Source organism: Mesorhizobium sp. M0991 (assembly GCF_040318915.1).
Lineage (GTDB): Bacteria > Pseudomonadota > Alphaproteobacteria > Rhizobiales > Rhizobiaceae > Mesorhizobium.
The window spans coordinates 225867-281356 of record NZ_JAMYNE010000001.1; the positions used below are offsets into that span (position 1 = coordinate 225867).

The window sequence follows — 55490 nt, forward strand, 5'->3', positions numbered from 1 at the left end:
CGATGTGAAGATGACCGCCTATGTCGGAGAATTGCTGACGCTGCCGCGCGAGGAAGCACGCAAGCTGCAAAAGGAGCTCTACCGCGAATACGGCACGACACTGAACGGATTGATGACGCGCCATGGCATCGACCCCGATGATTTTCTCGAGAAGGTCCACGACATCGATTATTCCTGGCTGGTTCCAGATCCCGTCCTCGGCACCGCCATACGCCAGCTTCCCGGCCGTAAATTCATCTTCACCAACGGGGATCGCCGGCATGCCGAACGCACCGCGCGGCAGTTGGGCATTCTTGAGCATTTCGACGATATTTTCGATATCGTCGCTGCCGGACTGAACCCCAAGCCGGCGCGGCAATCTTATGAGAAATTTGCCGAACTCCACGCCGTTACCGGGCAAAATGCGGTGATGTTCGAAGACCTCGCCCGCAACCTGTCGGTGCCGAAATCGCTGGGCATGACCACGGTGCTGGTGGTGCCGCGCAATTTCGAGCCGACCTTCTCGGAAATCTGGGAACGCGACCCGGCCAACGAGGACGATGTGGACTTCGTCACCGACGATCTCGCCGGCTTTCTCACGGCGATCGTCGAAGTCACTGCTTGAGGCAGCCGGCGCGCTTCAAGTCCTTGCTTGCATGTCAAAGTTTATAGAAGCGGCTAATGATCCCCCAGGCCTCGTCGGCGGTGTCGACGAAATCGATGATATCCTGGTCGCCGGGCGTGATCGTGCCTTGCTCGGCGAGGAAATCGAGGTCGATTGCCCTTGCCCAGAAAGCCTTGCCGAACAGAATGACCGGCACGCGTTCCATGCGGCCGGTCTGGATCAGGGTCAGCGTTTCGAAGAACTCGTCCATCGTGCCGAAGCCGCCTGGAAATACCGCAACGGCCTTGGCCCGCATAACGAAATGCATCTTGCGGACCGCGAAATAGTGGAAGTTGAAGCAGAGTTCCGGCGTCACGTAGGCGTTTGGCGCCTGCTCGTGGGGCAGCACGATGTTGAGACCGATCGACGGCGCGCCAACATCGTCGGCGCCGCGATTGCCGGCCTCCATGACACCCGGCCCGCCGCCGGTCACCACGACGAATTCGCGATAGTACGAGGTGGCCGACTGCTGTGAGCAGAGGCGGGCGAATTTGCGCGCCTCCTCGTAATATTTGCTGTTTTGCTCGAGGTTCTTCTTCTGCGTCTCGTTCTTGGCCGCCCAGGCTTCGCCGCCGGGCTCGGGAATGCGGGCGCCGCCGAACAGGATGACGGTCGATTGGATGCCGCGCTCGGCCAGGATCATCTCCGGTTTCAGCAGTTCGAGCTGCAGCCTGACCGCGCGCAACTCGCGCCGCGTCATGAAATCGGGATCGTTCCAGGCCAGCCGATATGTCTCCGCGCGCGTTTGCGGCGTGTCCGGCACGCTTCTCGACCGCTCCAGATCCTCGTCCGAATGCGGCAGCGGCGTCCATCCCGCCTTTTCCATGGGAGTCATATTTGCTTTACCCGTCCAATCATTCACTTGCGCCGTCCCGTGACGCTGCCGCGATTGACCCTCCCCAAGCCTTCACATAGGGTCCGCGCGACTTTCAAACAGGTTAAGGCGCCGGCCCTTAACAGCTTGGTAATGGAGCGAATTCATGTCGAAGCCCGATCTCGCGAGCCTCGAGGAGATTATCGAGAACGCCTTCGAGGAACGCGACACGATTTCGACCGCAACCCGCGGCGAGACGCGCGAGGCCATCCAATCGGCGCTCGACCTGCTCGACCGGGGCGTCGCCCGCGTTGCCGAGCGGCAGGCCGACGGCAAATGGCATGTCAACCAGTGGCTGAAGAAAGCGGTGCTGCTGTCCTTCCGGCTTACCCCGATGGAGATCATAAAGGGCGGTCCCGGTCAGGCAGTATGGTGGGACAAGGTGCCCTCGAAATTCGACGGCTGGAGCGCCGTCGATTTCGAGAAGGCGGGCTTCCGCGCCGTGCCGTCGTCGATCGTGCGCCGCTCCGCCTATGTCGCGCCCGGCGCCGTGCTGATGCCGTCCTTCGTCAACGTCGGTGCCTATGTCGACAGCGGCACCATGGTCGACACCTGGGCTTCGGTCGGCTCCTGTGCCCAGATCGGCAAGAATGTGCATCTGTCGGGCGGCGTCGGCATCGGCGGCGTGCTGGAGCCGATGCAGGCGGGTCCCACCATTATCGAGGACAATTGCTTCATCGGCGCCCGTTCCGAAGTGGTCGAAGGCTGCATCGTGCGCGAGGGCTCGGTGCTCGGCATGGGCGTCTTCATCGGCCAGTCGACCAAGATCGTCGACCGCGCCACCGGCGAGATCTTCTACGGCGAGGTGCCGGCCAATTCCGTCGTCGTCGCCGGCTCACTGCCGGGCAAGCCTTTTCCAAACAACGAGCCCGGCCCCAGCCTCTACTGCGCCGTCATCGTCAAGCGGGTCGACGCCAGGACCCGTTCCAAGACCTCGATCAACGAATTGCTTCGCGATTGATCTTTCCCAACGAATACGGATGGAATTCGCTTGCCTGACGGATCTGACCTTATCTGGCTTTTCTTCAAAGCTTCGGGCCGCGTCAGCCGCGCGGCCTATTTTCTTGGAGGACTGCTGGTGGCCATCATACAGGCCTTCCCGCTCTACCGTTTCACGCTGGTGCCGGAAGGCACCACCGAGAGCAACATGTGGTCGTTCATTTTCTTCATCGCCTTCATTGCCTCGCTTTGGTCGAACGTCGTGTTGGCGGTGAAGCGGTTGCATGACCTCGACAAGCCGGGTGTTGCGGCGCTGGTGCTGTTCGTACCGGTTGTATCGATCATCGCTTTCCTCGTGCTTTGCCTGTTTCCGGGGCAACCCGGCCCCAACCGCTATGGCAAGCGCACCAATGCACCGGCCGAACCCTGAGCGCCGATTGGACATTTCGTCATGCGCTACCGCTCGCTTGATCCGAAACTGATCCTCGAAACCGCCGAACGGCTGGAAGGGCGTGTCGCCGAGCGCTTTCCCAATGCAGGCTTGCGCGGCGTCGCCGCCGAGCTCGTGTCGCTGTCGCGCGATCTGGCAAAGGCAGCCAAGGCGCTGGAGGCGCCGATCTGGTGGCTGCGCGGCCTCATCATCGCCGCCTTCGTCGTCGGAGCGCTGATGTTCCTTTTCGTCGGCACAATCCTGCCGCTTGGCCGCATTTCTGGAAACCACGATGCCTTCCAGTCGGTGCAAGGCATCGAAGCCTCGCTCAACATGATCATCCTCGCCGTGCTGGGCTTCCTGGCCCTGATCCGCTCCGAGGAGCGGATCAAGCGCAAGCGGGTGTTTCGCCAGCTCCACGGGCTGCGGTCGCTGATCCACGTCATTGACATGCACCAGCTGACCAAGGATCCGGCAGCACTTTCAGCCAGTTTCAAGCCGACTGCGCATTCGCCAGCCCGCATCACCAACGCCGCTGACCTTGCCCGCTATCTCGACTATTGCTCCGAAATGCTGTCGATCACCGGCAAGATCGCCGCGCTGTTCGCGCAATCGGTGAACGACGCCGTGGTCATCGACGGCGTCAATGACATCGAGAACCTGGCTTCGAACCTCTCTCGAAAGATCTGGCAGAAGATCACGCTGATCGAAACCCCTCATGGGCAGCCGGCACGTGCGGCGAAGACCGATCCCGAGCCGGGTCCGCCGCGTCGGCCTGCGGTCCGCAAACAACCGGGGCCGGCAAGCTAAAACCCGCGAGCCGGCGGCAGATCCGCTAGAGCGGCAGAGCGGGGAGTTCCGAAACCCCGGTTTTGCGCCGGATGCTCTAAGCGAATGTTAATCACCCTCGCCCAGCATGCCGGCGAAGACTGTGTCGACCGGCACGGAGCGCTCGACTGACAAGCGACCTATCTCTGACCACCAAGGAGCCGCGCAAAACGTGGACCGCCGGCGCTCGCCTGTTTGCCTGGTTCTCTTCGCCGATGAGATTGGAACCGGAAGCCGTCCGCGCCCGGCTGCTCGACACCACTTTCGACCGCAAATTCGCAGTCCTGTTCGGCACCATCAGCGTTCTGGTGGTTGCGGTCAGCGCCGCACTTGCCACCAAGGATTGGTGGCCCTACGCCTGGATCGCAGCCGACCTGATGCTTTTCGTCGTCCGCGTTCTGCTGATGCGGGAATGCGAGCGGGCCCGCAGGCGCGGCTCGAAAGGGCCGCTGGCAGGCCTGATGGCAGCCAGCGGCGTCTGGTCGGTCGTTTTCGGCCTCGGCTGCTATGGCTGTGTTGCCAGCGGGAATATGGCGCTGTCCGTACTGGCTGCCTTGAATGTCGCAGGTGTCGTTGGCGTGGTGTCGTCACGCAATGCGGCGACCCCGCGCTTCGCCATATTCGTCATGTTGGCCGTAAGCCTGCCTTACGTGGTCGGTGCATTGTTTTCTGCGGCGCCCGGAATGCCGATCGTCGGAATTCAGACGCTGTTCTATGTTGCCGGCGTCATCATCGTGCTGCTTCAGAACCACGCGATCAACGCCCGCATGATCCGCGCCGAGCTGGACAATCGCGACCTGGCCATCAAGGACGCGCTGACCGGCCTGCCAAACCGCATCTTCCTGCAGGAGAAATTGCGCGACATGTGCCGCGACCTTGCGGCGCCGGCCGCCAATGGCGGCAAGCCGTTTGCAGTGCTCAGCATGGATCTCGACGGCTTCAAACAGGTCAACGACCGTTTTGGCCACGCCGTCGGCGACGTGCTGCTGCGCAAGGTGGCCGAACGATTGAAGCGCGGCTTCCGGCCGGGGGACGTGGTCTTCCGCATCGGCGGCGATGAATTTGTCATCCTTTTGCCCGCAACCTCGGAGATCGAGGCCACCTACCTGGCAAAGCGGGCCATCGAAAAGGTCTCGGTGCCTTTCGACCTCGGGGTCGGCTCCGCCATCCATGTCGGCTTGAGTGTCGGCAGCGCATTCGCACCCGCAGACGGCGGCGATCCGGAAATCCTGCTCACCTGTTCCGACCATGCGCTCTACGAAGCCAAGCGCACCGGCAAGGGCCGTTATTGGGCGCCTGTGCGGGCTACGATCTGACGGTCGCGATGACGGCTTCCGGCGTCAGGCAGGGCGATCCGCGCCTCTCCTGGTCGGCCGCGCGCACCAGTGCCGTCACACGCTTCAGCAAAGGTGCCGGCGTGCCGGCCTTTTCGGCCAAGCGCAGGGCCGCGCCTTGCAGTTCGCCGATCTCCGTCGGCCGGCGGCGCTGAAGGTCATCCCACATCGACGAACGCGCGGCCGGATCGATGGCAAGCATCCGCCGCGCCAAGAACTTGAACAGCCAGTCGGGCAGGCGAAGCACTTTCGGCAGCAGTGCGGGACGCGGGCCGGCGATGCGAGCGGGTTCGATGCCTGTCGCCGTCATTGCCGCCAACGCTTCGTCGATCTGGCCGGCCAGGATCAGCCGCCAGCGGCGATCGGCAAGCTCTGCCGTCAGCGGCAGGCCGGAAAGCGCCACCAGTGCGTTGTTGAGGTTGAGTAGCAGCTTGCCCCATAGCGCCGCTTCGATGTCACCATGCGTGGCGACGGCAAAGCCCTCGACGTCAAGCACTTCGTCAAGGCCTGTCGGACCCTGTTCGATCATCACCTTGCCGCCGCTGGCGCGGTGCAGGCGAAGCGGCAATTCGCCCTCCGGCGATTGGACCACGTTGAACGGCACCATACCCGCGAGCACCGGCCGGGCGGTGAGATGGGCTCGCAATTTATCGGCATTGTCGACGCCGTTCTGCAGACTGAGTATCATCGTGTCCGGTCGGGCATGGGCCGCAATAAGCCCGGCCATGTCTTGCGTCGCGCCGCTCTTGACCGTTACCAGGATGACATCGGCACGGGGGAACGCCGCGGCCGGATCAGCCGTGACCGACAATGCCTCCGACTTGACGGAACGGTCGCGGCCATCACGGTCGGTGATGCGCAATCCACCTTTTTGCAGCGCGTGCTCGATGCGCGGTCGCGCCAGCAGAACCACCTTTCGCCCGGCAAGTATCAGGCAGCCGCCGGCGTAGCATCCGATACTGCCGGCACCGGCGATTACGATCGTCTTGCCACGCGCGACCATGCGATGGCCCTGTCCTGGTCGAGAGGCCTTGTCACAGTTATACGACATGAAAACCATAATGTCGGCGGCATGGCTGGCCCTTATGTCTGGCCGTGACAGGCCTTGCGCTTTCGACTATCGCTTTTGCCCATGACGCTGCCTACCGATCCCACTAGAAATCTGGCTGCTCTCATTCGCTGCGTTTCCGTGACGCCCGCCGAAGGCGGTGCGCTGAGCGCGCTGGAAGAAATGTTGAAGCCGCTCGGCTTTGCTGTCGAGCGCCCGGTGTTTTCCGAATCCGGCACACCGGACATAGAGAACCTTTTCGCGCGGCGTTCCGGCAACGGCCCGCATCTGATGTTTGCCGGCCATACCGATGTGGTGCCGGTGGGCGATGAAACAGCCTGGACGCACCCGCCCTTTGCCGCCGAGATCGCCAATGGCGAGATGTTCGGCCGCGGCGCCGTCGACATGAAGGGCGGCATTGCTTGTTTCGTCGCGGCGGTAGCGCGACATATCGCGCAGAAGGGCGGCCCGAAGGGGTCGGTCTCGCTGCTGATAACCGGCGATGAGGAAGGGCCGGCGATCAACGGCACGACGAAACTGCTCGAATGGGCGGCTGCCAAAGGCGAGAAATGGCATGCTGCGATCGTCGGCGAGCCGACCAATCCCGACGCGCTCGGCGATATGATCAAGATCGGCCGGCGCGGCTCGCTGTCGGGCACGGTCACCGTCAACGGCCGCCAGGGCCACGCCGCCTACCCGCAGCTAGCCGACAACCCGGTGCGAGGCCTGGTAACGCTGGTCGACGCCTTGCTTCACCCGGTCTTCGATAACGGAACAAGGGATTTCCAGCCGACCAATCTTGAGGTCACTTCTATCGATGTCGGCAACCCTGCCACCAACGTGATCCCGGCGAAGGCGGCGGCTACCTTCAATATTCGCTTCAACGACACATGGACCGCCGAGACAATCCAGGCCGAGATCCACAATCGCCTCGACCGGGCGGCGAAACGCAAGAAATACCGCGCCGGCAAGAAGACGCCGGTCGACTACGAGATCGCTTGGCGCGACGGGCCGAGCCATGTTTTCCTGACACGCGACGACAGGTTGATCGAGACGCTTGGCGGTTCGGTCAAGGCGGTGACCGGCAGGAAGCCGGTGCTCTCCACCTCCGGCGGCACCTCCGATGCCCGCTTCATCAAGGATTATTGTCCGGTGGTCGAATTCGGACTTGTCGGCAAGACCATGCACATGGTCGACGAACGCGTGGCGATTGCCGACCTCGAGACGCTGACGCAGATTTATCTGCGCTTCGTTGAAGACTGGTTTGCGCAGGACATATCCTAGTGATGCTTTCCGCGGATGAAACCTACGCTTCGCTTGCCGGCGCCTGGCGGCTGATGCTCGGCAAGGCCGACGGATTTCGCCTGCTCGACCTTTCGGCGGACGGTTTCTGGAACTCCTTTTTTGCCATCGTCGTCGCGGCGCCGGCACTGATCGTCGGCTGGGTCGGTATTGCCAACGAGATCGGCGATCCCAACGCATTCGTCGGCCGTTTCAGCATGTTGATCCGCCTGGCCACTGTCGATATCGGCGCCTGGGTGCTGCCGCTCATAGGCCTCGCCCTGGTGGCGCCGCGGGTCGGCGTCGGCGGCCGTTTCGTCCATTATGTCGTGGCCAGCAACTGGGCCTCGGCGATCATCGCCTGGATGATGCTGCCATCAGCGTTGATCCGGCTTTTCCTGACGTCGGCCAACGAAGTCTCCGGACTGGTGTCGCTGCTGCTGTTCGCGCTGTCGATGGTATTGACCTGGCGGATGACCAACGTCGCGATCGGCAGGGGTGCGGCTGTCGGCAGCGCTGTTTTTGCCGGTATGTTCGTGGCGTCGCTGATCGTCCTGTTCGGCCTGCAGGCGCTGCTCGGTATCAGCGTGCCGGATCAGCCAGGCGTAGGATAATCGACGCCGACGAGAAACAGCCCGTCGGGCGGCGCCACCTGACCGCAGGCCCCACGGTCGCGCGCCTCGAGCGCCGCCTTGAGGTCGGCAATGGTCCAGCCGCCTTCGCCGACACGTTTGAGCGAGCCGACCATCGAGCGCACCTGGTTGTGCAGGAATGACCGCGCCGAAGCGCGGACTTCGATGAAATCGCCCGCCCGGCTGACATCCAGCCGGTCGAGCGTGCGGACCGGGCTGGTGGCCTGGCACTGGGTCGAGCGAAAGGTGGTGAAATCATGCCGGCCAAGCAGCACCTTTGCCGCTTCGTGCATGGCACCGGCATCGAGCTGCTTCGGTACCCACCAGATCCTGCCCTTGTCGAGCGCCGCCGGCGCGCGGCGGTTGACGATGCGGTAGAGGTAATGGCGGCCGATCGCCGAGAAACGCGCATCGAAGCTATCCGGCACGACGGCGGCCTTCAGGATGGCGATGCGCACCTTGGCCGCTTGCAGATGCGCGTTGACGGCGTCGCGCACCTTGTCGCCGGGCCATGCCTTGATCAGATCGAAATGCGCCACCTGAGCGGTCGCATGGACGCCGGCATCGGTGCGGCCGGCGGCGCGCAGCGAAACCTGCTCACCACAGAACTTCTCGATCGCCTGCTCGATCGCCTGCTGCACCGAAGGCTGGTTGGCCTGGCGCTGCCAGCCGGCGAAGAGACTGCCGTCATATTCGATGTCGAGGCGAAAACGCGGCATTCCCGGATCGAGGCGAAATCAGGCGGCGAGGGCTGAGCCGAAGGCCGAGGCGTAGACCAGCCTGCCGGTCTCCGGCGCCTCGCCCCAGGCAAGCGCCTGCAAAGCCTCGCCTTGGTACTCGCTCTCGAATTTTACTGCACGGGCGCGGTTGTAGCCGAAGCGGCCATAATAGGCCGGATCGCCGAGCACCACGGCGAGCGTCTCGCCGGCAGCTTTCAGGCGGATATGAGCCTCGCGGACCAACGCACCGCCGATGCCGGTGCCGTGGAACGACGGCTCGACCGCCAGAGGCGCCAAAGCCACCGCCGGGAAGCTCTTGCCGCCATTCTGCACGAAGAGCCGTGAAAACAGGATATGGCCGACCACTTGCCCGTCTTCGTCCGCCACCAGTTCGACGACGGCATCACCGCCGGTGACCAGCGCGTCGACCAGTCCGGCCTCCGCCTGCTGGCCGAATGCGTGTTCTTCGACAAGGCGGATCGCCTCGCGGTCCCGCGGCGTCGCCGCGCGTATGGACATCATGCTCATGACAATTTCATTCCTTTTTCGAGCTTGGCCCCGCGCAGAAACTCCTGCGCGGCAATGGGCCTTCCGCCCGCACGTTGAACTTCGACCAGCCTGATCGCGCCTGACCCGCAGGCGACCGTCAGCCGATCGTCGAGAATTCCTCCCGGTTCGCCGGCGCCTTGCAAGAGCGTCGAGCGAAGCAGTTTCAGCCGCTCCATGCGGCCGCCGATTTCGGCCTCGCACCATGCACCGGGAAAGGGCGACAGGCCGCGAATCTGGTTGTGCACGTCGCCGGCAGGTCGCAGCCAGTCTATGCGAGTCTCCGATTTATCGATTTTCTTGGCGTAGGTCACCCCCACCTCGGCCTGTGTGGTAAATGTCAGTGTATTCCGTTCCAGCCGTTCGAGCGCCTGCACCATCAGAGCCGCACCCAACACCATCAGCCGGTCGTGCAGATCGCCGGCCGTCATGTCGGGTCCAACGGCGCATTTTTCAACCATTGCCACCGGCCCGGTGTCGAGGCCTTCCTCCATCCGCATCACCATCATGCCCGTCTCGGTATCGCCGGCCATGATGGCGCGCTGGATAGGGGCGGCGCCGCGCCAGCGCGGCAACAGCGATGCGTGGCCATTGAGGCAACCGAGCCGCGGCGCCTCGAGAATGGGTTTCGGCAGAAGCAGCCCGTAGGCGACTACCGCGGCGACGTCGGCACCCAACGCGCGGAACGCCTCCTGCTCCGCCTCGCCCTTCAGCGACACCGGCGTGCGAACCTCGACGCCCAACCGATCCGCCTCGCGCTGCACCGGCGACGGCGTCAGTTCGAGCCCGCGCCGGCCGCCGGCGCGCGGCGGCTGCGTGTAGACGGCTGCCAATTCATGCCCGGCCTCGGCAATCGCCCGCAGCGTCGACACGGAGAATTCAGGCGTACCCATGAAGATGACACGCAGGGGCATTCGTCGACCCCTATCCCACCATCTTGCCTGGCGCCTTGTCCCTGGCGAGCTTCTTGAACTTTTTGACCACCATGTCGCGCTTCAGCTTGGAGATGTAATCGATGAACAGCACGCCGTTGAGATGGTCGATTTCATGCTGCAGGCAGGTCGCCATCAGCCCCTCGGCTTCGATCTCCTGCAGCTTGCCGTCGCGATCGAGATATTTCACCCGCACCGCTGCCGGACGCTCGACCTCGGCGTAGTAGTCCGGGATCGACAGACAGCCTTCCTCATAGACCGAACGCTGGTCGGAGCTTTCGAGGATTTCGGGATTGATGAAGACGTGCGGTGCCGGCGTCTCGTCCTCCTTGGCGAGGTCGATGACCAGCATGCGCAAGGGTTCGCCGACCTGGATCGCAGCGAGGCCAATGCCGGGCGCGTCATACATGGTGTCCAGCATGTCGCCGGCCAGTTTGCGCAAGTCGCCGTCGACACGCTCGACCGGTTTTGAAACCTGGCGCAGGACGGGATCGGGGAGGATGATAAGCGGCTTGATCGACATGGCGTCTCACCTAAGACCTCGCAGGAAAAGCGTCAACCGGGGCGCCTTCGGGTCGTTCACGTTTTGATCTGTGCCGGTAGACCGAATCATCTATGCTGTCGGCATGAACGATCTGGCCACCATCCTGTCCGAACCTGTCGCCCGGCTCGGCGCCACCACGATCACGCTCGGCCATGCCCTGGGTTTCGGCGCAATGCTGTTCCTCGGACTGTTCGTGGCGCTCGTCGTTGCGCTCTGGCGATCGGCCAAGGCGCGTGCGGTGGCGGCCGCCGAAGCCGCCGACCACGCCCGCGACGCCGAGGTGCGGATGGCCGGCATCTTGGCAAGCCAGGCGGAAATGCAGGGCCGCATGGGCGCCATCGCAGAAGTGTTCGGGGCGCGCCAAGCGGAACTGACACAGTCGATCGGCCAGCGCCTCGATGCCATGACCGGCCGCCTAGGCCAGACCATGACCGAGCAGACGAGATCGACGCATGAGAGCCTCGCCAAGCTGCAGGAACGGCTGGCGATTATCGATGTCGCGCAAGGCAACATCCAGTCGCTGGCCGGCCAGGTCGTGCAATTGCAGGCGATCCTTTCCAACAAGCAGACGCGCGGCGCCTTCGGCCAGTCGCGCATGGAAGCCATCGTCGCCGACGGATTGCCGCACGGCGCCTATGAATTCCAGGCGACCTTGTCGAATGGCAGCCGGCCCGACTGCCTGGTGAAGATGCCGAACGGCGCACCGTCGCTTGCCATCGATGCAAAGTTTCCGCTCGAGGCCTGGAATGCCATTCGGGCCGCCGAAGGCGCCGACCTGCAGAAGTCCGCCGCACAGGCTTTCCGCCGCGACATCGAGGTGCATGTCCGGGATATTTCCGAAAAATACCTGATCCAGGGCGAGACGCAGGACACCGCCTTCATGTTCGTGCCCTCGGAATCGGTGTTCGCCGAAATCCATGAGAATTTCGAAGCCGTTGTCCAAAAGGCGCATCGATCGCGGATCGTCATCGTCTCGCCATCGCTTTTGATGCTGTCGATCCAGGTCATCCAGGCAATCCTCAAGGATGCACGCATGCGCGAGCAGGCGCACCTGATCCAGGGCGAGGTTATCCGGCTGATGGAAGACGTGTCTCGGCTCGACGAGCGGGTGCGCAAATTGCAGACGCATTTCGGCCAATCGGCCAAGGATATCGACGACATTCTGGTCTCGACATCGAAGGTGACCAGGCGCGGACAAAAGATCGAGGCGCTGGAGTTTGGCGTGCAGCCGGCGGAGAACACCACTGGTTCGAATGGCAGCGGAGCAAAAGCGGAAAGCAGCCCGCGCGTCGCCGATTCGAAAACCGGGCAGTTGAGGCTAAGGGTCGTCGAAGGCGACGATTGAGAGCTCCGCCGGAACCGGAGGCGAGCGCTTCGCCCGGGTCTGGCGCTACTGCTCCTCGATGATGGTCATGCCTTCGAATTCCGGCAGCCAATGCAGCGCCGAGCGATGCCAGATCTGCTTTCTCGGCACCAGTTGATCGCGCTGCCGTGCCGTCCCGACCCTGATGCCGTAAACCTTCGGTCCCTCGCCCGCCGACGTGGCGTAGAGATGCGAGCCGCACTCACCGCAAAATGCCTGAGCGCGCTTGGCGCCGCTCGAACCGGTCTTGATGTAGATCTTCGGCGTGCCCTTGGTGATCCTGTAATTGTCCTCGGACGCCGGCACCGTGACGCGAAAGGCCGTTCCGGTTAGCTTCTGACAATCGATGCAGTGACAAATGGTGGTCTTTTCCGGATCGACTTCGGCCTCGTAAGTGATGGCGCCGCAATGACACCCGCCGTCGATTTTCATCTTCGTTCCTCCCTAGCTTTTGCCTGCGATCATAGCCGGGACTGCCCGATGACGCATCGGTTTCCTCAAGCCATTTTCCTTAGGCCGGTTCTTGTCCGGATGCCCCCGCCAAGGCCTTGCTCCGGCGTTCCCAGGTGCCGGTGGTCTGCGGCTTGACGAAGAGCCGCGTCACCTCCGGCATCTCCGCCTTCAGCCGTGTCTCGAGGCGCTCGACGCAGGTCTCTATCTCCGGCGCAGACAGATGATCCTCGAACTCGATGCTCAAAGCGGCTACGATCTCCTGCGGACCCATATGCAGCGTCAGTGCGCCATTCGCGCGTTGCACCGCCGGGTCCTGCTGGACGATGGCCAGCACCTTTGTTTGCACCTCGGGCGAGGCCGGCTCACCGAGCAGCAGGCTTTTGCTTTCGCGCGCCAGGAAGATCGCGGTCGCGCCCAGGATGAGCGCGATGCCGATCGACGCGGCGCCGTCGAGCTTAGGCATGTCCAGCCGTTCCGCTGCCAATATGCCGGCGAAGGCGACAACGAGGCCGAGAAGTGCCGCGCTGTCCTCGAAGAGTACGGTGTAGACACTCGGATCCTTGCTGAGCTGCACCGCCTCAAGCCAGCCGTGGCTGCCTTTTTGGTGGCGGAATTCCTTCAGCGCCACCAGCCAAGAGGTGCCTTCGAAGAGGAAGGAAAGGCCAAGGACAGCGTAGTTCACCTTGGCGTTGGCGATCGGCTCCGGCGCCATGATGTGCGTCACGCCTTCGTAGAACGATATGCCGGCGCCCAGTGCAAAGACGAGGAGCGCGACGATGAAGCTCCAGAAGTACAGCTCGCGGCCATGGCCGAGCGGATGCGTGCGGTCGGCCGGCCGGGCGGCACGGTGCATGCCGTAAAGCAGCAGGCTGCCATTGCCGGTATCGACGAGCGAGTGGACGCCTTCCGAGAGCATTGCCGAGCTGCCCGTGAACAAGGCAGCGGCAAATTTGGTCAGTGCGATCGCAAGATTTCCGGCGAGCGCCGCATAGATCACTTTTTTCGACCCGCCATGCGCCGCCATGGTGTGCTGCCTTGGTTGATGCACCGAGATTGGCGGAGCGCCCGCCCACGCTCCACAGTTCCCACAACGCCCGAAGTGTCGAGTTGTTCAAAAGGTCAGTTGTTCAAAAGGGCGGCGCGGGGCTATTCGACGACCTCGTCCGTCCAGACCTTGAAGCCAGCCAGCGCGCCCGGCCCAAAAATGTGGGTCAGCGGCACATCGGCCGCATCGCGTCCGGAGGCAATCAGGATACGGCCGATGCGCGGCGCGTTGTTGCGCGGGTCGAACGCGTGCCAGCGGCCGCCGACATAGACCTCCATCCAGGCGGCGAAATCCATGTCCGACCACGGCTTTGGCAGGCCGATATCACTGATATAGCCGGTGCAGTAGCGGGTCGGAATGTTCAGGGCGCGGCAGAAGGCAACAGCGAGGTGGGCAAAGTCGCGGCACACACCACTCTGCTCGCGATAGGCCTCGGCGGCGGTGCGCGTCGGGCGCGCATTGAAATAGTTGAAGACGATGTGGTTGTGGACGAAGTCGCAGACCGCCTGGACGCGCGGAATGCCGAGCGGGGTGCTGCCGAACAGCCGCCACGCTTCATTCGCCAGCACGTCGCTCTCGCAATAACGGCTGGGCAGCAGGAACAGCAGCGTCTCCGACGGCAGATCGCGCACCTCGTGCTGCCACGCCGTCAGCTCGCGCGTCTCGAAGGAGCCGGGGTCGCGGATGACCGCGTCCGTGCCGAACGCAAAGCGCCCGGCCGGCGCAACGAGACGGTTGCACCAATTGCCGAAACTGTCGCGGTAGCTTTCGATCGGCACCGGCGGGTTCGACGTCAGGAAGTCCGGCCGCTCAAGATCGGATGCGCGCGAATAATGGACATTTAGCATCGCGATCAGCGGTGTTTCCTGCGGGAAATCGAAGCTCATCTGGCAACCGATGTGGATCCGCATTGTCGTCCTGACCGGCCTGCCTGATCATCAGCCGGCGAATCGCAAGGGCTGATGCTGCAGGGCGAAGAAGACCATGGCACGGACCGCTGCGGTTTACGAGGGAATTAGAAACCGGTTGACAGCCATCGGCCAGGGCGACTGCACGGCAGCGGCCTCTTGCAGTCGAGCGTTTTCTCTTGTTTCACTTCGCCAGACATCAACTGGAGGAACGAATCATGGCTAAGGGTGCGATGAAGGCAGGCAAGGAAGCCCGCAAGCCGAAGAAGGACGCGAAGAAACCCGCTCCGGCGCCGGCCCTGAAGGCACCGCCGGTGAAGGCGATGAAGCTGAAGGACAAGTAGGGCCGCAGCTACCGTTTCGGCTGATTTCGACCGGCCGCAAACGCGGCCGGTATGATTGTTCATTAAGCGCACGCGCATCCCCTATGGATGGGGCGAAGACAGTTTTGCGCGTTCAAGAAATCGGCCGGAAGCCATCGAAACGGAGCGTTCCGATGTCGTGGATTTTCCTGTTCCTCGCCGGCCTGTTCGAGATCGGCTGGGCGATCGGCCTCAAGTACACCGACGGATTCTCGAAGCCGCTGCCGACCGTCCTGACGGTAGCCTCGATGATCGTCAGCCTGACCTTGCTCGGCCTGGCGCTGAAGGCGTTGCCGGTCGGCACCGCTTATGCGATGTGGACCGGCATCGGCACCGTCGGCACGGCGCTGTTGGGGATATGGCTGCTCGGGGAGCCGGCGACGGCGATCAGGCTGGCCTGCATCGCGCTAATCGTCTGCGGCATCATGGGACTGAAGCTCGCGGCTTAGCCGATTCTGACAGACGAACGCGCTCGGGGCCGCTGCAAGGCGGCCCTGATTCTTGAATTCGGCTGATCAGCGCCGGAAGGCGCTATCGGGCGGAGAAGCCGGGCGGCGTCCTGCCAGTGCGCTGCTTGCGCGCGGCATAGCGCGCATCACGCTTGGCCTTGCGTTCGGCCTCGTCGGCAAGAAAACGGGCGATGCGCTCGTTCTCTTCAGCTTCCCGGATCTTCGCTTCGGCCTGTGCAGCTTCTTCCGCGGCGATGCGTGCCGCTTCGGCAGCTGCCTCGCGCTCGGCCTTTTCTGCTGCTTCGCGCGCCAGCTTTTCCTGCTTCAGCCTGGCCTTTTCGGCCTCGCGTATCGCGCGGGCCTCGAGGATCGCCTTGCGCTCCGCCTGTCGTGCCAGCACCGCTGGATCATCTGCCGCCGGCTTTGCCTTAAAGCGCTCCAGAAGCGCCTTCTTTGCCTCGTTTGCGGCATTGCGCCGCTCGAAAACGTCTTTTTCCCTGTAGATAGCCAAGTCCACTTCCCTGGAGTCAATTTGCGAGGCTTACATACGCGTGAAAACCGAGAGTTCAAGCGCCAAAACGGTATGCCAGCCATGAAATTCTGATCTGTTGCAACCGGGAGACGCCATTTCGATTGAATTCGACTGAAAGCCACCCGCACTGTTCACCATCCAGGCCTCTGGCGGGGCGACGGACTGATCGCTACCTGTAGCGCCAAGACAAACGCTGGGATGACACACTATGGAACTCGGTCTCTACACCTTCGCCGACGTCAGCCCGGAACCGGGTCCCGGTGCGATCGGTGCGCATGAGCGGCTGCGCAACCTGATCGAGGAGATCGAGCTGGCCGACCAGGTCGGGCTGGACGTGTTTGGTCTCGGCGAGCACCACCGTCCCGACTATGCTGCCTCGGCTCCGGTGGTGGCGCTGGCGGCGGCTGCCGAACGGACCAAGCGCATAAGGCTGACCAGCGCCGTCACCGTGCTGTCCTCCGATGATCCGGTGCGCGTTTTCCAGCAGTTTGCCACCCTCGATCTTCTGTCCGGCGGCCGGGCCGAGATCATGGCCGGGCGCGGCTCGTTCATCGAATCCTTTCCGCTGTTCGGCTACAATCTCGAAGATTATGACGAGCTCTTCGCCGAGAAGCTCGACCTGCTGCTCGCCATCCGCGATCATGTCAAGGTGACCTGGTCGGGCAGTCTGCGCGCGCCGATCAACGATCGCGGCGTCTATCCCCGGCCCTTGCAGGACAAATTGCCGATCTGGATCGCGATCGGTGGAACACCGCAATCTGTCGCCCGCGCGGGCGTGCTCGGGCTGCCGCTGGCGCTGGCGATCATCGGTGGTGAGCCGGCGCGGTTCGCACCGCTGTTCGACATCTACAGGGATGCAGCCAGGCGGGCCGGCAACGATCCGGCGAGCCTTGCCACCAGCCTCAACGTGCACGGTTTCATCGCCGAGACCCCGGACCAGGCAGCCGACGATTTTTACGGGCCGCAGGCCGAGGCGATGAACCGCATCGGCCGCGAGCGTGGCTGGGGGCCGACGTCGCGGGCGCATTTCGACCAATCGCGCGGCCCGAACGGCGCGCTGTTCGTCGGCAATCCAGAACAGGTGGCCGAGAAGATCATTGCCCAGCACAGGATATTCGGCAACGACCGCTTCCTGCTGCAAATGGCGATCGGCGCCATGCCGCACGCCAAGGTGATGAAGGCCATCGAACTCTACGGCACCAAGGTGGCGCCGATCGTGCGCCGGGAAACGGCGAAGGCCGTTCCCGCCGTGGCGACGCCGGTTGCCTGATTCACCGGCAAGGCCGCGAGGCAGCCCTTCCGGTGACGCCGGCTAACGGAACCTTGAAGCCACAGAGGCGTTTTCGCCAACGGTCTGCACCAATCGCGGTGTACCGCCGAGGGTCAGAATGAAAGCCGAACCCGCCGCTTCGGGCGCAAGCGCTGCCGAAAGCCCGGATCCGCGCGCCGAGGCGCGGGCGGATGCGCATCTGATGCGTTCGCTGCTCGTCGGCATCTTCATCCTCATGGCGATCTACGCGCTTTACTTCGCCCGCGCCTTCTTCATGCCGGTCATTTTGGCTTTCCTGCTGGCGCTGACGCTGACGCCGATCGTTCGCTTCCTGCGCAAGCATGGCATGCCCGATGTCATTTCGGCGACACTGCTGGTGCTGCTTTCGTTTTGCCTCGTCGCCGTCGCGGGATATCTGCTCAGCGGCCCGGTCATCGACCTCATCAACAACACCTCGACGATCGGCCAGCAGCTTACCGAACGTCTGGCACAACTGCGCCGTCCGCTCGAAAGGATCGTGGAGATTTCACGCCAGATCGAGGGCCTGACACAGACATCCCAGGAGCCGGGCGTCCAGAGGGTGGCGATGGCGCCATCCGGTATTCTCTCGCAGGCCGCCGGCAATGTGCTGTCGGCCGGCGCCAGCGTTACCATCGTCTTCGTCCTGTCGCTGTTCCTGCTCGCCTCGGGCACGATGTTCTATGAAAAGATTGTCCAGTCCTTCCCCAGTCTCAGCGAAAAGAAGCGGGCGCTGCGCGTCGTCTACGACGTAGAACGTGAAATCTCGCATTATCTGCTTACTGTCACGGTCATCAACACATGTCTCGGCGTGGTCATCGGGCTCGGCCTGTGGGCGCTCGGCGTGCCCAACGCGCAGGTCTGGGGCGCGGCAGCGGCTCTGCTCAATTTCCTACCCTATATCGGGGCGCTGACCACCATCACGCTGGTCACGATCATCGCGCTGATAAGCTTCGACACGATTTCCTATGCGCTGCTGGCGCCGGCCTTCGTCCTTATGTGCGATGTCGTCGAAGGCCAGTTCGTGACGCCGACGGTGGTCGGCCGCCGTCTCGAGATCAACGCAGTGGCGATCCTCATCGTCATCGCCTTCTGGTCCTGGCTGTGGGGTTTCGTCGGCGCGTTGCTGGCGGTGCCGCTGCTGGTCGTCATCAAGGTGTTCTGCGATCATTTCGACGGTCTCAGCCATGTCGGCAATTTCCTGGCGGCGCAACACACGACGGTGCTCGAGGACGAAGAGATTCCCGAGGTGAAAAAGTAGCGACTTAAAGGGTCAAAAGCGTCCCCCGATTGGGGCAGATCACGACCTTGCATCGGCCGCACGTCCGTTGTGTGCCCCCAGTGCTCCATCAACATTTTGAATTTGCCGCCTCGGCAACGGCTTCCTACATCCCTTCGGCCCACAGGAAACCCGCGCCGATGACCGTTCTTTCCGTTCTCGACCTGTCGCCGATCGTCGAAGGCAGCAACGCTTCGCAGTCACTCGCCAATTCGCTCGATCTCGCCCGTCATGCCGAGCGGCTGGGTTACCGGCGCTATTGGCTGGCAGAGCACCACAACATGCCGGGCATCGCCAGCGCCGCCACCTCGGTGGTCATCGCCCATGTCGCCGGCGGCACCAAGACGATACGCGTCGGCGCCGGCGGCATCATGCTGCCCAACCATTCGCCGCTAGTCATCGCCGAGCAGTTCGGCACGCTCAACGCTCTGTATCCCGGCCGCATCGATCTCGGCCTCGGGCGGGCGCCCGGCACCGACATGGCCACGGCACGGGCGCTGCGCCGCAACCTCGAGGCTGGCGCCGACAATTTCCCGCAGGACGTCGTCGAGCTGATCGGTTACTTGCAGCCGGCCGAAGACGGCCAACGCATCCGCGCGGTGCCCGGCGAAGGCGAAAAAGTGCCGATCTGGATCCTGGGCTCCAGCCTCTACGGCGCGCAGCTTGCCGCCATGCTCGGCCTGCCCTACGCCTTCGCTTCGCATTTTGCGCCGGCCGAGCTCGACCATGCGCTGGAGATCTACCGCTCGCGTTTCCAGCCTTCGGAGCAGCTCGACAAGCCCTATGTGATGCTCGGCCTCAACGTCTTCGCCGCTCCTTCCGATGCCGAGGCGCGGCTGTTGTTCACCTCGCTGCAGCAGGCCTTCGTCAATCTGCGCACCGGCCGGCCCGGCCGATTGCCGCCGCCCGTCGAAGGATATGAGCGCGACCTCGATCCGATGGCCAAGACCATGCTCGGCCAAGCGCTTTCCTGCGCCGTCGTCGGCTCTCCCGAAACGGTCAGGCAAGGCATCGAGGCATTCGTGGGCCGCACCGGCGCCGACGAACTGATGGTCACGGCGCAGATTTTCGACCATGCGGCGCGGGTGCGCTCGTTCGAGATCCTGGCCGACGCTCACAAATCGCTGTCGGAAGCTGCCTAAGAGTTGGTTCGCCACTTGGCACTGTTGCGGTCAAGGCCGGCCTCAGGCAGGGGAACATCGCGAACAGTTCGCGCGTTCTACGCGGAGAGTGTTCGATCCGTCATGCTCGTCTGTTAGACGGAAACGCGGCGTCTACTAAATGACGACCACCTTGGTGCCGATTGTAGAGCGGTTATAGAGATCGATGATGTCCTGGTTCATGAGGCGAATGCAGCCCGCCGACACCGCTTTGCCGATGGACCACCATTCAGGGCTACCGTGCAGGCGATATCCAGTGTCACCTTTCTCGTTGAAAAGATAGAGCGCGCGCGCCCCGAGCGGGTTCATGAGTCCGCCCTCCATATGAGCCGGTATGATGCGGCCTCGCTTCTGCTCGCGCACGATCATCGCAGACGGCGCGCTCCAATCCGGCCATTCGCGCTTCCTCGCAACGTGAGCAGTGCCATGCCACTCGAAGCCCGCCTTGCCAACGCCGATTCCGTAGCGCAGCGCCTGACCGTCTCCCAACACGTAGTAGAGGAACTTCGCTCCTGTATCGACAATGATGGTGCCAGGCGCCTCTTCAGTCGCATAAGGCACTGTCTGCCGATGGAACTTTTGGTCAACCTTGTAGATCGGAACCGGCGGAACGCGAAAACCGGAATCGGTGAGGCCGCCATAGGCCGAGGGGAAAGTCCTTAATGCGCCGCCGGTGGTGCAGCCGAAGAATGCGACCATCCCAGCAAGTACCAGCCCGATTAGGATCGATTTCACGCACATGACTCAAGCCGGCGCCCGTGTAGGCGATCAGCCGCATCTCGTCATATTCCTAATCCGACATGCTTCGATTGCCAAGATTTTCCTGCTTATCGGCGGGCTGATTGTTGGCTCGATCGGCGCCGCGCCCTTCAATTGCTCGGTTTTTCGAACGACGAACGCCCGTAGCGGCTGCGAAGGGCCGGGGTCGGCAGGACAGAGGGAGCGCTGTCCGTCCGGCATTACAAAGATTCTGAACAGAGCCCAAGCGCTACGCGCTGACGCTCTGCGCAGTCGCACCTAGCGGGCGGCATGAATTGCGGATCATCAAGCGTCCCTTGAGCGTCAGCTTGCGCGGCGGCGCGTCCCTGTTTCCGGCGAGCCGGTCGAGCAGCAGATTGGCCGCCTGTTCGCCAATCGCCTGCACTGGCTGTGCGACCGTGGTCAATTGCGGCCGGAACACATCCGACCACGGAAAATCGTCGAAGCAGGCGACCGAAATATCCTCCGGACAGGACAGGCCGATATCGCGAATGGCCTTCATCGTGCCGATCACCATCGGGTTGTTGGCCGAAAAGATGGCGCTCGGCCGGTCGTGCAGCGAAAGAAGCTGCATGGTCGCGTTGTAGCCGTCGACTTCATGGAAGTTGCCGAAGCGGACGAGCTCGGCCTCGGCCGGCAGGCCGGCGGCCTGGAGAGCCTCGCGGTATCCCGCCATGCGGTCATGCATCGGCGAGATGTCGAAAGAGCCGGAGATGTAGCCGATGCGCCGATGGCCGAGATCGATCAGGTAGGTGATGGCGTCGAACACCGCACGCTGATTGTCGAGAACGACGGCATCGGTGTCGACACCCTGGCAAACACGGTCGAGCAGCACGACCGGCACATTGGCGTCGTCGACAATCCGTTTGAGGATCGCGCCGTCGCCGACACGCGCGACGATCAGTCCGTCGACCATGCGGTCGAGCAGCAGCCTGATCTGGTCGTCCTGGGTGTTCAGGTGCTCGTCGGTGCAGCACAGCATGACGGCGTAGCCGGCCCGGTCGAAAGCCTGCTGGATGACCGAGACCACGTCGGTAAAGAACGGGTTGGTGATGTGTGGGACGGTGAGCCCGATGGTGCGTGTGGTGCCCATCTTGAGGCTGCGGGCGATGGCGTTGCGCTTATAGCCGATGTCGCGGATCGCCTGTTCGATGCGCTGGCTGAGCTCGGGGCTGACGGTCGCGGTGCCGTTGATCAGCGCCGATACGGTGGCCACGGAAACACGCGCGGCCTCGGCCACATGAAGCATGGTCGGTGCAGTGGATTTACGCTGCCTTTTTCGCCCTGACGCTGTCATTTTCGAAACGTTTCACCACTCCGCGGCAGCAATACCTACGGAATCTTATGGTTTTGCGCAAGAATTGAAATGGAACAATCTCAGACTCCAGATATTGGCTTGACATGATCGAAACGTTTAGATTAGCGTTTGAGGTGTTCGGTGACGACGGAGGGAGGCCGTCCTTGTCATGCAGCACGGCAATTCCATCCCTGCACAAGGCATTATGGCGGACGGCTCGGCTGTCGTGCTGAGCGCCGAGCACATCTCCAAGTCCTTCGGCGGGATCGCCGCACTTGTCGATGTCGGCTTCGAGCTGCGGCGCGGCGAGGTTCATGCGCTGATGGGCGAGAACGGCGCCGGCAAGTCGACGCTGATGAAGATCCTGTCCGGCGTCTATACGGACTATAACGGAACGGTCAGTATCGATGGCCATGCGGTGCGCTTTGCCGGCGTCCGCGAAGCCGAGCGTGCCGGCATCGCCATCATCCACCAGGAGCTGAACCTCGTCCCCGAACTCAGCGTCGCCGACAATATCTTTCTCGGCCGCGAGAAGCTGATCGCCGGATTGATCGTCGACCGCAAGGCGAGCAGCCGCGCCGCCGGCGCGCTCTTGCAAAGGCTCGGCATCGAGCTCGACCCGGATGCGCGCGTCGGTGCCTTGCGCGTCGGCGAACAGCAGCTGGTCGAGATCGCCAAGGCGCTGTCGATGTCGGCGCGCATTCTGATCATGGACGAGCCGACCTCGGCGCTTTCGCCGGCCGAATGCCAGCGGCTGTTCCGCATCATCCGCCAGCTCGCCGACAGCGGCGTGGCGATCGTCTACATTTCGCACCGCATCGACGAGGTCATGCATCTGGCCAGCCGGGTCACGGTGCTTCGCGATGGACGCCACGTCTTGACGCAGGCGATGGACAAGCTCGACGAAGACGCCATAATTTCAGCGATGGTCGGGCGAAACCTGCTTGCTTCCCCCCAGGAGCACCGCATCCCCAGTGGCAACACGGTCCTTTCCGTAAGCGAGCTGTCGCTGTCGAAGCCCAATCGCCATGGCTGGCGCACCGTGCTCGATGGCGTCAGCTTCGATCTTGCCGCAGGAGAAATCCTCGGTATCGGCGGGTTGCTGGGCTCGGGCCGCACCGAAATCCTGGAAACCATCTTCGGGTCCAGCGGCGGACGTGCCGGCGGTGAGATCAGGCTCGATGGCGAGGCAGTAGAAATCCGTTCGCCGCGCGATGCACGCCGGCTCGGCATCGCCCTGGTCACAGAAGACCGCAAGACGCAAGGCCTGCATCTCGAGGCCTCGATCACCGACAATGTCGCGCTGCCGCTGGTCGGCGCGCTGGCGCGGTTCGGCATGCGCTCGCTGGCCGGTGAGCAAGGGCTGGCACGGGACGCCGTCAAGGCGCTCGGCATTCGCTGCGAGACCGTCGAGCAGCCGGCCGGCACGCTGTCCGGCGGCAACCAGCAGAAGGTCGTCATCGGAAAATGGCTGGCGACGAGGCCGCGGGTGCTGCTGCTAGACGAGCCGACGCGCGGCATCGATGTCGGCGCCAAGCGGGAAATCTACGATCTCATCTTCAAGCTGGCGCGAGACGGGCTGGCGATCGCCGTCATCAGCTCGGAATTGCCGGAGCTGCTGCATCTTTCCGACCGTATCCTGGTCATGGCCGACGGCCGCCAGACGGGAATGCTGTCCCGCGCGCAAGCCAGCGAGGAGGCCATCATGCGGCTTGCGGCGCCGCGACGGACCATGACGAGGCCTGCCGCATGAGCATTTTGCATATCCTGTCCCGCACGAAGCTCTATTGGGGCCTGATCGCCATTTTCCTGATCGGCGTGCTCGGCTCGCCGATCAGCTCCAAGGGCAACAACATCTTCCTGTCCTACGGCAACCTGCTCGATGTGCTGCGCCAGGTGTCGACCACCGGCCTGATTGCCACCGGCATGACTGCGGTGATCATCACCGGCGGTATCGACCTTTCCGTCGGCTCGCTGATGGCGATCTGCACGGTTGTCTGTGCCATGCTGCTGACGGTCCCAGGCGTGACGCCGGCGGTGGTGCTGGGGGTGCCGACAGTTGCCGTGGCAGCCCTTTGCCTCGGCATTCTCGTCACTCGTTTCATCCTGCTGAACATCGAAAAATCCCGCGCCGGCGCGCAGGCCACGCACGACATCAGGTTGGACAGCGTTCGCGGGCTGGTGACGCCCGGCATTGTCGGGGTGATCCTGTGCAGTCTGGTGCTGTGGTTCCTGCTGCCGCAGGTAGGCTCAAAATTCGGCGTGCTCGGCGTGCTGCTGGTGGCGCCTTGCGTCGGCCTGCTGTTCGGCGCGCTCAACGGCTTTATCATCGTCGCCGGGCGGCTGCAGCCCTTCATCGTGACGCTGGCGATGATGGTCACTGCGCTCGGCATCGCCCGGCTGACCGCCGGCCAGAACAATGCGGTGCTGCCGGTTTATACCGGCTCGAACGCCACAGCCGATTTCGAAATGCTGCGCTCGTTGGTGTTCGGCGTGATCCCGATGCCGGGCCTGTTCTTCCTCGGCGCCATCCTGATCTACGGCGCCGTGCTGCGCTTCACCCCGTTCGGCCGCTATGTCTACGCAATCGGCGGCAATGAGGAGGCGGCGCGGCTGTCGGGCATCGCCGCAGGCCGCGTGAAGATCGCCACCTATGCCGTGTCAGGGCTGCTGGCCGGTATCGCGGCGGTGCTCTATGTCGCGCAGTACCGGCAAGGCAAGCCGGACGCCGGCGCCGGGCTGGAGCTCGACGCGATTGCCGCCGTGGTCATCGGCGGCACCAGCCTGATGGGCGGACGCGGCAGCCTCACCGGGACGTTCTGCGGCGTGCTGATCTTCGGGCTGCTCTCCAACATCCTGCAGCTGCACAACATCAATTCGAACCTTCAGCTGGTGCTGAAGGGGATGATCATCATCGGTACCGTGCTCGTACAGGAGCGCAATGCCGGTGATCTTCTCTTCTATCTGCGACTGCCCGGTGGGCAAGCGCACAAGGAAACGGCCGCGGCAAAGCGGCCGTCGCAAGAGACCGCGTCTCTGAATATTGGAGGAAACAAGAAATGAAACGACGTGAATTGTTGAAGCTCGCCGGGCTGACAGCGGCACTCCTGACCACGACCGCCATGCTTGCCGGCGGCGCCCATGCGCAGGACAAGAAGTGGAAGATCGGCTTCTCGCAGGTGACGACCATCGAACCCTGGCGCGCCCAGTTCAACAAGGACATCCTGGCCGAAGCGGCCAAGCATCCGGAAGTCGAGCTGATCATCACCGACGGCGAGGACAAGACCGAGAAGCAGGTCGCCGATGTCGAAAACCTGATCCGTCAGGAGGTCGATGCGCTCTTGGTGTCACCGAAAGAATCCGCCGGCCTGACCGGTGTCGTGCAGCAGGCGATCGATGCCAAGATTCCGGTCTTCGTGCTCGACCGCAACGTCGAAACCAATGACTACACGCAGTTCGTCGGCGGCGATAACAAGCTGATCGGCCGGGCTGCCGGTGAATATGCCGTCGAGCTGCTTGGCGGCAAGGGCAAGGCTGCCGGCAACGTCGTCGAGATCTGGGGCGGCATGGGCACCCAGCCGGCACACGATCGCCATGACGGCTTCCATGAATTCACCGACAAGGAGCCCGGCATAAAATACCTGCTCGACCAGCAGTCGGGCGACTGGAAGCAGGACCAGGCCTACAACATCATGGCGACCGCGTTGCGCAACAACGAGAAGATCGATCTTGTCTACGGCCACAATGATCCGATGGCCTATGGCGCCTATCTTGCCGCCAAGGACGTCGGACGTGAGAAGGACATCAAGTTCATCGGCATCGACGGCCTGCCCAATGAAGGCGTGCAGCTGGTCGCCAATGGCGAGCTGACGGCGACGTTCACTTATGTGACGCCGGGCGCCGAAGGGCTGCGGCAGGCGATCAAGTTCCTGAACGGGGAGAAGGTGGAAAAGACCATCACCCTGCCGACGCAGAAGATCACCAAGGAAAATGCCGCCCAGATCCTGAAGGACAACGGCCTCTGAGACGAGGCTTTCCTGCCGGGCGTTCAGCGCCCGGCAGGAACAACAACCAAACGCCGGCAGGCAGCAGATTAAGCCAGCTTGGCCAGCAGCTTCATGAAAATGGCCGCTTCCCTGGCGGAAAGCGGCGCCAGCGTTTCCTGCGTAATCTCGCGGGCAAGCGGGATCAGCCGCTCGATCGCGTCGCGCCCCTCGGCCGTCAGACTGACCAGCAGGCGCCGTTTGTCGACTTCGTGCTTGCTAAGTTCGACAAAGCCACGCGCTTTCAGCCGGTCGATGACGCCCTTCACCGTCGCCGCATCCATGGCGATCAGGCTGCCAAGCTGGTTCTGCGAGGTCTCGCCGACGTCGCGCAATTTGGCCAGAGCGGCAAATTGCGGCGGCGTCAGATCGGCGATATGTGCGGCGAAGATCGAGACGTGGCGCTGATGCGCCTTGCGCAGAATGAAGCCGACCTGCTCCTGCAAGCGATAGTCGTTTTCGTCAGGCTCCTCGGCCTCGACCAGCTTGAGCAGATTGTCCTCGGCGCTCACCGCAGCCCATCCCATGCCTTGATGTCCTTGGCCGCCAGCCCGCCCATGCGGTCGTGCACGCGCGGGCCGCAGGTCATGGCGAGGCCAAACAGGATCTCGTCAGGACGCGGACCATCGCTGATGCCGATTTCCATGGCGTCGAAATGGCTGCGCACATAGGCGGCGTTGATGTGGCCGAGCGGCACATCGAGCCGCGCGCCGAAGGCGCCGACCTTCTTTGCCGACGGCACGATCGCCTTGGCGTCGCCGAGCCGCTCGCGCATGGCATAGCCGCCCGGCACATGCCACAGCGCGCCATGCTCCAGCTCGCCCGCCATGCCGACGATGGCGCCCTTGCCGTAACCGTCGATCTGTTTGACGTCGCCGCCCAATGCGGCAATGAGCCTGTCGGAGAGTAGCAGCCCGAGCGGCTTCAGATCCTCCATGGCGCTCTGCAGTTCCTCGACGTAACGGCCGGCGAACGGGTTCTTCACCACAGCCATGGCCGCGGCGCGGCGCCGCGGCACCTTCGCCATCGGCCCGCCTTCGTGAAAAATCTCTTCGGTCAGCACGGCGATCTTGCGGATCGGAAACTCAGGCATGAGCAATTTCCCTCTCTAAAACTTTGTTGGCGAGCGCCATCGGACCTGCGATGCGCACCTGACCGCCGAGGAAAAGCGCCGCGGCGGCAATCAGGCCGCGCCGCCGAAACTCCTCGGCAACGGCAAATCCGCCTTCCAGCGCAATAGCGATTTCAGCGGCGGAAAGCGGCCCGACGCCCTGTGTCACCAAACGGTCGCCGAGGTCGCTGTCAGGTGCGAGATCGCGCGCCCGTACGCGCCTAACGGCCGGATGACCGGGCAGATCGACGGCGTTGGCGATCAAGGTCGCGGCGCCATCGGCTTCAGCACCCGTTCGCGCCAGCACCGTGACCGCGTCGGCGATGCCCAGCGAAAAGGAGCGGCCGCGCCAGCCGCTTGTCGCGACACCGCGGATCCCGTCTTCGGCGCGGATCGTGAGACGATCTGCCAACCCATGACCTGTCCCGGCAATGGCAAGCGTCATCGACTGCCCGTGGCCGAGATAGATCGCGCTGTCGCCGCCATTGTTGACATAGGCGCGCTCGAGCCGGTGGCCGGCAAGCAGCGCGCCAAGCACTTCGTCGGCTACCGAACCGGCGACGGCAGCCATCGGCGTAATGAATTGTTTCGCTAGCGGAACGACCGCCGCTTCCATGCGACGTGCCGTCGGGCCTGCGAAAGCACGGGGCTGCGAGGAGGCCGGGCAGCGCAGCCCGGGCAACTCTTCGACCAGTTCAACCAGGATTGTCTGGAAGCGCGCCATTGCCTGGCGATATGCGGCGCTGCATTCATTCGCCTCGCCGAATGCCTCGACGATCAGGTCAATCGGCCCATGATTGAGGTGAAGTCGCCGGCCGTCCTTGAGCCAATGCGCCTGTGGGCCGTTCATCGCCCGGCCCCGTTTGCGGCCGCGCGACGCAACTGCGCCAGCGGCGGCCAGGGATTGTCACGGGGTGCGGCCGTGCCGCGGCGCGGGTTGAGATACTCGCCGCCCTTAGCCAGGATATCATCGACGCTGCGGATTTCGGCTTCGTAGCCGCCGAGCCTGACATAATCGTCGCGGCGCATGGTGAACTCGATCGGCGCCACCAGCGCCGGCGTCGGGACATAGCCGAAGGCACCTTCCGGCACGCGGGTGACGTCGACCATCAGCGTGATGCCGCCGCCCGGCCAGACATAGACCGGCGCGCCGCCGACCGTCACATAGGTCTTGAGGCCCTGCACCGAGCGGGTCAGATTGACCGGGTTCTCGGTGACGCCGGCGCGCAGCGAGCCGCCGGCGCCGCCGACGAAAAGCACGGTGCAGAGCGCCGGCTCGCAATTGTCCTCAATCAGTTCAACCGACTTCCGCAGCCGCTCCGGGAACGGTTTCTGCACCGGCTTCAATTCGTCGTCGAGCTCGTAATAGGCGAATTGCTCACCGGTGGTCGAGACCATCAGCAGCGACATGCCGGGGCGCGCACCCTTTTTGGCGTTCCATTCACCAAGGATCGACAGCGGGTCGGAGATGCTGGTGCCGCCCCAGCCGAGGCCGGGCTCCGACACCTTGAAATAACGGCCCGGCGTCGAACGGCGGCCGATAATCTTGATGCCGGTGTCCTGCCAGCCAAGCACCTTGCCGGCCTGATGCTCGGAGACGACGCCAGTGATGTGGTCGTCGACCACCACCACCTCGTCGACAAGGCCGCGCCACTGGGTGGCGAACATGCCTATGGTGGCCGAACCGCAGCCGACGCGCATGCGCTGCTCGAGCTTGCCGTCGATGACAGGCGGTTTGCCGGCTTCGACGATGACGGTGGCGCCGCCGTCGATGACGAGCTCGACCGGCTTGCGGTTGCACAGGCTGAGCATGGCGTCACAGGTGGCGCGCCCTTCAGCCTTCGAACCGCCGGTCAGATGATGCACGCCGCCCAGCGACAGCATCTGCGAGCCGTATTCGCCGGTCGTGACATGGCCGATCGCCTCGCCTTGGGCTCGGACCGTCGCCGTTTCGGGGCCGATATGACGGTCGGTGTCGACCTTCACCTTGACGCCGCAATAGGAGAAGATGCCCTCGGTGACGACGGTGACCAGATCGACGCCCTCGACCTCCTGGCTGACGATGAAGGGTGCCGGCTTGTAATCGGGATAGGTGGTGCCGGCGCCGATCGCGGTGACGAAGCGGCGGCCGGTGTTGACCAGTTCGCCGTCCCAGCCCTTGCCTTCCTCGGCAAAGGGCACGACCGCGCCGCCTGTCTCGGCCGCGTGGTCGAGGATGGTCAGCGGGTCCATCCGCACGATCCTGCCGCCAACATTGCCGTAGCGATCGCAGGCGCCGGTGCGGCCATCGGCGATGTAGCACATGACCGGACAGGCATCGCAGCGGATCTTCTCGGCCACCAGCTTCTCGCCGGGATCGTGTGTCTCGAAGCGTTCGGCAAGCTCGCTCATCGGCGCGCCTCCTTGTCGAGGATGGCGGCGCGGATGCGGGTCGGCGTCGCCGGAATTTTGGTGACCAGCACACCGGCGGCATGGCGGATGGCGTTGAGGATCGCCGGCGCCGTCGGGATCAGCACATGCTCGCCCAAACCCTTGGCCCCGAAGGGTCCTTCCGGATCCGGAACTTCTATCAAGATGGTCTCGATCGGCGGCACGTCGCCGATCGTCGGGATCAGATAGTCGTGCAGGTTTTCGGTGCGGCCGGGGATGTATTCTTCCATCAGCGCCATGCCGATGCCTTGGGCGATGCCACCCTCGATCTGGCCTTCGGCAAGCAAGGGGTTGATGGCCTTGCCGACATCGTGCGCGGCGGTGATCTTTATCAATTTCACCGTGCCGAGTTTGAGGTCGACCTCGAGTTCGGCGATCTGCGCGCCATAGCCATAGACGGCGTAAGGCTTGCCCTGGCCCTTAGCATCGAGCGGCTGCGTCGGCGGGTCGTAGCTTTCCTCGGCCCGGAAGACGAATCCTTCGGCGTCTGCCTTCAGCGAGGAAAGATCGATGCGGCGCGTCGCTTCGCCTTCCCTGATGCTCAGGCTTGTGCCATCCAGCGCAATCGCCGCCTTTTCCGAGACATTGGCGAAGCGCAGTATGGTCTCCCGCAAGGCGCGGCCGGCCTTTTCGGCGGCCTTGCCGGTGACGAAGGTCTGGCGCGAGGCCGAGGTCTTGCCGGCGTCGGGGGTGATCGCCGTGTCGGCGCCTTTCAGCCGGAGCTTTTCAAGCGGAAGACCCAACGCGTCGGCGCAGATCTGCGCGATGACAGTGTTCGAACCCTGCCCGATATCGACGGCGCCCTGATGCAGGACGACTTCGCCCGATACCGAGATGCCGACCTTGATGGTCGACGGATTGGGCAGCGAGGTGTTGCCGCAGCCGTACCAGCAAGAGGCCACGCCGACGCCGCGTTTTTTGATGCTGTTACCGGCATTGAACGCTTCGGCATCGCGAAGGGCACGCTGCCACTGTGGGCGGAGGGCCTCCAGGCAGTCGGCGATGCCGACGCCCGACTCGAGCCGCTGCCCGGTAACTGTTTCGGATCCGTTCCGAAGGCAGTTCTTCAGGCGAAAGTCGAGCCGATCCATGCCGAGCTTGTCGGCCAATTCGTCATAGAGGGTCTCCTGCATGATCGTCGCCTGCGGCACGCCGAAGCCGCGAAAGGCGCCGGCAATCGGGCCATTGGTGTGGATGGCGCGGCCTTCGGCGCGATAGTTCGGCGTCGCATAGGGGCCGGAGGCGTGCACCGGCACGCGGTTGGCGACCGTCGGCCCCCAACTGGCATAGGCGCCGGTGTTGAAATCGCCGGCGAAGACCATTCCGGTGATGCGGCCGTCGGCATCGGCGCCGATGCTCGCTCTCATCTGAGCGGGATGGCGCTTGGTGGTCGAGATCATCGATTCGGTGCGGGTATAGGCGAGCGCCGCCGACCGGCCGGTTTTCATGGCGACGAGGCCGATGAGCGGTTGCAGCGAGACGTCGAGCTTGGAGCCGAAGCCGCCGCCGGTGGCGGTCGGCACGATGCGCACCTTTTCCGGGGCAAGGCCGAGCACTTTTGCCGTGTCGTCACGGTCCATATAGGGGGCCTGCGTGCAGGCGACGACGACCAGCGTGTCGCCGTCCATGAAGGCATAGCCGGCTTCCGGCTCGATATAGGCATGCTCGACATAGGAGGTGTCGATGGCGCCGGAAACGACGAAAGCCGCACCGGCAAGCGCGGCTTCCGGGTCGCCACGCTCGACGAAGCCGGAGGTGAGCAGGTTCGACGGCCGGTTTTCATGGACCAGTGACGCACCGCCGGCCTGTGCTTCGCCAGTTTCCAGAAAATGCGGCAATTCGGTCCAACTGACCGGAAAATCGGCTAGGTCGAGATCGAGGATAGCCTCGCATTCGCCGACAATCAGCGCCACCGCCTCGCCGCGAAAGCGCGAAAATCCTTCAGCCAGCGCCGGCTGGTCGGCGAAGGGCGCGATGACGCCGAAACAATTCTTTCCCGGGATATCGGCAGCGGTGAAGACGCCGGCAATGCCGGGACGGGATTTCACCCAGCTGCCGAGATCGCCAAAAGTGAAAGCGGCATGATAATGCGGCGAGCGGACCACCAGCACCGACAGTGCATCCACGGGAAAGGAATCGCCGCCGAATTTTTCGACGCCGGTGACTTTCGGCACGCCATCGAGGCGGATCGGAGAGGAGCCGACGGCATGGCCAGAGGATGGCATGCGCTGATCGAGACCGTCGGCGTGGCGCCAAGCATCCATCACCGCGGCGACGATCTTGCGGTAGCCGGTACAGCGACAGAGCACGCCGCCCAGCGCATCCTGCGTTTCGGCCTCGCTCGGGTAAGGCGTCCTGTCCAGGAGTGCCGTTGCGGCGACCAGCAGGCCGGGCGTGCAGGCGCCGCATTGTGCTGCGCCATGGCTGAGAAACGAGGCCTGCAGCGCCGACAGCCGGCCATCGCCGAGACCTTCGACGGTCGTCACCACGGTGCCGGAGGCGGAAGCCGCGGGCATCAGGCAAGCGCAGACCGGCTCGCCGTCGACCAGCACCGTGCAGGCGCCGCAATCGCCGGCATCGCAGCCGATCTTGGTGCCGGTCAGCTGCAGCTCGTCGCGCAACACCGCGGACAGCCGTCGCACCGGCGGCACGCAAACGCTGACGGCGGCGCCGTTGACCTCGAAGGCGATGTCGGCGCGCTCCATGCCCATCAGGCCGCCGCCCTTTCGTCGGGAACAGCGCCCACCGCACCAAGCACGGCGCGGGCGACGATCTCGCGCGCTGCATCCAGCCGATATTCGGCGCTGCCGCGCACGTCCCCGATCGGCGACAGCTCGTCCATCGGTGCGGATTGGATCGCAGTGGCCATCGCGTGGCCGACGGGCCGGCCGCGCAGCGCCGCCTCGACACCCACCAGGCGCCTGGCGACGACCGAGCAGGAACCGACGGCGACGGCCGCGTTCCTGACGACACCATCTTCGACGGCCAGGCGTGCGGCGGCCATGGCGATGGAGATGACGAGATAACGCCGCGCGCCGAGTTTCACGAATGCGGAGCTGCCGGCGGTCGCGGGTTTGGGAATGCGGATTGCCGTGACCATTTCGCCGGGCTGCAGTGCGGTGCGACGGTTGCCGAGGATGAATTCTGCAAGGGGCAGATGCCGGGTCGCCACCGCGGAACGCAGTTCGACTTCGGCGTCGAGCACCAGCAGCGCCGGCGCGCCGTCGGCGGCCGGCGAGGCATTGCAAAGATTGCCGGCAATCGAGGCAACGTTCTGGATCTGCACTGAGCCGACTTCCCGCGCCGCCTGCTTCAGCGCGTCGAAAGCCGCCGGCAGCGGATGGCGGACGAGATCGGTCCAGGTGGTGCGCGCGCCAATGAGCCAATAGTTCTCGGCTTCGGCAACGCCGCGCAATGCCGCCAAGCCATTGATGTCGAGGATATTGTCGCGGAAAGGCTTCCTGCCCTGTGCAGGATAAAAATCGGTGCCGCCGGCGAGGATGCGCCATTGCCCTTCGCCCAGCAAAGCGAGGGCGTCGTCGACCGTGGTGGGTTTTGCGTAACGGATCACGCTTTGCCTTCCCAGAATGGGCTTCCCGAGAGGGGATCCTGCCGAAAGATTTTCCCGAGCATGCAAGGCAGGAAATTCATTCGTATGCAAATGATATCAAGCCGGCAGGAATTGTCAAAGCCAGAGTTTGCACGGCTATGGGCACCGGTGCGCCCGGAACGCATTTGTTATGCCGTGAGAGGTTGACGCAGCCGGCCATCTGGTCAAGTTTCTGCGTCCGGTCGCGTTTTCATTGGAGCCTAAGCTCAAGACCAAGAAAATAAGGAGGCTCCATGGCCGACGAAGCGCTTGTCGTCATCGACCTGCAGAACGACTTCTGCCCGGGTGGCGCCCTGGAAGTGGCCGGTGGCGACGAAATCGTGCCGTTGGTCAATGACCTGATCCGGCGGACCGAGCACGTCCTGCTGACGCAGGACTGGCACCCCGCCGGCCATTCGAGCTTCGCCTCCAGCCATCCCGGCAAGCAACCGTTCGAAACAATCGATGTGCCTTATGGCCACCAGACGCTGTGGCCGGATCACTGCATCCAGGGCAGCCTGGGATCGGATTTCCATTCGGGCCTCGCCTGGAGCAAGGCCGAGCTGGTGATCCGCAAGGGGTTCCGTCCTGCGATCGACAGCTATTCGGCATTCTTCGAGAACGACCGGACGACGCCGACCGGCCTTGCCGGCTATCTTCGGGATCGGAACATCGAGACGCTGACCCTGGTCGGCCTGGCGACGGATTTCTGCGTCGCCTTTTCGGCGCTCGACGCGGTCAAGCTCGGTTTTGCGACGTCCGTGCGGCTCGACGCCTGCCGCGGCATCGATCTCAACGGCTCCGTGGAGAGGATGCTGGGCCGGATGCGCGATGCCGGCGTGGCACTGATTTGAACGTCATCCAGCCGAAGCTGACAGACTTTTGAGGGGCTTCATGCGGTTTGCGGCGTTGACGGCAAGTGCTGCACTTATTGCCGCAATCTTTTCTCCGGGAGCGGTTCTCGCGGCCGAAGCGCACGAATTGCCGGGCGCCGCCATGTCGCTGTGGTGGGTGCTGCCGTTTGCCGGGCTATTGCTTTGCATCGCGACCGGCCCGTTGCTCTTCCATCATGCCTGGGAGCACCATTACGGCAAGATCGCTGCCTTCTGGGCAGCGTTGGTGATCGGGCCGCTGGCCATCGCCTTCGGCATCCCGTCGGCCACGCAGGCGGTGCTGCATGCGCTGCTCACCGAATACATGTCGTTCATCATCCTGCTGTTTGCGCTGTTCACCATTTCGGGCGGCATCTTCGTTGCCGGCAACATACACGGCACGCCGCTGGTCAATGCCGGGCTGTTGCTGGGCGGCGCGGTGCTTGCTTCGGTCATTGGCACAACCGGCGCCTCAATGATCCTGATCCGGCCGCTCATCCGCGCCAACGACAACCGGCGCTTCAACGCCCATGTCGTCATCTTCTTCATCTTCCTGGTGTCCAACATCGGCGGGTCGCTGACGCCGCTCGGCGATCCGCCGCTGTTCGTCGGCTTTCTGCGCGGCGTCGATTTCTTCTGGACGACAGTTCACCTGTTGCCCGAGACGCTGTTCGTCGCCGGCGTGGTGCTGGTGGTTTTCCTGGCGATCGACATCATCATGCATCACCGCGAGGAAGGCGCGCCGAAGATCAAGGATCCGACGCCCGACAGCAAGGTGCGCATTCGTGGCCTGGCCAACATCCCGCTGCTGGCCGGGGTGATCGCCGCGATCCTGATTTCCGCTGCCTGGAAGCCGGGAGTGAGCTTCGCTTTCCAGGGCGTCAGCCTCGAGCTGCAGAATCTGGTGCGCGACGCCGCCATCCTAATACTGGCCTTCACGTCGCTTGTCGTCTCGCCGAAGGAGTTTCGCGGCGCAAACGCCTTCAACTGGGGGCCGATCGCCGAGGTGGCGAAGCTGTTCGCCAGCATCTTCATCTGCATCGTGCCGGTCGTCGCCATATTGCGGGCCGGCCTCGACGGCGCGCTGGCGCCGTTGGTGCTGCTGGTCAGTTCGCCGACCGGCGCGCCCGACAACCTTGCCTATTTCTGGCTGACCGGGGCGCTGTCGTCCTTCCTCGACAATGCGCCGACCTATCTGGTGTTCTTCGAGCTAGCGGGCGGCGATGCGCAGCATCTGATGACCGAGCTCGCCTCGACGCTGGCGGCGATCTCGGCCGGCGCGGTATTCATGGGCGCCAACACCTATGTCGGCAATGCGCCGAATTTCATGGTCTATGCCATTGCCCGGCATCGCGGGATCAAGATGCCGAGCTTCTTTGGCTACATGGCGTGGTCAGGCGCCGTGCTGATCCCGACTTTCCTGCTCGCCGGCTTGCTGTTCTTTGCCTGATCAGCCGACGCCGACATAGCGACGGACCGCGGAGGGATCGGCACGCAGTTCCTCGACATCGACCGTCTCGCGGTTGCGGCCGTTTTCGATGAAGCAAACGCGGTCTGCAACCGACAGCACGGCATCGACGCGCTGCTCGACAAGAATTGTCGACACGCCAAGCGCACGCAGTTTCGACACGGTTTCGCGGATCTTGGCGATCATCGACGGCATCAGCCCTTCGGTCGGCTCGTCGAGCAGGAGCACCTGCGGTTCCAGACACAGGGCGCGGGCCATGGCCAGCATCTGCTGCTCGCCGCCGGACAGCGTGCCGGAACGCTGCCTGAGGCGCTGGCGCAGCAGCGGGAAAAGATCGAGCACGTTTTCGCGCGTCGCCCTGCCCTTGTTGCGGGCCATCAGGCCGATCTCGATGTTTTCAGCCACCGTCATCTCGGCGAACAGCCGCCGGCCCTGCGGCACGTAGGCGACGCCGGCCTTGGGCACCTCGTGCGCCGGCAAGCCGGTCAATTCCCGCCCTTCGAGCCGGATCGAGCCGGACCTTGCCGGCACCAGGCCCATGATCGCCTTCAGCGTCGTCGTCTTGCCGGCGCCGTTGCGGCCGAACAGGCAGAGCACCTCGCCCTCGTTCAACACGAGATCGAGGCCATAGAGCACCTGGACCTCGCCATAGAAGCAATCAAGTCCGGAGATCGTCAGTGCCTTGGACTGGGCCTCAGCCATGGGTGGTCCCCAGATAGGCGTCCTGCACCGCGGCATTGGCGCGGATCTGCTCGGGCGTGCCTTCAGCTAAAATCCTGCCGGCGTTGAAGACGGTGATGCGGTCGGCGAGCTGCATGACCACCGGCATGTTGTGCTCGATCAAAAGCACGGTGGCGCTATCGGCGATCTCGCGCACCAGCTCGATGAAATTGTCGATCTCACTGTCGGCCAGCCCTTGCGTCGGTTCGTCGAGGATCAGCAGCCGCGGCTTCAGTGCCAGCCCCATCGCCACTTCCAGCAACCGCTGGTGACCGTAGGACAATTGCCCGGCCGGCATTTGCGCCCGATCGGCAAGGCCGGTGCGCTCGAGCGCCGCCATGACGCCGATGTGAACAGCACCCTTCGAGCGGCCGTCGGTCAGCGTGCGCTGCACCGGCAGGGCAACATTGTCGTAGGCGCTGAGATTGGCAAAGACGCTGGTGATCTGGAACGTGTAGGCGATGCCAAGGCGAACCCTGGCGTAGGCCGGCAGATTGGTGATGTCGGCGCCGTCGAAGACGATCGTGCCCGACGACGGCTGGATGCGGCCGCTGACCAGGCTGACGAAGGTGGTCTTGCCGGCACCGTTGGGGCCGATGACGGCGCGGATCTCGCCCGGCATCAGCGCGAAGTCGACGCCGTCGACGGCGCGCAAGCCGCCGAAACTGCGGGACAGGCCTTTGGTCGTCAAAAGCGGCATCATGGCAACCACCCGAGCCAGCGCTGGCGGATGCTGCCGAGAATGCCTTTCGGGAAGAACAGCACCAGCAGGATGAGCGCTATGCCGACGATCAGCAGATAGGAGGAGGTGTAGCCGCTGGCAACGTCGATGACATAATACATGAACAGCGTGCCGATCAGCGGACCGAGCGTGGTGGCAGCACCGCCCAGCAGCACCCAGAGCAGCGGCAGGATGGAATACTGCACCGAGGCGAAGCTCGAGCCGACATAGCCGAACAGCAGCGCATAGGCCGCGCCAGAAGCCGCGCAGATGCTGCCTGAGATGACGACGGCGGCGAGCTTGTTGGAAAACGTATCGTAGCCAAGCATCTTGGTCCGCTCCTCGTTCTCGCGGATGGCGACCAGCACGCGGCCATAGCCGGAGCGGACTATGGCCAGGCTTATAAGCAGCACGATCGAGAACAGCGTCAGCGCGCTCATATAGCGCACGGTCGGGTTGGTGAGGTCGAGCGACGTGCTGCCCAGGACCAGGACCCGCATTGCCTGCGGTACGACCATGCCCTGGTCGCCGCCGGTCCAGGCGGCGAGATAGAGGATGACGAGATAGAATACCTGCGCGAACATCATGGTGACGATCATGAAGGCGACGCCGGAGGTGCGCAGCGCCAGCAGCCCGATCACCAGCGCAAGCAGCGCGCCGCAGGCAAGCCCGGCTGCGAAGGCGGCCGGCACGCTCCAGCCGAGATGGATGACGGCAAGGCCGGCGCCATAGAGCCCGGCCGAAAAGAACATGGCATGGCCGAGGCTGAGCAGCCCGACATAGCCGAACAGCAGATTGTAGCCCATGGCGAAGACCGCCAGCACCATGATGCGGGCGAGCAGGCCGTGATGGTAATCCGGCAGGACGAAGCTAAGCCCGAAAAGCAGGGCGATGACGCCGAGATGCAGCGCATATGGCTTTGCCGGCGATGCATCCTTCATCGCGATGCCATCCCGAACAGGCCCTGCGGCCGGAACACCAGCACCATGGCGACAAGCAAGGTGGCGATGATCTTGGCCAGCGTCGGCGAGAAGAACACCGAGATGATGCCGTCGGAAAGGCCGATCAGCACCGCGGCGACGACCGTGCCGCGCAGCGAGCCGAGGCCGCCGATGATGACGACGATGAACGACAGCAACAGCGGGTCTTGTCCCATCAGATAATGCGCCTGGCTGATCGGCACGATCAGCACCGCGGCCACAGCCGCCAGCATGGCGCCGAGGGCGAAGACGCCGGCATAGACTCTGGTCACCGGAATGCCGAAGGCCTGCGCCGTCTCGCTGTCATATTGCGTGGCGCGCATGATGAGGCCGATTTTCGTGCGCGTCAGCATCAGCCAGGTCGCGACCAGAAGCAGCGCCGACGCGGCGATGATCGACAGCTTGTAGCCGGAATAGCCGAACCACGGCAGAAGGATGCGGTAGCTGAACGGCGGCTCCACCGGCCGCGCCTCCGGGCCGTAGAAGGTCAGCGCCAGTTGCTGGATGATGTAGAGCATGCCGATGGTGGCGACGATGGTGGCTTCCGGGTTGTAGTTGAGCCGGCGCAGCACCAGCCGTTCGGCGACCAGCGCGATCAGGCCAACGATCAGCGGCGCCAGCACCAGGGCTGCCAGGAAGCCGAGCGCCGGATGGCCGGATATCGCCGTAGAGATCGCCCAGGCAAGCACCGCGCCCAGCATGAAGAACTCGCCATGCGCGACATTGACGATGCGCATGACGCCGAACACCAGCGACAGGCCAAGCGCCGTCAGCGCCAGGACGGCGGAGGTGACGAGGCCTTCGAGGGCAGCGAGGAGCAGGTGGGGTCCGAAGTGCATCGATTACGCGCCCAAGGGAGATGCCCAGAGCGCCCCCCTCTGGCGAAGCGCACTGTGACTAAAGAACCGAGCTCACAGCGCCTGCGTCGTGTAATCCCCTTCCGGCTCGTAGAGGCCGTCCTCGATCTTGGTCTTGTGGACGACATTCAGCCGGCCGCCTTCGACCTTGGAGATGTTCTGGATACCAAAACACTGGTGGATCTTGCCGTTGAAGGTTTTCGGCCCCTGCGGGTGCTCCGGCCCCTCGGCGAACTCGGTCAACGCCTCGGTCGCCTCGACCAGCTTGGCGCGGTCTTCCGGGCCCTTGTAGCCGGCGTCTTCCATCGCCTTCTTGACGACGTAGAGCGTTTCCCAGCAGCCGAACATATGTGCGGCGGTGGAGACGTCCTTGGGATCGCCGACAGCGGCACCATTGTCGTCGATGCCGACGGCGGCGCGGTAGGCCTTCTGCGCAGGGGAGTCATCGGGCTGCGCATAACGCGGCGAACCTTCCCAGAAATGGCTGCCGTCGAGGAATTCGAGGCCGGGGCTGTTGATGTCGGTGGCTTCGAGCGAATCGATGAAGCCGAACAGCTGCGGCCGATTGGAGCCGTAGAACTCGCCGAGCTCCTTGACGAAGGTGAGCACCGCCGGACCGACCATGACGTGGTAGATCACCTCGGTCTCTGCGGGGATCTGCGGGAAATATTTGGTGAAGGAGGATTCCGTCGGCGGAATCGCGATCTGGGCGATAACCTCGGCGCCTTGCGCCTTCAGCGCCGGCGGCAGGTAGTCGCGATGATCGTAGCCGAAGGCGAAATCGGGGAATATCTGCGTCACCTTCTTGCCGGCGTTGGCGGCAATCCATGGCGCCATCGACTGGATCTGGCTCTTCACGTCGGTGATGCCGGGCTGGAAGACGTAGCGGTTCAACTTGGTCGAGGCGACGTGGTGGCCTTCGCTGACAACGAAATAGGGCATCTTGGCCTCTCCGGCGGCCGGCGCCGAGCCGATGACGACATGCGAAAACAGCGTGCCGTAGACGATGTCGGTCTTGTGCTGGGAGGCGAACTTGCCGACGACTTCAGCGCCCCGGCCGGGATCGGTGCCGTCATCCTCGATGATCACCTCGACCGGCCGGCCGTTGATGCCGCCGGCATCGTTGATCGCCTTGACTGCAGCCGCCGTGGTCTTCTCGTACCAGCGGCCATAGGCGGCGCCGATGCCGGTGCGGTGCGACTGGAAGCCGATCTTGATCGGCGCCGAGCTCTGCGCCTGGCTGTAACGCACGAAACCCGGCGCGACGGCAAGACCGGCGCCGGCGGCAAGGCCCTTCAGCGCCGTGCGGCGGGTGAGAGCGTATCTGGAGAGATCGAAAAACCCATTCTTGTCAGTCACGGCAGTTCCCCTTGTTTATGAGCTTTGACCAATGGCTGTAGCAGGCGGGCCACTCTTGTTAAGAGGGCCGAAAATTGCATGTGTACAAACTAAATCACCAAAGCTCTGACGTGGCAAGCGAGCTTTCCCCAAGGTTCGATTGACGGCCATCGCGCACCTCGTTCATCCGGCGCTCGGCGTGGCAAGCAGCCACAAGCCGAGGACGGTGTAGGCGATCATCAGCACGGTGAGCGGGAACTGGCTGAGCGCGGCGCGAGCGGGAACGGGATGCAGCCGCGAGGCCAAGCCATGGGCGACAAGCACTGCAAACATGTGGCCGGCTATGATGACGCCGGCCTGGAGGTTCCACAGCCAGCACGCCGAACCGGCGCCGGCGACAACGCCGGCTTCTATTGGCATGTCGGCGGTACCGAACAGGTTCCAGCCCAGCGCAAACGGGTCGGAGAGAGCGGCAATCGCATATTGGCCGTCGACCAGCAGCGCCGTCAGATAGTGCGCGAAGTGGTAGGCGAGCGCGATCGGCACAATCGACCAGACCAAAAGCCCGGCGGCGTGACCGAGCGAATGCTTGCTGCCGGCCAGATGGTGGCCAAGAAAGACAGCAAGCGCGAACACGGCCGCAAGCACGACAAAGCTCAGCACAAGGCCGAAACTGCCGATGCCGATCAAGGCGGTGCGTCCAGGAAACTCCAGCGGATTGATGCCGAACCAGCCTAGCCAGAAGAAGGTTTTCGACAGGCCGTCGAAGGACACCGACGACAGCGCAAGCAGCAGGAAAGCGACGCCGCTGAGCGGTAGCGGCGCGGCACCAAGCAGCTTGGCGCCCGGCCAGCAGAGTTTGAGCCGGCCGTCCTCGTTACGCTCGACGATGGCGAAGTGCGCTACCATGGAAAAGAACACGGTCAGGAACTCACCGCGCAGGCTCCAGTCGCGGTAGCCGAAGACCTGCATGGCGGCGAAACTCAGCAGCCAGTAGACGCCGGCGGCCCAGGCCAGCCGCGCCGGATCGTCGGGCGCCGGGTCGATAAGCTCGAACCAGGCGAAGGCGAAGAACAGCACGAAAGCCGGCCAATAGCCGAGCCGTGATGGGAGCCGCCGCGGCTCCTTGCCACCTAGCAGGCGCGAGACGACGCGGCACGGTCCGTACCAGGGATTGAGCCACGACCAGAGATCGCCGGCGAGCCCCTGCAGCAGAGCCAGGCCAACCCAGAGCAGCGTCCAGATGGTCAGCGGCAGCGGGTTGGAAAGCGGGTCGCGGCTGCCGAACAGGCCGGCGGCAATCAGAATTGCAAAGCCGGCAAAGGATACCAGGCTGACGGCGGTCCGCGCGCCGTCGCCGAAGGCGAAAAGCGGCAGGCGTTTGCGCCAGAAGCGGTCGAGGGAGTCCGGCGGGAGCAGAGCCAGGATCAGGAAGCTGGCGGCAACGGCGAGCGCGCCGCCGGCGACGTAGTAGCCGGTGGGAAGGAGCAGGACGTGGCCGCGGTCGGAGGCATGAGCGAAGGCGGGAGTGGGCGACAGGAGAGCCAAGGAAGCGATGGGGCCGGGAAAGAGCCTGATTGCAGAAATGCAGCGCTCTACGGCGCCCCCCTCTGTCCTGCCGGACATCTCCCCCTCAAGGGGGGAGATTGGCGGTTGAATCGGCCGGCGCTTTTCTTGCCTTGTTGAGGGTTGGCCAAAGCGGAGATGAGAGCCAATCTCCCCCCTTGAGGGGGAGATGTCCGGCAGGACAGAGGGGGGTGGGCGGGAACTCATGCTTTCCAAGAAATACTTCTTGTCGGCCCTCACACCTTCACCAGCTGCTCCACGCGGTCCTTCTGGCCGAAGATGCGCAAATAGCGCTCGATCTCTTTCTCGTCGCCTGTCGACTTGGCCGGATTGTCGGAAAGCTTGACCGCCGGCCTGCCGTTGGCTTCTGTGACCTTGCAGACGAGCGAGATGGCGTCGAGCCGGTTGGTCTCCGTCGGTGCACAGCCTTCGAAGTCGTTGGTCAGGTTGGTGCCCCAGCCGAAGGACATGCGCACCTTGCCGCGGAAGTGGCGGTAGGTCTCCTCGATGGTCTCGACCTCAAGCCCGTCGGAGAAGATGAGCAGCTTCTGCTTGGGGTCCTTGCCCTTTTCGCGCCACCAGGAAATGATCTTCTCGCCGCCCTCGATCGGCGGCGCGCTGTCGGGGCGGAACCCGGTCCAGTCGGCGACCCAGTCCGGCGCATCGCGCAGGAACGCCGCGGTGCCGAAGGTGTCCGGCAGCACGATCAGCAAATTGCCGCCGTAGTAGCGCTGCCAGTCCTGCAGCACGTTGTAGGGCGACTGTTTCAATTCCTTTTCCGAATTGGTGAGCGCGGCGAACACCATCGGCAGTTCATGCGCATTGGTGCCGAGCGCCTCGAGATCGTTGTCCATGGCGAGCAGCACGTTGGAGGTGCCGGTGAAGGCCTCGCCGATGCCCTCCTTCAACGCTTCGACGCACCAGCGCTGCCACAGGAAAGAATGACGGCGGCGGGTGCCGAAATCCGAGATGCGGATGCCGGGCAGCGCCTTCAGCCGCTCGGTCTTGGCCCACATCTTGGCCTTAGCGCGGGCATATAGCACGTCGAGCGCGAACGGCCCGAACGCCCGCATGGCCGCGCGAGATCGAAGTTCATTGATAATTGCCAGCGCCGGGATCTCCCACAGCGTCGTGTACATCCACGGACCGCTGAAGGCGAGTTCGTATTGGCCGTCGCGCTTGGAAAGCTCGTATTCGGGCAGCCGGAAATTTTCCAGCCAGGCGAGGAATTCCGGTTCGAATATCTGCTTGCGGCCATAGAAGGTGTTGCCGCCGAGCCAGATCATCTCTTTCTTCGAGAAACGCAGCGTACGGGCATGGTCGAGTTGCTCGCGCAGCTCCGTCTCGTCAATCTCCTCGGCAAGGCGGACCGAGGTGGTCCGGTTGATCAGCGAGAAGGTGGTGTCGACCTTGGGATACATGCCCCAGATCATCTGCAGCATCAGAAGCTTGTAGAAATCGGTGTCCAGCAGGCTGCGGACGATCGGGTCGAGCTTCCAGGTGTGGTTGTAGACGCGCCGCGCTATATCGGTCTTTGCCATCGCTCAATGCCGCCTTCGCTGCTCGCTCTAGCTTTTTGTCTAGCGCAATTCCGGACGGAAAACCGCTGCGCACTTTTCCTGGAATTGCTCCAAATGCCTCTTAGCATCGAATTTTTGAAAGCGCCTCCCGCTTTGCGGACTGGCCCGACAAAAAGAAGTCCCTGCGGCAAGCGGCGCCCGCGGCAGTGTCGACCTCAGGATGCGGTCTTGGCGCCGACCACCTTGAGCGCCGGACGCTTGCGACGAGTGCCGATGATGCGGCCCGCCACCGGCGCATCGGCGCGGCGGTCGGCCTGCTCTTTCTCGGCAAACAGCCAGTCGATGAACAATTGCACGATCGGCGCCGACCGCATCTCGTTGCGGCAGACGACATAGAAATCGTCGACCGCCGGCACGGAAAGGCTGAACGGGGCGACAAGTAGACCCCTGGCGAGCAGTCCGCTCGCGGTCACTGTGTCGCCGAGCGCCACGCCATGGCCGTGGACCGCGGCCTCGGTCGCCATGCGCGCGTCGCCAAGATGGTGGCGGCGGCCGCGCTCCAGGTCCAGCGCGTCGGCGGCGGCCAGCCAGGTGTGCCATTCGCGGCCGTCGTCGCCATGCAGGAAGACGTGATCGGCGAGGTCGCGGACGGTGCGGATCGGGCGGTTGTTGATCAGCGTCGGACTGACCACCGGGAACAGTTCGAGACCCGACCATTTGCGCATCCAGCAATCGGTCCAGCTGCCGTCACCATAGTGCACGCAGACATCGATGTGCGGGGCGCGGACGTCCTTGGCGTCATTGGATGGGATCAGCGTCAGCCTGATATCCGGATATTGCGAGGTGAAGCTGCCCAGCCGCGGGATCATCCATAGCAACAGCAGCGCCGGCACGCAGGATACCGACAGCGCGCCGGTGCTGGCCGGCCTCGTCATGCGCTGCGTGGCGGCGGCAATGCCGTCGAAGGCGGTCGACACCGCCGGCAGCAATTCGGCGCCGTGCGGCGTCAGCTTCACCCGCTGGCCGGCACGCTCGAACAGCTTGACGCCCAATGATTGCTCGAGCGCCTTGATCTGATGGCTGATGGCGCCGTGGGTGACGTTCAGCTCGGCCGCCGCCTTGGTCAGCGAGGCATGGCGCGCCGTCGCCTCGAAGGCGCGCAGCGGGTTGAGCGGTGGCAAACGCTTGGCCATTTGGAACCTAGGCTCTGTGAGATTTTCTCACAGCGAACACCCTAACAATATCAATTGATTTTTCAATGCAGCTACAGGACACTTTGCCCAAGCCTTGCATCAAGACGTGAAATCTGCAGGCAGCCAACGGCTGCGGCTATCGAGGCCGCCGTCCGCGCTGCACCAGCCATGGAGGACCGACATGGGTTATGACCGCGGCAAGCTCGAAGCGTTGCGCCGCAAATATGGCGAGAGCCATGGCGGCGAAATGTTCGACCCGAAATTCCAGCGTGTCGCCGACAAGATCTTCTCCAAGACCGGCACGCGGCTGGCGCCCTATTCCGGCATCCCGACCTTCCTCGCGGCGCCCTATCGTGAAATCGCCGCCGACAATCCGGATTTCGGCGATCTGCAGGTGGCGATGATCGGCGTGCCGATGGATCTTGGCGTCACCAACCGGCCGGGCGCCCGCTTCGGGCCAAGGGCGCTGCGCGCCATCGAGCGCATCGGCCCCTACAACCATGTGCTGGAATGCGCGCCGACGCATGAGCTGAAGGTCGCCGACATCGGCGACGTGCCGTTCCAGAGCCGCTACCGGCTGGAGACCAGCCATGACGACATCGAACGCCGCACCAACCAGATCGTCGACGCCGGCGTGCTGCCCTTGTCTGTCGGCGGCGACCATTCGATCAGCCACCCGATCCTGAAGGCTGTCGGCAAGAAGGCGCCGGTGGGCATGATCCATATCGACGCCCATTGCGATACCAGCGGCTTGTTCGACATGACCAAGTTCCACCATGGCGGGCCATTCCGCAACGCGGTGCTGGACGGCGTGCTCGACCCGAGCCGCACCATCCAGATCGGCATTCGCGGCTCGGCCGAATACCTTTGGGAGTTCACCTATGAGTCCGGCATGACCGTGGTGCATGCCGAAGAGGTGACCGGCCTCGGCATCCCCGCCATTATCGAGAAGGCGCGCAGAATAGTCGGCGACGGGCCGACCTATGTCTCGTTCGACATCGACAGCGTCGATCCGGCCTTCGCGCCGGGCACCGGCACACCGGAAGTCGGCGGGCTGACGACGCGCGAAGTGCTCGAGCTGCTGCGCGGCCTGAAAGGCCTCAACATCGTCGGCGGCGACGTCGTCGAGGTGGCACCGCAGTACGACGCGACCACCAACACGGCGCATGCCGGCGCGCAGGTGCTGTTCGAGATCCTCAGCTTGATGGTCTTCAGCCCGGCAATCACCGGCAAGGCGGGCTGACACGCTCGACCATGATCCGAAAAGTGGGAACCGGTTTTCGGAGACGATCATGGTTCACTAGAGAATCCAAAGGCGACCGCCGCGCTGGAGCCGGCGGTTGCACCAAACAAACAAGCTTCCAGCAGGGGAATGACAATGACACTTCACATGAAGCTCAAATCATCCATCGCCGCCGTGCTGATGCTCGGCGCGACCGGCCTTGGTTTCACCACCCAGGCCGTCAATGCCGACGCGATCGACGACATCGCCAAGGCCGGCGCGATCAATGTTGGCATCTTTTCCGATTTCCCGCCCTTCTCCTCGGCCAGCGCCGATATGAGCATCAAGGGCTACGACATCGACGTGGCGCAATCCATCGCCGACCAGCTCAAGGTCAAGCTCAATCTGGTCAGCGTGACCGGCCAGAACCGCATCCCGTACCTGACCGACAAGCGCGTCGACCTGCTGATGAGTGTCGGCTATTCCAAGGAGCGTGAGCAGGTGATCGATTTCGCCGCCGCCTACGCACCCTACTACATCGCCGTGATCGGCCCGGCCGCGCTTGCCGTCAAAGGCAAGGAAGACCTTGCCGACAAGTCGATCGCCGTCAATCGCGGCACGCTGGAGGACAGCTCGCTGACCGAGGCAGCACCCGCCTCGGCCGACATCCGCCGCTTCGACAACTACAATTCCGTCATCCAGGCCTTCATCTCGGGCCAGACCCAGCTGATGGTGGTCGGCAACGATGTCGGCGCCCAGGTGCTCGCCCGTCAGGAGGCGCTGAAGCCGGAACAGAAATTCCAGCTTCTCACCTCGCCCTCGCATATCGGCCTCAACAAGAAGGAAGACCGCCTCAAGCAAGCGGTCAACGATGCGGTTGCCAAGATGCTGGCCGACGGCAGACTGGACGAAAGCTCGAAGGCCTGGCTGAAGACGCCGCTCGATCCCGCCAATCTCAAGGATTGACGGCCAGTGACCTATAGCCTCGACTTCGGCTGGCTTGCCGGGGCGACAGGGGCGATCGCGCGCGGCGCGGCCACGACGATCCTGTTGATCGCCGTGACCACGCTGGCGGGAACGTTGCTCAGCATCCTCGGCGCGGCGGGGCGGCGGAACGGTCCGCTCCTGCTCAAGCGGGCGATCGGCGTCTATGTCGAGGTGATCCGCAACACGCCTTTCCTGGTGCAGCTGTTCTTCATCTTCTTCGGGCTGCCCAGCATCGGCGTCAGGCTAGATCCGGTGCTGGCAGCCATGCTGGCGATGACGCTCAACATGGCGGCCTACACGATCGAGATCGTCGGCGCCGGGCTCGACGCGGTGCCGCCCGGGCAGACGGAAGCGGCACTGGCGCTTGGCCTCAGGCCGCGCCAGGTCTTCGTCAAGATCGTGCTGCCGCAGGCGCTCAAGGTGATCTATCCGGCGCTGACCAGCCAGATCGTCATCATGATGCTGGAATCCGCCGTGGTGTCGCAGATCGCGGTGCGCGAGCTGACCTATGAAGCCGACATGCTGCAGGCGCGCACGTTCCGGGCTTTCGAGACCTATTTCGTGGTGACGATGGTCTATCTCATCCTGTCGATTGGGCTGCGCCGGCTGCTGGTCGGCGGCGGGCGCCGGCTTCTTGGAGCCGGCGTGTCATGATCGAATTCACCTTCTGGGACATTCTGCGCAACCTGCTGCTGGCGGCGCGCTGGACGGTGCTCTTGTCGTTGGCTGCCTTTGTCGGCGGGGCCGTGGTCGGCATGATCGTGCTGTTCTTCCGCATCGCCAAGAATAAATGGGCGCGCCGGTTTGCCTCCGGCTACATCGCGCTTTTCCAGGGCACGCCGCTGCTGATGCAGCTCTTCCTGATGTTCTTCGGCTTGCCGATGCTGGGCCTGCGCATCGAGCCGTGGACCGCGGCGGTGCTTGGCCTGACCTTCTTTGCCAGCGCCTATCTCGCCGAGATCTGGCGCGGCGGCGTCGATGCACTGCCGCGCGGCCAGTGGGACGCCGGCGCCAGCCTCGGCCTGCACTATCTGCAGGAACTCCGGCTAATCATCTTGCCTCAGGCGTTTTCGATCACCCGCGCGCCGACCGTCGGCTTCCTGGTGCAGCTGATCAAGTCGACCGCGCTGACCTCGATCATCGGTTTCGAGGAGCTGGTGAGGACATCCAACGCGATCAACAATGCGACGTTCGAACCGTTCAAAGTCTATGGGCTGGTAGCGCTGATCTTCTTCGTCATGTGCTTTCCGCTGACGCAATATGCACGTTCGCTCGAGCAGCGGGCGGCGGCCCGCTGAGCGGGCGACCAGCAATTCAACGCCCGAATACCAGAGACGGCGCTATACGGTCGCGCCGCAGCCAGCGCCCCAGCAAGAGCGCCGCCACCACCGCCAGTCCCGACGACAGGCCGATCCAGATGCCGACGCCATTGAAGCCGAAATGGAAGGCCAGCAGCACGCCGAGCGGCAGGCCGATGCCCCAATAGCCGATCGCGGCATAGATCATCGGCACCTTGGTGTCGTGCAGGCCGCGCAGCATGCCGCTGGCGACCGCCTGCGCGCCGTCAAAAACCTGGAACAGCGCGGCAAAAGCGAGGAACGACACGGCAAGCGCCACCACCTCGGCATTAGCCGGATTGCCCAGATCGATGAAGGCGCCGATCAAGACATGCGGCCACAGGATCATCACTAGCCCCATCAGCGCCATGAAGGAGACACCGACGACATAGGCGGTCCAGCCAGCCCGGCTGACACCTTCCGGATTGCCGGCGCCGTGGGCAAGTCCGACGCGCACCGTCACGGCCTGGTTGAGGCCGAGCGGCACCATGAAGGTGATCGAGGCGATCTGGATGGCGATCGCATGGGCGGCAAGCGAAGCCGCATCGATCAGGCCCATGAGAAAGGCCGCCGCGTTGAAGATCGTCACCTCGAAGGCCAGCAGGCCGGCGATCGGCAGGCCGAGCCGCAGCAGGCCCTTGAAGCGCGGCCAGTCAGCGCGCCAGAAGCGTCCGAACAGACGATAGCGCCGGAATTTCTTCTCAAGCATCACCACCGCCGCCATGCCGGCGAACATCAGCGTGCTGGACAGAGTGGTGGCAAGGCCGGAGCCGGCGATGCCCATCGATTGGATGCCGAGATTGCCGAACATGAACAGCCAGTTGAAAAAGGCATTGCAGGCGACGGCAACGAAGACGATGATCAGCGCCCAGCCCGGCCGCTCCAGCGCCGAAATGAACGAGCGCAGGACGATGTAGCCGAAAAAGGGCAGCACCGCCCATTCGAGCCAGCGCAGATAGATGCCGGCCTGATGCGCCAGTGCCGGTTCCTGACCCATGGCCAGCAACACGGCCTCGCCGTGCCAGAGAAAGACCCAGATCGGAATGCAAATGAGGATCGCCAGCCACAGACCCTGGCGCACGGTGCGGCGCAGGTCGCGCACCGAGTGGCGGCGGCGGCCAAGCTCGGTCGCCATCATCGGAGAGGTCGCCAGCATCAGGCCGAGCCCGAAGATGAGCGGCATGAAATAGAGATTGGCGCCAAGCGCACCGCTGGCCAACGTGTCCGGTCCGAGCCGCCCCATCATCATGACGTCGGTGGCCGTCATCGCGGTCTGGCCGAGATTGGTCAGCACCATCGGCCAGGCGAGCGCCAGCATCGCCCTGATTTCCCGACGCCAAAGGTTTTCCGGCGCGCGAGCGTCGGCTTCGATCGCAGACATTCTAGTTTTCCGCCTATCCGATTGCGGCACGTCGGCAAGAGCCGGAAGCCGCGTCTCAGCGCGGAAAATGGCCAAGATCGGCCGGATTCCGCATTACGACGGGTTTGTCTATCAAATGGGCACCGGTGGCAAGAGGCTGACCTGCGGAAGGGTTAAGCCAGTCGGCTCAATGCACGCTATTGGAGAGGCTATGGAAGCCGCTATGGTCACGGCGGATTCATTTGAAAGGCACCCTGATGAGCGCGTTTCCCGAAATCTATCTGGTTCGGCATGGCGAGACGGAATGGAGTGCGTCCGGGAAACATACCGGCCGTACCGACATACCGCTGACGCCGGCCGGCGAGGACGCGGCGAGGCGCGTCGCTGAGCGGCTCAAGGGCCTGTCCTTCTCGGCGGTGTGGTCGAGCCCGTCGCAGCGCGCCTTCAACACCTGTGCGCTGGCCGGCTTCGGCGCGTCAGGCGTGAAGAAGGACGATCTGGCGGAGTGGGATTATGGTGCCTATGAGGGATTGACCACCAAGCAAATCCTCGCCGAGCGTCCCGGCTGGCGGCTTTTTCGCGACGGCTGCCCGCGCGGCGAGCCCGCCGTGGATGTCGGCTCGAGAGCGGACCGGATCGTCAGCCAGTTGCGCGAGGCCGGCAGCAACGTCCTGATCTTCTCAAGCTCGCATTTCCTGCGGGTGCTGGCCGCACGCTGGCTCGGCCTGCCGCCGCAAGACGGCGCGCTTTTCGTGCTGGATACCGCCAGCGTGAGCGTGCTTGGTTATGAGCACGACCTTGATGAGCCGGTTATCCGGCGCTGGAACCAGAGATAGCGGCCGATCCCGATCTATCGGATCGCGTCCAGCGCCTGCCTTTGCCTGTGCATTTCGAGAAACACGCGGTAGTCGCGATCGAACCGGCCGGCGGCAGCTGGATTGGGGTCTCGTGTCTTGCCGCCTTGCTGCATGGCGATGCAGGCAGCGTTCAAATCGGGAAAAAGCCGGGCAGCGGTGGCGGCAATCATGCCGGTGCCGAGCAGCACCGCCTCGTCCGCCAGCGGCTCGACCACCGCGCAGCCGGTGGCGTCGGCATAGAGCTCCATCAACAGCGGGTTCTTGGTGTGGCCGCCGGTGACGTGCAGCGTGTCGATCAGATAGCCGTTCTCGTTCAGCGCCTCCAGCACATGGCGTACGCCAAGCGCGATGCTGACAGCGGTGCGCCAGTAGAGCTTGCACAGGCTGTCGAAGGAGGAATCCAGCGTCAGCCCGCTGATGACGCCGACGGCATGCGGGTCGGCGAGCGGCGAGCGGTTGCCGTGGAAATCGGGCAGTACGTGCAGTCTTGCGGCGAGGTTGCCGCCCTCGGCGGCGCGCAGCTCGGCGACGCGGCGGGCGATCCTGGCATGCATGACGGCATCCGGCTCGCCGCCGGCGCCATGCCAGCGGATGATGTGATCGAGCAGCGCGCCGGTGGCTGACTGGCCACCTTCCGACAGCCACAGGCCGGGAAGGGCAGCGCCATAGTAAGGACCCCAAACACCGGCGAAAGGCTGCGGATCGGGCGACATCGCCATGACGCAACTCGACGTGCCGGCGATCAGGGCCAGATGGCGGCCGATGTCCTGCGCTTCACCGGCGAAACCGCCGAGCACGCCGAGCGCGCCGGCATAGGCATCGATGACGCCGGCGCCGACCCGGCATTTTTCGGTGAGGCCAAGCTCCGCCGCAGCTTGCGCGCCGAGCGGGCCGATATCGGCACCGACCGGGCTTGCCTTTTCCGGAAGATTGCCGTGCTCGAAAAGGTCGCCGAGCCCGGCCGCTTCGAAGAAGTCGCGCCGCCAGCCGATTTCTTCATGGGCCAGATATGTCCATTTGGCGGTCAGCGTGCATTGCGAACGGGCGAGCGAGCCGGTCGCCTTCCAGGTCAGGAAGTCGGTGAGGTCGAATAGGTAGCCGGCTTCGTTCCATGTTCCGGGCAGGTTGCGCTTCAGCCACATCAGCTTGGGCGTCTCCATTTCCGGCGACATCACGCCGCCGATATAGTCGAGCACGGCATGGCCGCTTTCGGTGCATTCATCGGCCTCGGCAATGGCGCGATGGTCGAGCCAGACGATGGTGTCCCAGCGCCTTTCACCGGTGACGGATACGCTGAGCTGGCCGCCATGCCGGTCTCGCACCACCAGCGAGCAGGTGGCGTCAAAGGAGATGCCGACGATATCCTCAGCCTTCACGCCCGCCTTTTCGCGGGCAGCGCGCACGGCACTGCACACTGCCGACCAGATATCCTGCGAATCGTGCTCGGCGTGATCGGCCTTCGGCTGTTGCATGGCGATCGGGTGCTCGGCGCGGCCGAGCAAGGCGCCAGCGGTGTCGAGAATGCCGGCACGGGCGCTTCCGGTGCCGACATCGACCGCGCAAACGAAACTGTTGGTCAAGGTGTTCTTGCTCTCGCTCCCAGGCCTGCAATCAGATCGGGCAATTGCAGCATGTCAGCGAATATAAAGTCCGGCTCACTCGACGCAAGCCGCGCTTTCAGTGCCGGGTTGCCGGTGTGCGAGCCGCCGGTGAAGGCAAGGACGCGCATGCCGGCCGCCCGAGCCGCTTCGATGCCGGCAGGGCTGTCCTCGACGACGAGGCAGTTTCGCGGAACAGCCCCCATTTTGTCGGCTGCGTGGAGAAAAAGGTCAGGCGCCGGTTTGCCCCGCGCCACCATGGCAGCGCTGAACAAATGCGGCTCCAGTAGCCCAAGCAACTCCGTAACCTGGAGCGCATAGCGGATTCGCTCCAGCGTGCCGGAGGAGGCGACGCAGCACGGCACGCCGAGCTTCGGCAGGACCTGTGCGATGCCTGGCATCGGTTTCAGCTCCTGGCGGAACTTGCGCATCAGTTCGGAGCGCATCTCGATCAGATGCTGGTCGGTGAGATCGAGCCCGAAGTCGCTTGCGAGGATTTCGCGGACGCTCTTCATGCTCTTGCCGAGGAAGTGCTCGTAGGCAATGTCCTCGCTGACGTTGCCGCCGGCAAGCGCGATCATCTCCAGCAATGCCGAGACGGACAGCATCTCGCTATCCACCAGCACGCCGTCACAGTCGAAAATGACCAGTTCAGGCGTCATCGCGCTGGATCGGCTTCAGAGTTCGCCGGCGAGATAGCGCGTCAGTGTCGCGCGCGCGCCGTCCGCCCACAGCGATTTGAGCGCATGGGCGAACGCTTCGGCGAACGGCGCCGAGCGTCCGACGTCGCCATAGATGTCCTCCATGGCAAGCCAGGCGGCAGGCATGCCCCTGGCCGCCTTGGCTGTCGCCTGCAACCGGCCCCAGTTCGGGTCGTTGGGCTCGGTGACGGCACCGGAATCCGTGGTGCCGAAGCAGTAGCGACACCAGAGCGCAGATTCCAGCGCCAGGCCGACGACGCTTTTGCCAGCCTTCAGCCGGTCGGCGATGGTCGGAATGATGAATTTCGGCTGGCGGTTGGAGCCGTCGAGGCAAAGCCGGCGTATGGTGTCGCCGATCTTCGGATTGGAGAAGCGGTGCTCGATGAGCTGGTAGTAATCTTCGAGGTCGGTGTCCGGCACCGGCGGCACGGTCGGGATGATTTCGTCATGCTCGAGCTTGTCGAGGAAGCCGCGTACCAGAGGCTCCTGCATCGCCTCATGGACGAAATGGATGTCCATCAGCCCGGCCGGATAGGCGATGGTCGCGTGGCCGCCATTTAGGATGCGGATCTTCATCAGCTCATAGGGCGCGACGTCGCTGACGAACTGCACGCCGACCTGTTCCAGCGGCGGCCTTCCGTCGGTGAAACGGTCCTCCAGCACCCATTGCTTGAACGGCTCGCAAAACACCGGCCAATTGTCGTCGAGGCCGAACTCGCTGGAGAGAATGCCGCGCTCGCGGTCGGTGGTGGCCGGCGTGATGCGGTCGACCATGCCGTCGGGAAAGGCAACGTTTTCGCTCACCCAGTTTGCCAGATCCTCGTCGATCAGCCGCGCAAGGCCGATGACGCCATCCGAGGTGACGTGGCCGTTATGGGGGATGTTGTCGCAGGACATGACGGTGAAGGGCACGATACCGTCGGCGCGGCGGCGCAGCAGCCCGGCGAGGATGAGCCCAAAAACGGTCTTCGGTGTCGCCCCGGGTTGCGCGTCGGCAACGATGTCGGGATGCGTCGGATTGAAGACGCCTGAAGCCGGATCGATGAAATACCCACCCTCGGTAATGGTCAGGGAAACGATCTTGATCGCCGGATCGGCGAGCCGCTCGACGATTGCGATCGCGTCGCCAGGCACCAGGAAGTCGATCATGACGCCGGTGACGCGCGCGCTCATATGGCCGCTGTCCTGCTCGACCACGGTGGTCAGCCAGTCCTGCTCCTGCAACTTGCCGCGGCCGACCTTCTCGCCCTCGAAGACGCCGGCGCCAACAATGGCCCAGTCGTGGCCGACGCCCGAGTTGAACAGGTCGTCGAGATAGACGGCCTGGTGCGAGCGATGGAAATTGCCGACGCCGAAATGCACGATGCCGGCCTTGAGCGCGACGCGATCGTATTTCGGGCCGGCGACCTTGGGCGGCAGCTTGGCCAGGATGGAAGAAGAGAGTTTCACGGTCATCTGCTTTTACCCTTTAGCGGGACGGCTCTTCCCCCCGTGGAGGAGACGGGGAGAAGAGCGCCTTCGCCCCCTCAACTCATCCACTGGCCGCCATCGACATTATAGGTCTGGGCAACGATGTATTCGGCCTCGTCGCTGGCCAGGAACACCGCCATGCCGGTGAGGTCTTGCGCCGTGCCCATGCGGCCATAAGGCACGGCTTCGCCGACCAGTCTCTTCTTTTCACCCTTCGGCCGGTTCTCGAACTTGGCGAACAGGGCATCGACATGGTCCCAATGCTCGCCGTCGACGACACCCGGGGCGATGGCATTGACGTTGATGCGGTGCTTGATCAGGTCGAGCCCTGCCGACTGGGTCAACGAGATGACCGCCGCCTTGGTGGCGCAGTAGACGGCGACCAGCGCCTCGCCGCGGCGCCCGGCCTGGCTCGCCATGTTGATGATCTTGCCGCCCTTGCCGCGGGCAATCATCGAACGGGCGGCGGCCTGCAACGTAAACAGCGTGCCGGCGACGTTGACCGAAAACAATCTGTCGTAGCTTGCCTTGGTGATCTCGACGATCGGCGCCAGGTCGAACAAAGCAGCGTTGTTGATCAAGATATCCAGGCCGCCGGCCCTGGCTTCGACCGCCTTGACGGCCGCATCGATCGACGCGAGATCGGTGACGTCCAGCTTCACCGCGTAGGCATTGCCGCCGATTTCCGAAGCCGTCTTCTCGGCAGCCTCGAGATTGATGTCGCCGATGGCGACGGTCGCCCCCTCCCGCATGTAGGCTTCGGCAAACGCCCTGCCGATGCCGCGCGCCGATCCGGTGATCAGCGCCGATTTACCTCCGAGCCTCATTGCAGCATCGCCTTCCCATCGGTGCCGAAACGATGCAGCTTGGTCTTGTCCGGTGTCAGGTAGATCGTGTCGCCGTGATGGGCGGCCAGCTCGCCGTCGGCACGCACCGTCAGCTGCCCGACACCATCTGCCTGGACGTGCAAAAACGTGTCGGAGCCGAGATGCTCGGCAACGCCGACCGTCGCCTTCCAGTCGCCTGACGTCTTCGAAATGTTCATATGCTCCGGGCGGATGCCGACTGTGTTGGCGCCATATTTGGCGGCCGGCGCGCCTTCGATCAGGTTCATCTTCGGCGAACCTATGAAACCGGCGACGAACAGGTTCTTCGGCGTCTTGTAGAGCTCCATAGGCGAGCCAACCTGCTCGATATTGCCGGCATTGAGCACGACGATCTTGTCGGCCATGGTCATCGCCTCGATCTGGTCGTGGGTGACGTAGACCATGGTTGTCTTGAGCTGGTGGTGTAGCTCGCTGATCTCCAGCCGCATGGTGCCGCGCAGCGCCGCGTCGAGATTGGACAAAGGCTCGTCGAACAGGAAGGCCGATGGCTGGCGCACGATGGCGCGGCCGATGGCGACGCGCTGCCGCTGGCCGCCGGAGAGCTGGCCGGGGCGGCGGTCGAGGTAGTTGGTGAGGTTCAAAATCCGCGCGGCGTCCTTCACCTTCTTGTCGATGGTGGCTTTGTCCTCGCCCGCCATCTTCAGCGGGAAAGCGATGTTCTTGGCCACCGTCATGTGCGGGTAGAGCGCATAGGACTGGAACACCATCGCCAGCTTGCGCTTGGCCGGCGCCTCACCGGTGACGTCGCGGCCATCGATATTGATGGTGCCGCCGCTGGTATCCTCCAGGCCAGCGATCAGACGCAACAGCGTTGACTTGCCGCAGCCTGACGGGCCGACGAAGACGACGAACTCGCCGTTCTCGATGACCAGGTCGAGGCCGGGAATGATGGATGTCGCCCCGAAGGATTTGGAGACGTTCTTGAGCGTGATGTTTCCCATGATTTCCTCCCCCGAAGGGCTATTTCGTCGTTTTGCGTCAGGCAGTTTCCGTTACTTTACTGCCCCAAATGTCAGGC

The 55490-nt window shown here is 63.8% G+C and carries 56 protein-coding genes (2 of these 56 cut by a window edge); 23 read left to right on the forward strand and 33 right to left on the reverse strand.

The features are described 5' to 3' along the window. Window positions 1-604, forward strand: partial view of a pyrimidine 5'-nucleotidase gene (locus NKH70_RS01100; protein ID WP_352911794.1) — the 3' portion only. 104 nt of this gene lie to the left of the window's left edge; the window shows 604 of its 708 coding nt (coding positions 105-708); its start codon lies beyond the left edge, outside the window; the stop codon is at window positions 602-604. A 34-nt stretch (window positions 605-638) separates the two neighbouring features. Here the strand turns inward: NKH70_RS01100 and NKH70_RS01105 are convergent, their stop codons facing one another. Then, window positions 639-1478, reverse strand: coding sequence for an LOG family protein (locus tag NKH70_RS01105; protein ID WP_292655870.1), 840 nt, complete (start codon window positions 1476-1478; stop codon window positions 639-641). Between the two features lie 145 nt (window positions 1479-1623). Between NKH70_RS01105 and dapD the strand changes: the two genes are divergently transcribed. The 4 genes from dapD to NKH70_RS01125 all read left to right on the forward strand — a co-directional run bounded on the left by dapD (window position 1624) and on the right by NKH70_RS01125 (window position 5030). Then, window positions 1624-2478 carry a 2,3,4,5-tetrahydropyridine-2,6-dicarboxylate N-succinyltransferase gene (gene dapD / locus NKH70_RS01110; RefSeq protein ID WP_352911797.1) on the forward strand — a complete coding sequence of 285 codons (855 nt, stop codon included), beginning with the start codon at window positions 1624-1626 and terminating at the stop codon, window positions 2476-2478. Between the two features lie 30 nt (window positions 2479-2508). Further along, complete coding sequence (locus NKH70_RS01115) at window positions 2509-2886, forward strand: DUF805 domain-containing protein (RefSeq protein ID WP_352911800.1); 378 nt, start codon at window positions 2509-2511, stop codon at window positions 2884-2886. 21 nt (window positions 2887-2907) lie between these two features. Further along, the gene (locus NKH70_RS01120; protein WP_352911803.1) at window positions 2908-3696 is read left to right on the forward strand and encodes a hypothetical protein; all 789 of its coding nucleotides are present in this window, start codon (window positions 2908-2910) and stop codon (window positions 3694-3696) included. 233 nt (window positions 3697-3929) lie between these two features. Continuing rightward, window positions 3930-5030 carry a GGDEF domain-containing protein gene (locus tag NKH70_RS01125; protein ID WP_352911805.1) on the forward strand — a complete coding sequence of 367 codons (1101 nt, stop codon included), beginning with the start codon at window positions 3930-3932 and terminating at the stop codon, window positions 5028-5030. On the opposite strand, the gene NKH70_RS01130 is transcribed toward NKH70_RS01125, so the two are convergent. Next, the gene (locus NKH70_RS01130; RefSeq protein WP_352911808.1) at window positions 5020-6051 is read right to left on the reverse strand and encodes a 2-dehydropantoate 2-reductase; all 1032 of its coding nucleotides are present in this window, start codon (window positions 6049-6051) and stop codon (window positions 5020-5022) included. The two genes, NKH70_RS01125 and NKH70_RS01130, sit on opposite strands and share 11 nt — an antisense overlap. 129 nt (window positions 6052-6180) lie before the next feature. On the opposite strand from NKH70_RS01130, the gene dapE reads away from it, so the two are divergent. Together dapE and NKH70_RS01140 are read left to right on the forward strand one after the other, a co-directional pair. Further along, window positions 6181-7380, forward strand: coding sequence for a succinyl-diaminopimelate desuccinylase (gene dapE / locus NKH70_RS01135; protein ID WP_352911811.1), 1200 nt, complete (start codon window positions 6181-6183; stop codon window positions 7378-7380). Between the two features lie 2 nt (window positions 7381-7382). Beyond that, complete coding sequence (locus tag NKH70_RS01140) at window positions 7383-7991, forward strand: transporter (protein ID WP_254815875.1); 609 nt, start codon at window positions 7383-7385, stop codon at window positions 7989-7991. Here NKH70_RS01140 and truA read toward each other — a convergent pair. The 4 genes from truA to def are packed head-to-tail and all read right to left on the reverse strand — an operon-like array spanning window position 7973 to window position 10729. Beyond that, window positions 7973-8728: a tRNA pseudouridine(38-40) synthase TruA gene (gene truA / locus NKH70_RS01145; RefSeq protein ID WP_352911814.1), complete on the reverse strand. Its 756-nt coding sequence runs from the start codon at window positions 8726-8728 to the stop codon at window positions 7973-7975. The two genes, NKH70_RS01140 and truA, sit on opposite strands and share 19 nt — an antisense overlap. Before the next feature lie 18 nt (window positions 8729-8746). Next, entirely contained in the window at window positions 8747-9256 is a 510-nt protein-coding gene (locus NKH70_RS01150) for a GNAT family N-acetyltransferase (RefSeq protein ID WP_352717121.1), read from the reverse strand. Continuing rightward, window positions 9253-10182, reverse strand: a complete 930-nt coding sequence (fmt, locus tag NKH70_RS01155) for a methionyl-tRNA formyltransferase (RefSeq protein ID WP_352912211.1) — start codon at window positions 10180-10182, stop codon at window positions 9253-9255. Before fmt ends, NKH70_RS01150 begins: the two co-directional genes overlap by 4 nt. Window positions 10183-10198: 16 nt before the next feature. Then, window positions 10199-10729 (reverse strand): peptide deformylase, encoded by a 531-nt coding sequence (gene def / locus NKH70_RS01160; RefSeq protein WP_352455964.1) that lies wholly within the window; start codon window positions 10727-10729, stop codon window positions 10199-10201. A 103-nt stretch (window positions 10730-10832) separates the two neighbouring features. Here def and NKH70_RS01165 point away from each other — a divergent pair, with 103 nt between their 5' ends. Then, on the forward strand, window positions 10833-12095 hold the full coding sequence (locus NKH70_RS01165; RefSeq protein WP_352911817.1) for a DNA recombination protein RmuC: 1263 nt from the start codon (window positions 10833-10835) through the stop codon (window positions 12093-12095). A 45-nt stretch (window positions 12096-12140) separates the two neighbouring features. Here NKH70_RS01165 and NKH70_RS01170 read toward each other — a convergent pair whose 3' ends face one another. From NKH70_RS01170 to NKH70_RS01180, 3 genes are all read right to left on the reverse strand, one after another. Next, window positions 12141-12545: a GFA family protein gene (locus tag NKH70_RS01170; protein WP_352911819.1), complete on the reverse strand. Its 405-nt coding sequence runs from the start codon at window positions 12543-12545 to the stop codon at window positions 12141-12143. 79 nt (window positions 12546-12624) lie between these two features. Then, on the reverse strand, window positions 12625-13590 hold the full coding sequence (locus NKH70_RS01175) for a cation diffusion facilitator family transporter (RefSeq protein WP_352911821.1): 966 nt from the start codon (window positions 13588-13590) through the stop codon (window positions 12625-12627). A gap of 122 nt (window positions 13591-13712) precedes the next feature. Further along, window positions 13713-14522, reverse strand: coding sequence for a transglutaminase-like domain-containing protein (locus NKH70_RS01180; RefSeq protein ID WP_352717117.1), 810 nt, complete (start codon window positions 14520-14522; stop codon window positions 13713-13715). Window positions 14523-14737: 215 nt separating this feature from the next. Between NKH70_RS01180 and NKH70_RS01185 the strand changes: the two genes are divergently transcribed. Beyond that, window positions 14738-14863 carry a hypothetical protein gene (locus tag NKH70_RS01185; protein WP_013528464.1) on the forward strand — a complete coding sequence of 42 codons (126 nt, stop codon included), beginning with the start codon at window positions 14738-14740 and terminating at the stop codon, window positions 14861-14863. A gap of 152 nt (window positions 14864-15015) precedes the next feature. Continuing rightward, a complete protein-coding gene (sugE, locus tag NKH70_RS01190) occupies window positions 15016-15330 on the forward strand; it encodes a quaternary ammonium compound efflux SMR transporter SugE (protein WP_352717116.1) in 315 nt (104 codons plus the stop codon). A gap of 82 nt (window positions 15331-15412) precedes the next feature. Here sugE and NKH70_RS01195 read toward each other — a convergent pair whose 3' ends face one another. Further along, window positions 15413-15841, reverse strand: a complete 429-nt coding sequence (locus NKH70_RS01195) for a DUF6481 family protein (RefSeq protein WP_023718183.1) — start codon at window positions 15839-15841, stop codon at window positions 15413-15415. A 229-nt stretch (window positions 15842-16070) separates the two neighbouring features. Here NKH70_RS01195 and NKH70_RS01200 point away from each other — a divergent pair, with 229 nt between their 5' ends. The 3 genes from NKH70_RS01200 (at window position 16071) to NKH70_RS01210 (ending at window position 19571) form a co-directional block, all read left to right on the forward strand. Next, on the forward strand, window positions 16071-17132 hold the full coding sequence (locus NKH70_RS01200; RefSeq protein ID WP_352717115.1) for an LLM class flavin-dependent oxidoreductase: 1062 nt from the start codon (window positions 16071-16073) through the stop codon (window positions 17130-17132). Window positions 17133-17250: 118 nt separating this feature from the next. Continuing rightward, a complete protein-coding gene (locus NKH70_RS01205) occupies window positions 17251-18411 on the forward strand; it encodes an AI-2E family transporter (protein ID WP_353024773.1) in 1161 nt (386 codons plus the stop codon). A 158-nt stretch (window positions 18412-18569) separates the two neighbouring features. Then, window positions 18570-19571 carry an LLM class flavin-dependent oxidoreductase gene (locus NKH70_RS01210; RefSeq protein ID WP_352911826.1) on the forward strand — a complete coding sequence of 334 codons (1002 nt, stop codon included), beginning with the start codon at window positions 18570-18572 and terminating at the stop codon, window positions 19569-19571. A gap of 135 nt (window positions 19572-19706) precedes the next feature. On the opposite strand, the gene NKH70_RS01215 is transcribed toward NKH70_RS01210, so the two are convergent. After that, window positions 19707-20330 (reverse strand): L,D-transpeptidase, encoded by a 624-nt coding sequence (locus tag NKH70_RS01215; protein WP_352911829.1) that lies wholly within the window; start codon window positions 20328-20330, stop codon window positions 19707-19709. 247 nt (window positions 20331-20577) lie between these two features. Beyond that, window positions 20578-21597, reverse strand: coding sequence for a LacI family DNA-binding transcriptional regulator (locus NKH70_RS01220; RefSeq protein WP_352449454.1), 1020 nt, complete (start codon window positions 21595-21597; stop codon window positions 20578-20580). 217 nt (window positions 21598-21814) lie between these two features. Here NKH70_RS01220 and NKH70_RS01225 point away from each other — a divergent pair, with 217 nt between their 5' ends. From NKH70_RS01225 to NKH70_RS01235, 3 genes are read left to right on the forward strand one after another with little or no spacing between them, the layout of a single operon-like run. Further along, window positions 21815-23398 (forward strand): sugar ABC transporter ATP-binding protein, encoded by a 1584-nt coding sequence (locus tag NKH70_RS01225; RefSeq protein WP_352911831.1) that lies wholly within the window; start codon window positions 21815-21817, stop codon window positions 23396-23398. Next, complete coding sequence (locus NKH70_RS01230) at window positions 23395-24708, forward strand: ABC transporter permease (RefSeq protein WP_023718176.1); 1314 nt, start codon at window positions 23395-23397, stop codon at window positions 24706-24708. The genes NKH70_RS01225 and NKH70_RS01230 overlap by 4 nt, the downstream gene beginning before the upstream one ends. Beyond that, a complete protein-coding gene (locus NKH70_RS01235; protein WP_254815861.1) occupies window positions 24705-25670 on the forward strand; it encodes a substrate-binding domain-containing protein in 966 nt (321 codons plus the stop codon). The genes NKH70_RS01230 and NKH70_RS01235 overlap by 4 nt, the downstream gene beginning before the upstream one ends. Window positions 25671-25738: 68 nt before the next feature. Here the strand turns inward: NKH70_RS01235 and NKH70_RS01240 are convergent, their stop codons facing one another. The 6 genes from NKH70_RS01240 to NKH70_RS01265 are packed head-to-tail and all read right to left on the reverse strand — an operon-like array spanning window position 25739 to window position 32800. Next, window positions 25739-26200 carry a MarR family winged helix-turn-helix transcriptional regulator gene (locus NKH70_RS01240; protein ID WP_352490575.1) on the reverse strand — a complete coding sequence of 154 codons (462 nt, stop codon included), beginning with the start codon at window positions 26198-26200 and terminating at the stop codon, window positions 25739-25741. Next, window positions 26197-26781 carry an amino acid synthesis family protein gene (locus NKH70_RS01245; protein WP_353024774.1) on the reverse strand — a complete coding sequence of 195 codons (585 nt, stop codon included), beginning with the start codon at window positions 26779-26781 and terminating at the stop codon, window positions 26197-26199. The genes NKH70_RS01240 and NKH70_RS01245 overlap by 4 nt, the downstream gene beginning before the upstream one ends. Next, window positions 26774-27649 carry a UPF0280 family protein gene (locus tag NKH70_RS01250; protein WP_352977101.1) on the reverse strand — a complete coding sequence of 292 codons (876 nt, stop codon included), beginning with the start codon at window positions 27647-27649 and terminating at the stop codon, window positions 26774-26776. The genes NKH70_RS01245 and NKH70_RS01250 overlap by 8 nt, the downstream gene beginning before the upstream one ends. After that, complete coding sequence (locus NKH70_RS01255) at window positions 27646-29190, reverse strand: 6-hydroxynicotinate reductase (RefSeq protein ID WP_352977102.1); 1545 nt, start codon at window positions 29188-29190, stop codon at window positions 27646-27648. Before NKH70_RS01255 ends, NKH70_RS01250 begins: the two co-directional genes overlap by 4 nt. Next, complete coding sequence (locus NKH70_RS01260) at window positions 29187-31940, reverse strand: molybdopterin-dependent oxidoreductase (RefSeq protein WP_352977103.1); 2754 nt, start codon at window positions 31938-31940, stop codon at window positions 29187-29189. Before NKH70_RS01260 ends, NKH70_RS01255 begins: the two co-directional genes overlap by 4 nt. Then, window positions 31940-32800 carry an FAD binding domain-containing protein gene (locus NKH70_RS01265; protein ID WP_352977104.1) on the reverse strand — a complete coding sequence of 287 codons (861 nt, stop codon included), beginning with the start codon at window positions 32798-32800 and terminating at the stop codon, window positions 31940-31942. Before NKH70_RS01265 ends, NKH70_RS01260 begins: the two co-directional genes overlap by 1 nt. A 272-nt stretch (window positions 32801-33072) precedes the next feature. On the opposite strand from NKH70_RS01265, the gene pncA reads away from it, so the two are divergent. Both pncA and NKH70_RS01275 read left to right on the forward strand, forming a co-directional pair. Beyond that, window positions 33073-33672, forward strand: a complete 600-nt coding sequence (gene pncA / locus NKH70_RS01270; RefSeq protein ID WP_352490552.1) for a bifunctional nicotinamidase/pyrazinamidase — start codon at window positions 33073-33075, stop codon at window positions 33670-33672. A gap of 40 nt (window positions 33673-33712) precedes the next feature. Continuing rightward, the gene (locus tag NKH70_RS01275; RefSeq protein ID WP_352977105.1) at window positions 33713-35140 is read left to right on the forward strand and encodes a sodium:proton antiporter; all 1428 of its coding nucleotides are present in this window, start codon (window positions 33713-33715) and stop codon (window positions 35138-35140) included. On the opposite strand, the gene NKH70_RS01280 is transcribed toward NKH70_RS01275, so the two are convergent. The 8 genes from NKH70_RS01280 to gcvA form a co-directional block, all read right to left on the reverse strand. Next, window positions 35141-35860 (reverse strand): ABC transporter ATP-binding protein, encoded by a 720-nt coding sequence (locus NKH70_RS01280; RefSeq protein WP_352977106.1) that lies wholly within the window; start codon window positions 35858-35860, stop codon window positions 35141-35143. Then, window positions 35853-36581 (reverse strand): ABC transporter ATP-binding protein, encoded by a 729-nt coding sequence (locus NKH70_RS01285; RefSeq protein WP_352911854.1) that lies wholly within the window; start codon window positions 36579-36581, stop codon window positions 35853-35855. Before NKH70_RS01285 ends, NKH70_RS01280 begins: the two co-directional genes overlap by 8 nt. After that, window positions 36578-37540 (reverse strand): branched-chain amino acid ABC transporter permease, encoded by a 963-nt coding sequence (locus NKH70_RS01290; protein WP_352977107.1) that lies wholly within the window; start codon window positions 37538-37540, stop codon window positions 36578-36580. Before NKH70_RS01290 ends, NKH70_RS01285 begins: the two co-directional genes overlap by 4 nt. After that, a complete protein-coding gene (locus tag NKH70_RS01295; RefSeq protein ID WP_352977108.1) occupies window positions 37537-38418 on the reverse strand; it encodes a branched-chain amino acid ABC transporter permease in 882 nt (293 codons plus the stop codon). Before NKH70_RS01295 ends, NKH70_RS01290 begins: the two co-directional genes overlap by 4 nt. A 72-nt stretch (window positions 38419-38490) precedes the next feature. Then, window positions 38491-39795 carry an ABC transporter substrate-binding protein gene (locus tag NKH70_RS01300; RefSeq protein WP_352977109.1) on the reverse strand — a complete coding sequence of 435 codons (1305 nt, stop codon included), beginning with the start codon at window positions 39793-39795 and terminating at the stop codon, window positions 38491-38493. A gap of 162 nt (window positions 39796-39957) precedes the next feature. After that, a complete protein-coding gene (locus NKH70_RS01305; RefSeq protein ID WP_352977110.1) occupies window positions 39958-41400 on the reverse strand; it encodes a hypothetical protein in 1443 nt (480 codons plus the stop codon). A gap of 176 nt (window positions 41401-41576) precedes the next feature. Next, window positions 41577-42881: a nicotinate phosphoribosyltransferase gene (pncB, locus tag NKH70_RS01310; RefSeq protein WP_292662367.1), complete on the reverse strand. Its 1305-nt coding sequence runs from the start codon at window positions 42879-42881 to the stop codon at window positions 41577-41579. Window positions 42882-43075: 194 nt separating this feature from the next. After that, window positions 43076-44053, reverse strand: a complete 978-nt coding sequence (gene gcvA, locus NKH70_RS01315; protein WP_352977111.1) for a transcriptional regulator GcvA — start codon at window positions 44051-44053, stop codon at window positions 43076-43078. Window positions 44054-44234: 181 nt separating this feature from the next. On the opposite strand from gcvA, the gene speB reads away from it, so the two are divergent. The 4 genes from speB to NKH70_RS01335 all read left to right on the forward strand — a co-directional run bounded on the left by speB (window position 44235) and on the right by NKH70_RS01335 (window position 47560). Then, window positions 44235-45296 carry an agmatinase gene (speB, locus tag NKH70_RS01320; protein ID WP_023722517.1) on the forward strand — a complete coding sequence of 354 codons (1062 nt, stop codon included), beginning with the start codon at window positions 44235-44237 and terminating at the stop codon, window positions 45294-45296. 135 nt (window positions 45297-45431) lie between these two features. Beyond that, window positions 45432-46241, forward strand: coding sequence for a transporter substrate-binding domain-containing protein (locus NKH70_RS01325; RefSeq protein WP_352977112.1), 810 nt, complete (start codon window positions 45432-45434; stop codon window positions 46239-46241). Between the two features lie 6 nt (window positions 46242-46247). Beyond that, the gene (locus NKH70_RS01330; RefSeq protein ID WP_352977113.1) at window positions 46248-46916 is read left to right on the forward strand and encodes an amino acid ABC transporter permease; all 669 of its coding nucleotides are present in this window, start codon (window positions 46248-46250) and stop codon (window positions 46914-46916) included. After that, window positions 46913-47560: an amino acid ABC transporter permease gene (locus tag NKH70_RS01335; RefSeq protein WP_023722520.1), complete on the forward strand. Its 648-nt coding sequence runs from the start codon at window positions 46913-46915 to the stop codon at window positions 47558-47560. Before NKH70_RS01330 ends, NKH70_RS01335 begins: the two co-directional genes overlap by 4 nt. 16 nt (window positions 47561-47576) lie before the next feature. Here the strand turns inward: NKH70_RS01335 and NKH70_RS01340 are convergent, their stop codons facing one another. Continuing rightward, on the reverse strand, window positions 47577-48980 hold the full coding sequence (locus NKH70_RS01340; RefSeq protein WP_352977114.1) for an MATE family efflux transporter: 1404 nt from the start codon (window positions 48978-48980) through the stop codon (window positions 47577-47579). Between the two features lie 233 nt (window positions 48981-49213). On the opposite strand from NKH70_RS01340, the gene NKH70_RS01345 reads away from it, so the two are divergent. Beyond that, the gene (locus NKH70_RS01345) at window positions 49214-49795 is read left to right on the forward strand and encodes a histidine phosphatase family protein (protein WP_352977136.1); all 582 of its coding nucleotides are present in this window, start codon (window positions 49214-49216) and stop codon (window positions 49793-49795) included. Between the two features lie 14 nt (window positions 49796-49809). Here NKH70_RS01345 and NKH70_RS01350 read toward each other — a convergent pair whose 3' ends face one another. The 6 genes from NKH70_RS01350 to NKH70_RS01375 form a co-directional block, all read right to left on the reverse strand. Then, window positions 49810-51396 (reverse strand): FGGY-family carbohydrate kinase, encoded by a 1587-nt coding sequence (locus tag NKH70_RS01350; protein ID WP_352977115.1) that lies wholly within the window; start codon window positions 51394-51396, stop codon window positions 49810-49812. After that, window positions 51393-52076: an HAD family hydrolase gene (locus NKH70_RS01355; RefSeq protein ID WP_352977116.1), complete on the reverse strand. Its 684-nt coding sequence runs from the start codon at window positions 52074-52076 to the stop codon at window positions 51393-51395. Before NKH70_RS01355 ends, NKH70_RS01350 begins: the two co-directional genes overlap by 4 nt. A gap of 15 nt (window positions 52077-52091) precedes the next feature. After that, window positions 52092-53570, reverse strand: a complete 1479-nt coding sequence (locus NKH70_RS01360) for a mannitol dehydrogenase family protein (protein WP_352911872.1) — start codon at window positions 53568-53570, stop codon at window positions 52092-52094. Window positions 53571-53641: 71 nt separating this feature from the next. Next, window positions 53642-54412: an L-iditol 2-dehydrogenase gene (locus tag NKH70_RS01365; RefSeq protein ID WP_352977117.1), complete on the reverse strand. Its 771-nt coding sequence runs from the start codon at window positions 54410-54412 to the stop codon at window positions 53642-53644. After that, window positions 54409-55413 (reverse strand): ABC transporter ATP-binding protein, encoded by a 1005-nt coding sequence (locus NKH70_RS01370; RefSeq protein ID WP_352977118.1) that lies wholly within the window; start codon window positions 55411-55413, stop codon window positions 54409-54411. The genes NKH70_RS01365 and NKH70_RS01370 overlap by 4 nt, the downstream gene beginning before the upstream one ends. Window positions 55414-55464: 51 nt before the next feature. Continuing rightward, window positions 55465-55490: the 3' end of a carbohydrate ABC transporter permease gene (locus NKH70_RS01375; RefSeq protein ID WP_352911877.1), read on the reverse strand. Its footprint extends 799 nt past the window's final position; only the last 26 of its 825 coding nucleotides appear in the window; its start codon lies off the right edge, out of view; it ends in the stop codon at window positions 55465-55467.

What these genes read in the sequence shown, in the direction of transcription:
- NKH70_RS01185 (WP_013528464.1), top strand. Translation starts at nt 14,738, where the DNA reads ATGGCTAAGGGTGCGATGAAGGCAGGCAAGGAAGCCCGCAAGCCGAAG.
- NKH70_RS01210 (WP_352911826.1), top strand. Translation starts at nt 18,570, where the DNA reads ATGACCGTTCTTTCCGTTCTCGACCTGTCGCCGATCGTCGAAGGCAGC.
- NKH70_RS01255 (WP_352977102.1), bottom strand. Translation starts at nt 29,190, where the DNA reads ATGAGCGAGCTTGCCGAACGCTTCGAGACACACGATCCCGGCGAGAAG.
- NKH70_RS01175 (WP_352911821.1), bottom strand. Translation starts at nt 13,590, where the DNA reads ATGGCGGCGCATGGCGGGTCGAAAAAAGTGATCTATGCGGCGCTCGCC.
- NKH70_RS01360 (WP_352911872.1), bottom strand. Translation starts at nt 53,570, where the DNA reads ATGACCGTGAAACTCTCTTCTTCCATCCTGGCCAAGCTGCCGCCCAAG.
- NKH70_RS01235 (WP_254815861.1), top strand. Translation starts at nt 24,705, where the DNA reads ATGAAACGACGTGAATTGTTGAAGCTCGCCGGGCTGACAGCGGCACTC.
- NKH70_RS01365 (WP_352977117.1), bottom strand. Translation starts at nt 54,412, where the DNA reads ATGAGGCTCGGAGGTAAATCGGCGCTGATCACCGGATCGGCGCGCGGC.
- NKH70_RS01340 (WP_352977114.1), bottom strand. Translation starts at nt 48,980, where the DNA reads ATGTCTGCGATCGAAGCCGACGCTCGCGCGCCGGAAAACCTTTGGCGT.
- pncA (WP_352490552.1), top strand. Translation starts at nt 33,073, where the DNA reads ATGGCCGACGAAGCGCTTGTCGTCATCGACCTGCAGAACGACTTCTGC.
- NKH70_RS01230 (WP_023718176.1), top strand. Translation starts at nt 23,395, where the DNA reads ATGAGCATTTTGCATATCCTGTCCCGCACGAAGCTCTATTGGGGCCTG.
- NKH70_RS01165 (WP_352911817.1), top strand. Translation starts at nt 10,833, where the DNA reads ATGAACGATCTGGCCACCATCCTGTCCGAACCTGTCGCCCGGCTCGGC.
- NKH70_RS01305 (WP_352977110.1), bottom strand. Translation starts at nt 41,400, where the DNA reads ATGTCCGGCAGGACAGAGGGGGGCGCCGTAGAGCGCTGCATTTCTGCA.
- pncB (WP_292662367.1), bottom strand. Translation starts at nt 42,881, where the DNA reads ATGGCAAAGACCGATATAGCGCGGCGCGTCTACAACCACACCTGGAAG.
- NKH70_RS01215 (WP_352911829.1), bottom strand. Translation starts at nt 20,330, where the DNA reads ATGTGCGTGAAATCGATCCTAATCGGGCTGGTACTTGCTGGGATGGTC.
- NKH70_RS01275 (WP_352977105.1), top strand. Translation starts at nt 33,713, where the DNA reads ATGCGGTTTGCGGCGTTGACGGCAAGTGCTGCACTTATTGCCGCAATC.
- dapE (WP_352911811.1), top strand. Translation starts at nt 6,181, where the DNA reads ATGACGCTGCCTACCGATCCCACTAGAAATCTGGCTGCTCTCATTCGC.
- NKH70_RS01200 (WP_352717115.1), top strand. Translation starts at nt 16,071, where the DNA reads ATGGAACTCGGTCTCTACACCTTCGCCGACGTCAGCCCGGAACCGGGT.
- NKH70_RS01205 (WP_353024773.1), top strand. Translation starts at nt 17,251, where the DNA reads ATGAAAGCCGAACCCGCCGCTTCGGGCGCAAGCGCTGCCGAAAGCCCG.
- NKH70_RS01180 (WP_352717117.1), bottom strand. Translation starts at nt 14,522, where the DNA reads ATGCGGATCCACATCGGTTGCCAGATGAGCTTCGATTTCCCGCAGGAA.
- NKH70_RS01355 (WP_352977116.1), bottom strand. Translation starts at nt 52,076, where the DNA reads ATGACGCCTGAACTGGTCATTTTCGACTGTGACGGCGTGCTGGTGGAT.
- NKH70_RS01120 (WP_352911803.1), top strand. Translation starts at nt 2,908, where the DNA reads ATGCGCTACCGCTCGCTTGATCCGAAACTGATCCTCGAAACCGCCGAA.
- NKH70_RS01225 (WP_352911831.1), top strand. Translation starts at nt 21,815, where the DNA reads ATGCAGCACGGCAATTCCATCCCTGCACAAGGCATTATGGCGGACGGC.
- dapD (WP_352911797.1), top strand. Translation starts at nt 1,624, where the DNA reads ATGTCGAAGCCCGATCTCGCGAGCCTCGAGGAGATTATCGAGAACGCC.
- speB (WP_023722517.1), top strand. Translation starts at nt 44,235, where the DNA reads ATGGGTTATGACCGCGGCAAGCTCGAAGCGTTGCGCCGCAAATATGGC.
- NKH70_RS01150 (WP_352717121.1), bottom strand. Translation starts at nt 9,256, where the DNA reads ATGAGCATGATGTCCATACGCGCGGCGACGCCGCGGGACCGCGAGGCG.
- NKH70_RS01285 (WP_352911854.1), bottom strand. Translation starts at nt 36,581, where the DNA reads ATGATGCCGCTTTTGACGACCAAAGGCCTGTCCCGCAGTTTCGGCGGC.
- NKH70_RS01130 (WP_352911808.1), bottom strand. Translation starts at nt 6,051, where the DNA reads ATGGTCGCGCGTGGCAAGACGATCGTAATCGCCGGTGCCGGCAGTATC.
- def (WP_352455964.1), bottom strand. Translation starts at nt 10,729, where the DNA reads ATGTCGATCAAGCCGCTTATCATCCTCCCCGATCCCGTCCTGCGCCAG.
- NKH70_RS01325 (WP_352977112.1), top strand. Translation starts at nt 45,432, where the DNA reads ATGACACTTCACATGAAGCTCAAATCATCCATCGCCGCCGTGCTGATG.
- NKH70_RS01335 (WP_023722520.1), top strand. Translation starts at nt 46,913, where the DNA reads ATGATCGAATTCACCTTCTGGGACATTCTGCGCAACCTGCTGCTGGCG.
- NKH70_RS01370 (WP_352977118.1), bottom strand. Translation starts at nt 55,413, where the DNA reads ATGGGAAACATCACGCTCAAGAACGTCTCCAAATCCTTCGGGGCGACA.
- NKH70_RS01140 (WP_254815875.1), top strand. Translation starts at nt 7,383, where the DNA reads ATGCTTTCCGCGGATGAAACCTACGCTTCGCTTGCCGGCGCCTGGCGG.
- gcvA (WP_352977111.1), bottom strand. Translation starts at nt 44,053, where the DNA reads ATGGCCAAGCGTTTGCCACCGCTCAACCCGCTGCGCGCCTTCGAGGCG.
- NKH70_RS01125 (WP_352911805.1), top strand. Translation starts at nt 3,930, where the DNA reads ATGAGATTGGAACCGGAAGCCGTCCGCGCCCGGCTGCTCGACACCACT.
- sugE (WP_352717116.1), top strand. Translation starts at nt 15,016, where the DNA reads ATGTCGTGGATTTTCCTGTTCCTCGCCGGCCTGTTCGAGATCGGCTGG.
- NKH70_RS01105 (WP_292655870.1), bottom strand. Translation starts at nt 1,478, where the DNA reads ATGACTCCCATGGAAAAGGCGGGATGGACGCCGCTGCCGCATTCGGAC.
- truA (WP_352911814.1), bottom strand. Translation starts at nt 8,728, where the DNA reads ATGCCGCGTTTTCGCCTCGACATCGAATATGACGGCAGTCTCTTCGCC.
- NKH70_RS01260 (WP_352977103.1), bottom strand. Translation starts at nt 31,940, where the DNA reads ATGGGCATGGAGCGCGCCGACATCGCCTTCGAGGTCAACGGCGCCGCC.
- NKH70_RS01245 (WP_353024774.1), bottom strand. Translation starts at nt 26,781, where the DNA reads ATGCCTGAGTTTCCGATCCGCAAGATCGCCGTGCTGACCGAAGAGATT.
- NKH70_RS01290 (WP_352977107.1), bottom strand. Translation starts at nt 37,540, where the DNA reads ATGAAGGATGCATCGCCGGCAAAGCCATATGCGCTGCATCTCGGCGTC.
- NKH70_RS01220 (WP_352449454.1), bottom strand. Translation starts at nt 21,597, where the DNA reads ATGCTTCATGTGGCCGAGGCCGCGCGTGTTTCCGTGGCCACCGTATCG.
- NKH70_RS01280 (WP_352977106.1), bottom strand. Translation starts at nt 35,860, where the DNA reads ATGGCTGAGGCCCAGTCCAAGGCACTGACGATCTCCGGACTTGATTGC.
- NKH70_RS01295 (WP_352977108.1), bottom strand. Translation starts at nt 38,418, where the DNA reads ATGCACTTCGGACCCCACCTGCTCCTCGCTGCCCTCGAAGGCCTCGTC.
- NKH70_RS01170 (WP_352911819.1), bottom strand. Translation starts at nt 12,545, where the DNA reads ATGAAAATCGACGGCGGGTGTCATTGCGGCGCCATCACTTACGAGGCC.
- NKH70_RS01250 (WP_352977101.1), bottom strand. Translation starts at nt 27,649, where the DNA reads ATGAACGGCCCACAGGCGCATTGGCTCAAGGACGGCCGGCGACTTCAC.